This is a genomic window from Pseudomonas sp. AD21 (genome assembly GCF_002878485.1).
Lineage (GTDB): Bacteria > Pseudomonadota > Gammaproteobacteria > Pseudomonadales > Pseudomonadaceae > Aquipseudomonas.
The window spans coordinates 73680-131350 of sequence record NZ_NQYG01000002.1 but is presented as its reverse complement, the minus strand read 5'-3'; the positions used below and the strand labels follow the sequence as shown (position 1 = coordinate 131350).

Below are 57671 nucleotides of genomic sequence, written 5' to 3'. Positions count from 1 at the left end.
ATGGAGGGAAGTAGTCCGGTACTGGTAACGGTACTTTGTGCTCCTCGATTTCTATTCGAATGGTGAGCTTTTTGTCTTCCGGAGTTGACAGTGTGAGCCTTGGCCAGAAGTTCCATAGAATTGTTTCTTGGATGTAATGGTTGATCGACCTGACGCCTTCTCCCTCTTCAATATAAGGGTCAAGAATGAGGATTGAAGTGCCCGTATTGTTTAGATTTCGTTCAGGCATCCCCAGAGACGCAGCCATTTCGGCAGCGAGGGGGCCAGTCAACGGATCGATACCACCGTCGCCATCGCTGATGCCCCACCAGTGTCTCCCCGTAAATCTCCTGCGCTTGTTATCGGCTGTATCTGAATCGTACGCCGAACCCAAGTGGCACCCCATGAATCTCCGTACAGGTTTACCTTCGCAAGATGTTTGGCTATCTACGAAAATCGTCGAGCACGCACTCATTGCATACAGAGATGTTTTGCCGTAGCCATAGGTACCTCCTCCGTGATATGTATCACGAGCAACTCCAACGTTGCGCAAAAAGTTCACGAAATTGAGTGCTTCTCGTCCATCTGAAGCGACGTCTCCCGACGTTGGTCCGCTGAGTCCGGTTGAATGGAAGTCACATATTTCTAGAACTTTGAGGTCGACCGCCCCAATTGAAGCTGCTATCTCATTCCGGGTGTGAACGCCTGGGGGGAGGTCTGCTAGTACAAAGTCCCTTAATGTTGCGCACTGTTGAGAGGTCAGTGTACGGAATCTAATCGTCAACGATGGACCGAATCCCGGCAAGGCAGCATCGATGCTGTTCTGAATAGATTCACGGAGCACTGTCTGCAATAGATCCTGAGCAGGGCAGCCCAGCAGCCGCCTGAAACCGTCTGCTGCTATGTTTCCCGTCTTCGAAAAGGGCTCGCTAAAAAGCTCTAGTCGGGTCATCCAGCAATCCTTTCAAATGCAATTTTGAAATCATCCGTCGGAAGTTCGAAGTCCTTCGCATGGCTCAGGTCGATTTGATACTCCAAAGCCAAGACACCTCCCGGCAAGAGGCCACCTGCGAAACTGGAACCAGTAACTCTTGGAAAGCCTTCGGAAACCCTATAGATCTTTATTCCTTCTAGGCAAAAGGAGAGACGATTCCACTCCTCTCCGTAAGGATTCAAGCATCCTAGGGCCTCTAATCCCTTTTCGAGCGTTTTTCTGTTAGCTCCGGATCTCAACAGACTGTCAAAGATCGATCCTAATGAAAGTTGACCGTTTTCGACTCGCTCCAGAAGTACATGGGCAAGGTGAAGTGTTCCTCCTACTGGCGGGTCCAGTTGATCGATACCATGAATGAATACTCGTGTTGAATCGGATCGCCCAGACGTCTTCACCTCGAGAGCATGGATACCTTGGCGAAAATCATGACGGAGTTCAAAAGGTCCGGTCCATGTTTCTGCTGCTGTCTTATTGAGACTGACTAGACGCCGCATCACTTCTAGCTCGCCTACCAACCCCTGAATTTTGCTTTCGGGAATTTCTTCACGAGACTTTTCTTTCAACAGTTCCCGAAAATCGTCTATAGACGCAATGACTGCCTTGAGCGGTGAGAATCCCTCCTTGATCCGCCGAAGAATGTCTTCCGCCAGTTCAGCAAACACCAAATCTAGACCTCGGTCCAAGCACATGATGTCGATGAACAACGTACTCTTGTTGGAAATCTTGTAGCTCGAAGTTGTTACTAGTAGCTTTGACGTTGAGATCAGTTCACAGGCGGGGGCATGTCCACCGATAGGCACCAGAAGTCGGGGCTGCCCCTGTGCTCCGATCGCGTATCGCGCCGTGCCGAAGCCCGTCGCGATACCCGAATCAATACTGGGAACCTCAATTACTCCGTCACCAGAGCCGGTCGCAGTGAGTCGTTTCCAGCGCTCGATCGCTCTTTTAGTCATCAACCGCACCATCGAGAGCTTCCGCGAGCAATTCTTCTTCCGACGCAATTTGCTCAGGTACGGGGGCGTCTAGCTCCACTGAAAAATAGTCGCCCGCTTGATCGGGTGCTCCCGGAAAAACTATACCAAGGCCGACCAGATCTCCAACTGCGTCCAAGTCCTTACGAGATGTCGACTGTGCCTTTGAACTACCGTCGATCACGTACAGTAAGAGGAGCGGGACTTGTGGACGTCCATTTTTTATATCTGCCCAGCTGCCTTTGCTATTAACTGTCTCAATATCCATTGCATCAATAAGAATGTCGCTTTTGGACATTAATGCTTTGATATCAGCATAACCTCTTTCGTTATCTTTCAACTGCGAGCGACAAGCAGTATTTACATGGCCAAGCATACCAAGAGGATTTTCAGCCGTTTTTTCTCCGGTTGGAGTGATGATGCCGACGTTCCACTCTTGTAGGCTATCAGCAGCCTGGTCAATGTAGCCCAGAAGAAGATCCTTCTTCAGATCCATGTGGTGCTCACATATGTCATAAGCCACTAAAAACTTACGAATTTCTTGGAGTTTTACATTTCGTGCAAGGTGACGCTTAGCACCGGCTTGAGTATGGAATGAGTATTTTGTGTTGACTTCGTCAACGAAGTGAACAGCGGCTTCCCAATTATTCGTTACTTTGGTAACGCTCTGGTGATCAAAGCGAATAGTCTGCACATGTCGGCCCTCGAAGCTTATATTGCTGCGATAGGCGTGTCGCATCTTGGAGGCTGCAGTAATTGCCATTCCTGGTATTGCACGAACCCGAACGGCGAACTCCTTGGGAGTGACACCATGTTTGCGGTAATTGCTTATGTCGTCGCGAATCTCTTCTTCAATACGAGCAAGTGCGCGGAAGTTTGAAGCAAGTTCAGCAGTTGTCCAGAGGCGCGGTAAATCCTCGTACCCCTTTCTATATCCGAACCAGCGGCCCATCTGAAGTAGAGTGTCATACTGCATGGAGGTGCGCAGGAAGAATGATACGGAAAGTCCTTCAAGCGTCAGCCCTCTAGCCAGCACTGTCCCCCCTACCACTACGTATGTCTTTGGTTCTTGAGTGTAATCCAGCCTTTCAAAGCTTTCACCGTTCTCAATAGCGAACTCTAATACCTCTAAGGTGCTCTTGAGGTGAGTGCGCAGATCGGCCAAGGAATTGACACCAGGGTATTCCAGCGGAACTTGTTTCGTCTCCTCAATTAATACACGTTCCAGCATGTTTTGGAGGTCACCAGAATCGCTGGTCAACTCATCAAGGTTTTCTTTGATCCAATTCTCGATGAGCTTTGCCATTCTTTCATGCTGGATGATATAAGGGGATGTGTGAACCAGCATGGTCATGTGCTGATCTTGTTGTCCGCGCGCCCTTCGAATTGCACAACTGAGAAGGAACCAAAGCACTGCCTTTTGCAGTTCCTCTGTCATCTGCGGGTAAAAGGAGTCCTTCTCACTGGTGCGGGCCGGTTGCAGCAAGTTAAGCCTTTCATCCGGCACGTGGCGAATCATGTTTCTTCCAGCTTCTTCCGGAGACTCAGGACCATCTGGGTTGGCGGGGGCGTATCCGAATACTTCCCTCGCACCAAAATAACCATCGGTACGAGGCAGCGTGGTAATGAAGTCCTCCGGATAGAGGTCGTCCAGATCGTTTGGATTCAGTGGGTACGGATCAATGAATACGTTGGCGAATGGCGTAGCCGTATAACCTACATAAGATACAGCGGGAAGTGCTCTTATGATCTTGCGGATTTCAGCATTGATCCGCGTCATATCGTAATCATTGTTAGATGAATTGACTGACGCTTGATCACACTCGTCGTCAATCAGAAGTACCTTGAGCTGTCTAAGAATTGCCAAGGGTGTCTTTGGTTTGCCCTTGTCGTCAATAATGGTCTTGCGGAATGTCTCCAGTCGTGACGTGATTTTTTTCATCACAACTAGCTGAGCTCTCCCGGGAACCGGCATCGTAAACGAGCCGTTCGCGGGATATGTGTAATCCCCGTCATTCTGCTCAGTGGTGTACAACTGCCAAAAGTGGCGGTGGCGATTTACGATGTCATTTTCTATACGTCGCTGGGTCTGAGCACGTAACTTGTTTGTCACACCGCCCAGTAACACGATCAAGTTATATCCTGCGTCCACCGCTTTTGCGATAACGGCGGTCATGTTTGCTGTTTTGCCGGACTGGACGTAACCCACGACTAAACCACGATGGCGGAAACCTTCATTATTCGGGTTTGCAAGTAGCGATACTACTTCTGAGGAACTCTCATCGATAGATGCAATCGTGTTTTCATCCCACCCCTTGCTGTTCGTGAGGTAGCCCTTCAGCGCTGGCCAATGAACATCCCTCGAGCTAGGCCCTTTATACCAAGGATCTCTTTTCTTGATGAGAGAGCTACGACGCAGAATCTCTACGTCCTCCAACGACGCGATCACTTGCTCAAGCGCGATGACAAGATTCTGATCCATCTCAGACGTAAAGGAAAAACCAATACTGGTGAGATCCTTTTTCAGGGCCTCAGCTGCCTGCTGGGGGGAATCGTGTGTGGGAAGCTTCTCGCGAATCTGACGAGCGAAGGTTTCAACCTGTGGGTTTGTCATCGAAGCAATCCTTACTTGCTATCCATAGAAATTGTCGCCTCTGGTTCGCCGAGCTAGTTTTTCCATCGGCGTCCAGACCACGTTCAATGTGTGGCATCACTTTGCCATTTTCTTGCTCGATGGCCCACCCTATTTTTGCGTAGTCAGTAGCTAAAAGCTTAGAAAAGTCAGTGTGGAAAGCGCGGGCTCTGAGAATGGTCCTTGGGCCACTAGGTTTCTGACACAGTAAAGTTGGGCCATGAGACATATTTTTGATTACAATCCAGCACGGCTTTCAGAAGCCAATTCATTTCTGATTCGGGCCTGCGGATGCCACACTCCCAAAGTTCGAAAACACGCCAATCCTGCTCGAGCAGTGCGGCCCTGTTTCTGACGTCTCGTTTCACGTTTTGGTCGAATTTCAATCGCCAGAAATCTTCGCGAGTCCGAGGAGTTGTGGCATATCTACAACCTTGATGCCTATGCCAGAAGCAACCGTGAATGAAAATGCAGAGCTTGTAACGTGGAAGCACCACGTCTGGCCGACCAGGAAGCTCGCGAGGGTGCAATCGATACCTGAAGCCATGCCGATGCAGGAGCTTCCGTACCTTCATTTCGGGAGATGTATTACTGCCGCGAATGCCGGCCATCATCCGAGACCTGACTTCTTTACTGACTATGTCCATGAATGAGCCCCAGATGAATTTGCCGTTAGGCCGAGACACCGCCATCGAATCTGATACTGAGTTTTCGAAGCCAATTCAAATTGTCGATCTCTTCGCTGGACCAGGAGGTCTTGGCGAGGGGTTTGCTTCGTCGGGAGATGGTTCCCGGTTTGAGATTCTAGTCTCCGCCGAAATGAACCCTATTGCTCGCGAAACGCTGAAGTTAAGGGCCTTTTATAGACTGCTCAAGCAAAAAAATCCTGACCGGCTGAGCGATTACTACAATTTTTGCAATGGCAAAAGTGAGAAGCCTTATAGCGATTTGAGTGAGTCTCAGTGGCTAGAGGCTGAGGAAGAAGCTAGATGCATCACTTTAGGATCGGAAGAAGGTGATGCAGAGCTTGATAGCATTCTAGACAGGCGACTCGAGGATCGACCTTGGGTGTTGATAGGTGGGCCACCATGCCAAGCCTATTCAATTGTTGGGCGGTCGCGCAACCAAGGGAAGGCTGATTACAGTGCTGAAAATGACCATCGCCATTTTTTGTACAAAGAATATCTACGAATCATCAAGGAGAGAAAGCCAGCTGTTTTCGTGATGGAAAACGTTAAGGGAATTCTATCTTCCAAGATCGCTGGTGAAAGTATATTCACGCAAATTCTGCAGGATTTGACTGATCCTAACAAGGCTTTAGGGGATTCAACTCCGGGCATCAAGTATCGTATTTGCTCTCTTGTGACGGGGCAGTCCTTTGGTCCAGGTGAGGACGTGAGCAAGGTAGATCCTAGAGGCTTCATTATCAAGTCAGAGGAATATGGAATTCCTCAGGCAAGGCATCGAGTAATCCTTTTGGGTATCGCCTTGGATGACCAAGGATGTATTGAGGAATATGAAAGTATTCCGAAGGCCATTGAACGTGTAAATACAAAACAGGTTCTCGATGACTTGCCAGAGTTGCGAAGTCGCCTGACCAAGCAAGTAGATAATGGCGAGGCTTGGTATAAAGAAGTAGCCAACCATCTCGATGGTCTCATTTCTGAGGTAGACGGCAGATTGGAGCCAAAACTTAGTTCTGAAATGAAGATAACGCGAGAAGCTCTTCTTTCTGTATCCTTAGAGGTCGGGGCTATTCGCGTGCGTCGTCGCAAGGGAGACGGAAAAACGAAAGATGAGGGCTTGGATCGATGGTATCGCGATGAAAAACTGGATTATTGGCTGAATCATGATGCGAGAGGGCATATGTCTTCTGATCTACGTCGCTACATGTTTGCCAGTATTTATGCTCGTGCTTATAAGACGTCCCCAAAAGGGCATCAACAATTCAGTCTTCCGGGTCTTGCGCCTGCTCATAAAAACTGGGAGAGCGGTAAGTTTAGCGATCGCTTCAGGGTTCAACTTGAGCAACTTCCAGCTACCACAATTACCAGTCATATTTCCAAGGATGGCCACTACTTTATACACTATGATCCAAAACAGTGTCGTAGTCTGACTGTGAGAGAGGCCGCTCGGCTTCAGACATTCCCTGATAATTATTTCTTTCAGGGTAATCGAACTCATCAGTTTCATCAGGTTGGGAATGCTGTTCCTCCATTACTGGCGAGTAAGATAGCCTCTGTTGTATATAGTATTGTATGTAAGAAAATATCAATGACGCATCAAAAATAATTGTTCACACAATAAAAAAAGCCCCGATCAGATCGGGGCTTTTTGCTTTCTCGACTTGGCGACTCAAGCAGCAATCGTCAAATCGTGCCGAGCGAGACCATTAGTCCCAGCTCAACGCACCACCAGTTTGGTATTCGATCACGCGCGTCTCAAAGAAATTCTTCTCTTTCTTCAAGTCCATAATCTCGCTCATCCAAGGGAATGGATTCGTAGTCCCCGGATACTCTTCCTTCAAACCGATCTGGCTCAAACGACGGTTAGCGATGAACTTCAGGTAGTCCTCCATCATCGCCGCGTTCATGCCCAATACCCCACGAGGCATGGTGTCACGAGCGTATTCGATCTCCAGCTGCGTACCCTGCAGAATCATCTGGGTCGCTTCTTCCTTCATTTCGGCATCCCACAGGTGTGGGTTTTCGATTTTGATCTGGTTGATCACGTCGATGCCGAAGTTCAGGTGCATGGATTCGTCGCGCAGGATGTATTGGAACTGCTCGGCGACGCCGGTCATTTTGTTGCGGCGGCCCATGGAGAGGATTTGGGTGAAGCCGCAGTAGAAGAAGATGCCTTCCAGAACGCAGTAGTAGGCGATCAGGTTGCGCAGCAGTTCTTTGTCGGTTTCGACGGTGCCGGTTTCGAACTTCGGATCGGAGATCGAACGGGTGTATTTCAGGCCCCAGGTGGCTTTTTTCGCGACCGATGGGATCTCGTGGTACATGTTGAAGATTTCGCCTTCATCCATGGCCAGCGATTCGATGCAGTACTGGTAGGCGTGGGTGTGGATCGCCTCTTCGAAAGCCTGGCGCAGGATGTACTGGCGGCATTCCGGGTTGGTGATCAGGCGGTACACGGCCAGGACCAGGTTGTTGGCAACCAGGGAGTCGGCGGTGGAGAAGAAGCCGAGGTTGCGCATCACGATGCGGCGCTCGTCGTCGGTCAGGCCTTCCGGGTTTTTCCAGAGGGCGATGTCGGCGGTCATGTTGACTTCTTGCGGCATCCAGTGGTTTGCGCAACCGTCCAGGTACTTCTGCCAGGCCCAGTCGTACTTGAAAGGTACGAGCTGGTTGAGGTCGGCGCGGCAGTTGATCATGCGCTTTTCGTCAACGGCGACACGGGCGGAGGCGCCTTCGAGTTCGGCGAGGCCTTCGGCAACGTCGAGGGAGTTCAGTGCAGCCTTGGCGCGGGCCACGGCGGCCGAGTCGTCGGCGGTCACGGCGCGGGCTTCCAGCGCTGCGGCGCCGCCGGCGTTGTCCAGGCGGTCCATGTTGGCTTCAGTAGCGTGGCCGGCGTTGGCGCCTTTCACTGCTGCTACTTCACTGTCTTCTTTGTCGAATTCGTCCCAGCTCAGCATGACGTGTCGTCTCCTGCGTGAGGGCCTGTCGCCCCGTGTGAAACCTGATGGTTGGGTGGTTCACACGGTCGTACAGACCGCGTTGGATCTTAAGGAATCGTTTTTTGCAGCAGCTAAGGCAGGCAATAAAACAGAATTTCGTACGGGTTTCCGAGAGCCTCTGACGGGCGCAGATCAGCGTTGACGCTGCTGCGGGGCTTCAGAATGGCTTTGATCCCTGTAAGGGAATATTGCTGACCCGATTAGGGCGGCATTATAGGGAAAAAAACACGGGCGTGGGGAGGGCGAAACAGCGCAGGGCATTCGATCGGCCGGGGGATTTCGATCGGAGCGAGGGTTTACAGGGCTTTCGCTGGGATTGGCCGGCGAGAAATTTTTTTCATTAATTTTTTTGCGAGGCTTCGGTTGCTCAAGAAATGAGCAGAAAACCGCTTTTTTCACTATATCTTGTGTTTTGCAACCCTTTTGAGCGACTCCAGACACAACTGAGCCCGACCGAAGCCGGGCTGGAATCGACCCTCAAATGAGGCGCTGAGTGATCCGATTCGGTGCAGTCTCAATCATCAATTGGTGCAGCCGTTACCCATGACGCTGTAACGCAGGATGTGGCGCTGGCCCTTGGAGTCGTCGTATTCCATTTTCATCGGAACAACTTCGCAGACGTTTGGAACTTCGCTCATGGACACTACGTTGGCGATGTCCAGGTGAGTCGAGTAAGTGTATTCCTCGATAGCCGGTTGTTGCTGTGCGACATCAGTCGGGACCTCGTCTGCCATGGCGGTTGCGCACAGACTGCTGAGGGCCAGAACCAATAAAGCTTTCATTTCAAATTTACCTTTTTGAGGTCGAGTGGGGTCACGCAACCTTTTTAGGGTTGCGTGTGGAACTTCATCGTTTGCAGTTATTACTTGAGAGCTGGATTAACGGCCTTCGTGGGGGCTGTAACGTTGTTAATCGGTTTGCCTTGTCGGCGATGCGGATTCTAGGGAGGCGTGGTGGGGGTAAACAGGTGGGGTTTTGATAAACACTTTTCGCGGTTTTGGTAACAATCGCTGGTTAGGGTGGGGAAGAGGGCTTTTTGGTGATGCAATTTGCTTGGGATACCGAGTGCCTGAATCGCTTGCAGGCAAGCTCCCACAGGGGGTTTGGGGTGTATGAGGGACGGGCGCAGGGCTCGCGTAAGGGGTAACTGGATGTTTTGTAGGGGCTTGTTACTACCATCGTCGAATGGTTCTATGGGGCCGGCCCGGCTACAACGGGGTCATACAAAAACAACTATTCCACCGAGGTAAGAAAGATGAGTGCGGCTTCTCTGTATCCCGTTCGTCCCGAGGTTCTGGCCAATACGCTGACTGACGAGGCGACCTACAAAGCCATGTACCAGCAGTCGGTCGTCAACCCTGACGGCTTCTGGCGCGAGCAAGCCAAGCGCCTCGACTGGATCAAGCCTTTCACCACGGTGAAGCAGACTTCCTTCGACGATCACCATGTCGACATCAAATGGTTCGCCGATGGCACCCTGAACGTTTCCTACAACTGCCTCGACCGTCATCTGGCCGAGCGCGGCGATCAAGTTGCGATCATCTGGGAAGGCGACGACCCGGCTGACAGCCGCAACATCACTTACCGCGAACTGCACGAACAAGTCTGCAAACTGGCCAACGCCCTGCGTGGTCAGGACGTACACCGCGGCGACGTGGTGACTATCTATATGCCGATGATCCCCGAAGCCGTGGTCGCCATGCTGGCCTGCACCCGGATCGGCGCGATTCACTCGGTGGTGTTCGGCGGTTTCTCGCCGGAAGCCCTGGCGGGGCGGATCATCGACTGCAAATCGAAAGTGGTGATCACCGCTGACGAAGGCGTGCGCGCCGGCAAGAAGATCCCGCTGAAGGCCAACGTCGACGACGCTCTGACCAACCCGGAAACCAGCAGCATCCAGAAAGTCATCGTCTGCAAGCGCACTGGCGGCGACATCAAGTGGAACCAGCATCGCGACATCTGGTACGAAGACCTGATGAAAGTGGCGGGCACCGTTTGCGCGCCGAAAGAGATGGGCGCTGAAGAAGCGCTGTTCATCCTCTATACCTCCGGCTCGACCGGCAAGCCGAAGGGCGTGCAGCACACCACCGGCGGTTATCTGCTGTATGCGGCGATGACCCACGAGCGCGTGTTCGACTACCGTCCGGGCGAAATCTACTGGTGCACCGCCGACGTCGGCTGGGTCACCGGCCACAGCTACATCGTCTACGGCCCGCTGGCCAATGGCGCGACCACTGTGCTGTTCGAAGGTGTGCCGAACTATCCGGACATCACCCGGGTGGCGAAGATCGTCGACAAGCACAAGGTCAACATTCTCTACACCGCACCGACCGCAATCCGCGCGATGATGGCCTCGGGTCAGGCCGCTGTTGAGGGCGCCGATGGCAGCAGCCTGCGTCTGCTCGGTTCGGTGGGCGAGCCGATCAACCCGGAAGCCTGGGACTGGTACTACAAGAATGTCGGCAAGTCGCGTTGCCCGATCGTCGATACCTGGTGGCAGACCGAGACCGGCGGCAACATGATGAGCCCGCTGCCGGGTGCTCACGCGCTCAAGCCCGGTTCGGCCGCGCGTCCGTTCTTTGGTGTGGTGCCTGCGCTGGTCGACAACCTCGGCAACATCATCGAGGGCGAGGCCGAGGGCAATCTGGTGATTCTCGATTCGTGGCCAGGTCAGGCGCGCACGTTGTATGGCGACCACGACCGTTTCGTCGACACCTACTTCAAGACCTTCCGCGGCATGTACTTCACCGGTGACGGTGCGCGGCGTGACGCTGATGGTTATTACTGGATCACCGGACGTGTCGACGACGTGCTCAACGTTTCCGGTCACCGTATGGGGACCGCCGAGATCGAAAGCGCCATGGTCGCCCACCCGAAAGTCGCCGAAGCGGCGGTGGTCGGTGTGCCGCACGACATCAAGGGCCAGGGCATTTATGTCTACGTCACCCTGAAGAATGGCGAAGAGCCGAGTGAGCAACTGCGCCTGGAGCTGAAGAACTGGGTGCGTAAAGAGATCGGCCCGATTGCTTCGCCGGACGTGATCCAGTGGGCGCCGGGGCTGCCGAAGACCCGTTCGGGCAAGATCATGCGCCGGATTCTGCGCAAGATTGCTACGGCGGAATACGACGGGCTGGGCGATATCTCGACCCTGGCGGATCCGGGTGTGGTGCAGCATTTGATTGATACGCACAAGACCATGAATGTCGCTTAAGCAATGATTCACAGAAGCCCTGTCCGGTTTTGCCGGGCGGGGCTTTTTTGTGTCTGGAGGTTTTGTGGTGGTTGGGCGGGCCTCATCGCTGGCAAGCCAGCTCCCACAGGTTTTGTGTTGTTTTGGCAGTTTTGATCGTTCCCACGCTCTGCGTGGGAATGCAGCAAGGGACGCTCTGCGTCCCAGAAGCCGATGCAGAGCGTCGAGGGAGGCATTCCCACGCGGAGCGTGGGAACGATCGCGGTCAATAATTATCGATCTACCCCGTAAGACCTTTCCCGCTGTTACCCGCCGTTTTCCACGTAACCAAATGTGTAACCGACCGCCCCGCGACGGGGCAAAGGGAAACGCATCGCCCCGTTTTAGAGCCTCGAAACCCCCGGTGAAAAATAAGACACAACGCTGCGCTTGCCGGATTAGAAGGGTTTGCGAATAATAGGCCCGCAATTTGCAGCATAGATCGGTTCACTGTCTTTCGCTCTTGCATGATTTTGCAAGGCTGTCAATGCGCTCAAGCGGGTTTCTCTGTGCATCTGTAATTAGTTGTCGCATTGAAGAAATATCGGCTTCGGGCCTGTCGTTAGAATGCCGATCACTCGCTCATCGTGGCTGACGTTGAAATCCCTGGTGGTTTCAATGGGAAATTTCCCACCGATGCTGCGCCGCTTTTCCGATTCACCCATTCGCATATTGGGCTGTCGCTCACTCTGCCGTTTTTGCCCTTTACCGATGGAGTCCCAAGATGAAGAAACTTGTGCTGCTTGGCGCCCTGGCACTGTCCGTGCTGTCGCTGAATTCCTTCGCTGATGAAAAACCTCTGAAGATCGGTATCGAAGCGGCTTACCCTCCGTTCGCCTCCAAAGCGCCGGACGGTAGCATCGTCGGTTTCGACTACGACATCGGCAACGCCCTGTGCGAGCAGATGCAGGTCAAGTGCGTGTGGGTCGAGCAAGAGTTCGACGGTCTGATCCCGGCACTCAAAGTGCGCAAGATCGACGCGATCCTGTCGTCGATGTCGATCACTGAAGACCGCAAGAAGTCTGTGGACTTCACCAACAAGTACTACAACACCCCGGCGCGTCTGGTCATGAAGGCTGGCACTCAAGTCAGCGAAAACCTGAGTGAGCTGAAGGGCAAGAACATCGGCGTGCAACGTGGTTCGATCCACGAGCGTTTCGCCCGCGAAGTCCTGGCCCCGCTGGGTGCCGAGATCAAGCCATACGGCTCGCAGAACGAAATCTACCTCGACGTGGCCGCCGGTCGCCTCGACGGTACCGTGGCTGACGCCACCCTGCTGCAGGACGGCTTCCTGAACACTGACTCCGGCAAAGGCTTCGCCTTCGTCGGTCCACAGTTCACCGACGTCAAATACTTCGGCGACGGCGTAGGCATCGCTGTGCGCAAAGGCGACGCGCTGAAAGACAAGATCAACGCCGCCATCGCGGCCATCCGCGAAAACGGCAAATACAAAGCTATCCAGGACAAATACTTCGCCTTCGATATCTACGGCAAGTAACACGTCTCTGCGACAAGTCAGAAATGGCGCAAGCAACAGGATCTCTGCGGTTTGCGCCATTTTTTCATCCCAACTTTCGAGGACCTGAATCATGTTGAAAGGCTACGGGGCTGTCATCCTCGATGGCGCATGGCTGACGCTTCAGCTCGCCTTGTCGTCCATGGCCCTGGCCATCGTTCTCGGGCTGATCGGGGTCGCGTTGCGCCTGTCGCCGATTCGTTGGCTGGCGTGGCTGGGCGATCTGTATTCCACGGTGATCCGCGGGATTCCCGACCTGGTGCTGATCCTGCTGATCTTCTACGGCGGTCAGGACTTGCTCAACCGCGTCGCCCCGATGCTCGGCTATGACGACTACATCGACCTGAACCCGCTGGCCGCCGGTATCGGCACCCTCGGTTTCATCTTCGGTGCGTACCTGTCGGAAACCTTCCGTGGCGCCTTCATGGCGATCCCTAAAGGCCAGGCCGAAGCCGGCATGGCGTACGGCATGAGCAGTTTTCAGGTGTTTTTCCGGGTGATGGTGCCGCAGATGATTCGCCTGGCGATTCCCGGCTTCACCAACAACTGGCTGGTGCTGACCAAGGCGACCGCGCTGATTTCGGTGGTCGGTCTGCAAGACATGATGTTCAAGGCCAAGCAGGCGGCAGATGCCACCCGCGAGCCTTTCACCTTCTTCCTCGCAGTGGCGGCGATGTACCTGGTGATCACCAGTGTCTCGTTGCTGGCGCTGCGTCACCTCGAGAAGCGCTACTCGGTAGGCGTAAGGGCGGCTGATCTATGATCTTCGACTACAACGTCATTTGGGAGGCCATGCCGCTGTACCTCGGCGGGCTGCTGACCACCCTCAAACTGCTCGCGCTGTCGCTGTTGTTCGGTCTGCTGGCGGCGCTGCCGCTGGGTCTGATGCGCGTTTCCAAGAACACCGTGGTCAACGGTATCGCGTGGCTCTACACCTACGTGATTCGCGGCACGCCGATGCTGGTGCAGCTGTTTTTGATCTACTACGGTCTGGCCCAGTTCGAAGCGGTGCGTGAAAGCTTCCTCTGGCCGTGGCTGTCCAGCGCGACGTTCTGTGCGTGCCTGGCGTTTGCGGTCAACACCAGTGCCTACACCGCCGAAATCATCGCCGGCAGCCTCAAGGCCACGCCGAACGGCGAGATCGAAGCCGCCAAGGCCATGGGCATGTCGCGCTTCAAGATGTACAAGCGCATCCTGTTGCCATCGGCCCTGCGCCGGGCGCTGCCGCAGTACAGCAACGAAGTGATCATGATGCTGCAGACCACCAGTCTGGCGTCCATCGTGACCCTGATCGACATCACCGGCGCGGCTCGTACCGTCAACGCGCAGTATTACCTGCCGTTCGAGGCGTACATCACCGCCGGCCTGTTCTACCTGTGCCTGACCTTTATTCTGGTGCGCCTGTTCAAGCTGGCCGAGCGTCGCTGGCTGAGCTACCTGGCCCCGCGGAAGCACTGATATGGAACGCATCGACCACGTATTGCCGTGGAGCCACTTGGGCAGCGAGCGCAAGATCTCGGTATTCCGCTTCGGCAACGGTGAACGCAAGGCTTACATTCAAGCCAGCCTGCACGCTGACGAATTGCCCGGCATGCGCACCGCCTGGGAGCTGAAAAAGCGCCTTGGCGAACTCGAAGCCCAAGGGCTGCTCAACGGTGTGATCGAGCTGGTGCCAGTCGCTAACCCGCTGGGCCTCGGCCAATTGCTGCAAGGCAATCATCAGGGGCGTTTCGAGGCGGGCAGCGGCAAGAATTTCAACCGCGATTTCGTCGAGCTGAGCGCGCCGGTTGCGGCGGCATTGGCTGACCGCCTCGGTGACGATCCGCACGCCAACATTCGCCTGATCCGTCAGGCCATGGCTGATCACTTGGCGGCATTGCCTGAGGCGAGCAGTCAGTTGCAAGGCATGCAGCGTGTTTTGCTGAGCCACGCCTGCACCGCCGATGTGGTGCTCGATCTGCATTGCGACGCTGAAGCCGCGCTGCACATGTACGCGCTGCCGCAGCACTGGCCGCAGTGGCGTTCGCTGGCCGCGCATCTGAACGTGCGGGTTGGCTTGCTGGCGGAAGATTCTGGTGGCAGTTCGTTCGACGAAGCGTGCTCGTTGCCTTGGCTGCGTCTGTCGCGGCAGTTCCCGGACGCGCAGATTCCGCTGGCGTGCCTGGCGACTACCGTCGAGCTGGGCGGTCAGGCCAATACCGACCGCGCTGATGCGGTGGCGTGGGCCGAAGGCATTCTGGGGTTCCTTGCCGAGCAGGGCCTGATCACCGGTGAGTGGCCGAACCCGGCACACGAAGCCTGTGAAGGCATGCCGTTCGAAGGCACTGAATTGCTGTTGGCACCGCACCCCGGAGTGGTGAGCTTTTTGCGTAAACCCGGCGAGTGGGTCGAAGCCGGGGATGAGATTTTCGAAGTGATCGATCCTGTGTCCGATCGGGTCAGCACGGTATGTGCTGGTACCTCCGGGGTGCTGTTTGCCATTGAACGGCTGCGCTATGCCCAACCCGGTTTCTGGCTGGCCAAGGTGGCGGGGCGCGAAGCGCTGCGTCACGGGCGCTTGCTCAACGACTGACTGACTGTTTTTGTGAGAACCGACCGCATGTACAAACTTGAAGTCCAAGACCTGCATAAACGCTATGGCAGTCACGAAGTGCTCAAGGGCGTGTCCCTGAAAGCGGCAGCCGGCGATGTGATCAGCATCATCGGCTCCAGTGGCTCCGGCAAAAGTACTTTCCTGCGTTGCATCAACCTGCTCGAGCAGCCGCACGCGGGCAAGATCCTGCTCAACAACGAAGAGCTGAAACTGGTGGCGAACAAGGACGGCGCGCTGAAAGCCGCTGATCCGAAACAGCTGCAACGCATGCGTTCGCGCCTGTCGATGGTGTTCCAGCATTTCAACCTGTGGTCGCACATGACCGCGATTGAAAACATCATGGAAGCGCCGGTCCACGTACTCGGCGTATCCAAGGCCGAAGCTCGCGAGAAGGCCGAGCACTACCTGAACAAGGTTGGCGTGGCGCATCGTAAAGACGCGTTCCCTGGACACATGTCCGGTGGCGAGCAGCAGCGTGTGGCGATTGCCCGTGCGCTGGCGATGGAGCCGGAAGTGATGCTGTTCGACGAACCGACGTCGGCCCTCGACCCGGAGCTGGTCGGCGACGTGCTTAAAGTGATGCAAGCGCTGGCTCAGGAAGGTCGCACCATGGTCGTGGTGACGCACGAAATGGGCTTTGCCCGTGAAGTGTCGAACCAGTTGGTGTTCCTGCACAAAGGTGTTGTTGAAGAGAGCGGCAACCCGCGCGAAGTGCTGGTCAATCCGCAATCGGAGCGTTTGCAACAATTCCTCTCGGGCAGCCTTAAGTAATCGCTGCCGTTATGCACCCAATTAGGTCATGCTTCGCGACCTGAAGACTGGCTCGGTCCCCCCCTGTGGGAGCGGGCTTGCTCGCGAAAGCGGTCGATCAGTCAACATCATTGCTGTCTGAACCACCGCTTTCGCGAGCAAGCCCGCTCCCACAATGGACCTGCGACAGCTTCGATTACGGGCTAGCATTGGCCCATGCCTTCATCACCGTTCTTCGTTTCGGATTGCCCGCCCATGACTGCCCATCGAATTGGTTTCCTGATTTGGCCCAGCACTAAAGCTCTGACGCTGGCGCTGGCGGAGGAGGCCTTGCGCGTTGCTCAGCGGGTACACCCGGAGGTGGTTTATGAACTGTCGTTCCTGCAGGCCGAAGCCGTGACAGAAACGGCGGCCGCAGGTGCCTGGCAACTGCCCGGCGAGGCCTGGACCGGCAAGCTGGAAAATTTCCAGAAACTGTTCCTGCTCGCTGACGAGCCGCCGACCACTCTGGCTCCGGCGCTCAGCAGCGCGCTCAAGCAACTGGTGCGTGCCGGTTGCGTGATCGGTGGGTTGTCGGCCGGTGTCTATCCGCTGGCGCAGCTTGGTTTGCTCGACGGTTACCGCGCGGCCGTGCACTGGCGCTGGCAGGACGATTTCGCCGAACGGTTCCCGAAAGTCATCGCCACCAGCCATCTGTTCGACTGGGATCGCGATCGCCTGACCGCGTGTGGCGGCATGTCGGTCCTCGACTTGCTGTTGGCGGTGCTGGCCCGTGATCACGGGGCGGAACTGGCCGGTGCGGTGTCCGAAGAACTGGTGGTCGAACGCATCCGCGAGGGCGGCGAGCGCCAACGTATTCCATTGCAGAACCGCCTCGGTTCCAGCCATCCGAAGCTCACCCAGGCGGTGCTGCTGATGGAAGCCAACATTGAAGAGCCGCTGACCACCGACGAAATCGCCCAGCACGTGTGCGTATCCCGTCGGCAGCTGGAACGAATCTTCAAGCAATACCTCAACCGCGTGCCGAGCCAGTACTACCTGGAACTGCGCCTGAACAAGGCCCGGCAGATGTTGATGCAAACCAGCAAGTCGATCATCCAGATCGGCCTGTCCTGCGGTTTCTCTTCGGGGCCGCATTTCTCCAGCGCCTACCGCAACTTCTTCGGCGCCACGCCGCGCGAAGATCGCAACCAGCGGCGCAGCAGCAGCCCCTTCGAGTTGTCGTCAGTGCCGCCAGAGCGCGGTTGACGCAGTCCGCCCCCCCTGACAGTCATTCATCGACCCCGGAATCCTCGGAAGTGGATACCTCCATTTCCGCGCGCTCGATGACTTCCTCCACGCCAAAATCGATGCGGTGGTTTCTGAAGTAGGCGATCAGTCGTTGAAGGCTGATTGGCGAGAGTGGGTTGCCCCTGAGGCTGAACTTTTCGGCGCGCTCCACTGGCAGCTCCAGAATATCGCTGGGAACCTCAGCGATCGCGTTGTCACTCAGGTCGGCGATTTCCAGATGTTCGAGTTGCAGCAAGCCCGGTGGCAGTTCGGTGATGCCGGTGTTGTCCAGCATCAGGGTCGTCAAGTCAGTCATCTGGCTGACATCCGGTGCCTCGCCCAGTGGATTATCACTCAGGTCCAGATGATCCAGGCGTTCCATTTGCGCAAGCGCCAATGCTGTTTGGCGTGTGAGCGTGAGGTCGCATTGCGAGAGTGACAAATGGGTCAGCTCAGCCATGCGAAAGACTGCCGGCGGGATGTCCTCGAGTCGGTATTGATAAATCGTCAGGCCCCGCAGACTGGCGAACGTCTCCACGAACTGCTCAACCCCGAACGTCTGGCCCGGGCGGCTTCTCAGGTACAGGTGCGTGACATGGCTGAAGTCGGCATCGAGCGCAGGCAGATGACCGGTGATGATCGTCGGTAAATTCAGGTCATGAAGTGGCTGACGGTTCTGATCCAGCTCATCAAGCTCGGTTTCCCGGCGCCAGCACTGTTCTACGAGGGATTTGAACTCATGACGTGCCGCGTACTCGTTCAATAGTTCCTCGATCGTGAAGGGCTCGCCACTGATCGGGTGCAGGGGCGGATGGTCGATCGCCCAGGTGGCGAGGTTGGTGCTCAAGGCACTGTATTCGCTTTCAAGCCGTGCAAGCTCGACTCGCCCCTCGGCCAGAGTGCCGGGCAGGAGATAAAAAAACTCACTGGCCTGTTCCTGGTCCATGCGCGTGTACAGCGTCTGTACGCGCAACAAATCGGCTGGCTCGGCCAATACGCCGAAGTCCTGTCGTGTTTCGTTGAAGTAGTGCTTGATGCGTTCACGGTCGGCTGCAGCAATCGGATTACCGCCCAGATCGAAACCTTCCGGAATGTTGCCAGGAAGCTCGAACAGGATGGAAGGCAGTGACTGGATCCTGTTGTCATTGAGCAGTGCGGTTCGCAGTTGCGGACGGCTGAGGAGCCCGGTCGGGAGCTCGGATATACCGGTTTCCGAAAGGTCGATGTAATTCAGTTTCGCCATTCGTTCGACATTGGGAAGGAGTCCGAGCGGGTTTCTGAACAAGTCCAGGGTTTTCAGCTGAGTCAGGCCCGCCAGTGATGCCTGGCTCTCGGGTGTCAGGGTGATACCGCAGTCGCTGAGAATCAGTTCGCGCAATTGTGGTGATCGACTGATCGCTTCCGGGAGGCTACCCAGTTGAAAGCTGCGCAACGCCAGGCGGCGCAGCCCGGTAAATCCGTTCAGAAACCCATATACGCCCTGAGTGCTGCCGACACCCTCGATGGTCAGGTAGTCGACGTGACTGAAGTTCACTCCCAGCTGTGGCAGCTCACCCATGATGGGCTGTGAGAGGCGCAGATCGATGCTTTGATCGGCGTCCTCGGACAAGTAAACCTGCTGCTTCCAGCAGTCCAGAATGTCGACCCTCATCTGCCGCCTGCGATGACGCTGAATCGCATATTGCTCTGTGGTGAGGCGGGCGCCGGTATCCGGGTGGGCAATGGGAATGCGATCAATCCACGGATTCAGAACTTCGTCCAGGTGTTTGCGTTCAACGATCAAACGGTTCAGTTCTCCTCGGGGGCCACTCGGATGGCGCTGCAACCGTTCGACAAACGCGCTCAGCTCTTCAGGCAGTAAATGCGGCAGCAGCCAGTGGGCATGCATCTGCAAGGTCGGTGTGTTGGCGGGGGTGCGCCGATACCCGGCTGTGCCGCCAAGCAGGCGCATGACGGCTGGATCGTAAGCGGGTTTACGATCGGGGTTTTGCGCGAGCAGATTCAGCAGCGCTTCACGGTCGAGTGCGTGATCACCAATCAACTGCTTGAGCTTCTGCTCCTGCGTGATGTGGAGGTTCAACGTCGAGCGTTCGGTGTCAGGCAGTGCATGCAACAGGCTCCAATACAGCGACCCCGACGCACTGAGCGATTCACCTGTATTGTCGAAAGGCTGGTAGTCGCCCTGCGCGGTCAGCACCAGCACTTTGCGGATGAGGGCGTCCTGCGGGCCAATACTGTCGAGGAGCGGCCCGCTGTGGGTGTAATGCCTTATCTCGATTCGAACCGACGACGACCAGCCCGGTAGCCGTGGTAGCGAATGGAGTGCCAGCCGATCCGTATCCAGGTTGTTGCTTGTTACCGTCAGCTCCAACCCTTCGAGGGCCCGAGCCGCACGGACTTGCAGGCCGGCCTCTCGAGTCAGGTCAACCAGCCGTTCGGAGAGTGTGCCGCGCTGCAGTTGCAGGCGTTCGGCGTCACTCATTGATTCCACAAGCGCTTGCGCCAATGCCTTCGGCACGCCGGGTTCGGCATCCATCAATGTCTGCGTCAGTGGGCCGGCGCCGCGTTGCAGTCGGTCGTAGCGATCCTCGAACAGGCTTTGTCGCTTGCGTTGTGCAAGCTCGGCGATTGTGCGGCGAAGGTTGGCGGCGCGAACCTCAGCCGGCGGTGCGGGCGTATGCAATGCTTCGCCCAATAGCGTGCGTCTTTGCGACTCTGTCAGTTGTTGCAGGCAGGTCTTGAGCAGGTCGCCATTATCCAGTCGTGAAGCTTCGATTCGTACAGGCGGCACGTTGGCAGCGGGACTGCGCCACAGGATTTTTCCCTGCTGATCGATCAGTTGCAGGCCACGGTCAGCGGGCCAGTAGCCGTTATCGAAGAGCACTTGCAGTTGGGTGGCGGGATCGGCCTTGAGATAATCCTCGGCGCGGCGGCTGCCGATCTGGTCGATGAACAATTGAATGTCCTGATCGATCTGCCAGCGCTGCAGAGTGTCGGCCAGCAGCAGTGGCAGCGGTTCATGCTCGACATGCATTTGGCGCAAGGCGTTTTCCCGGCAGCCGCTGATGTTCAGCAGGCGCTCTTGCAGGTCTGCGGGAAGACGTTGCATCTGCGGGTTGCTGCGTTTGAGCAAGGTGGGGCGATCCCAGCTCAGCGGCTGATCGAGTTCGGTTTTCCAGGCACCGGTGGTGTTGTGCTTGAGGGCGGGTTTGTAAGCGTCGGGGCGGCTCGGATGGTCAATTCGATGCTCGCCAGTTCGGGGATCGCGGCTGACGATATACAGCTTTTCTTCCAGCGCCAGTAATGTCTTGCCCTGATGGGTGTGCAGACCAAGCGCATCGGGTCTGGCGTCTTTGGGCAAGGTGTCAGGAAGCTCATAAGGGCGCAGGTCGGGCTTCCAGTAGCGGCTCTTTGCGTTGCTCGGGTTGGTCGGAATGAATCGATCGATGAACGCAACGGTTTGAGCCGGCAGCATGGCGCGGAACTCGCCTGCGGCGATCGCGCCTCCGGCCACAAAAGTGCCGACCTGCACCACGGACTCCACGACCCCCATCAGGTGTTCGAATGCTTCGCGGTGCAGCCCTTCGGCCCAGTCGACGATGCCCTCGAAGGTTTCGTCGAGCAATTGGTACGCCGTATAGGCCAGCATCAATTCGCCAAGAAACGGCACGAACGGCAGGGCGACGAACACGGCGATGTTGAGCAATGTCTGCGCGATCTCCGTGAAGGAATCCCAGAGCGCCCAGCGTGCCTTGCGATCAACCGTAGCAGTCGAGATGACGATGACGCTGGCGTCGTTGAGAATCTTGTCGAGTTTGCGTTGGTAGAGATACCCCCACAGATCACCCCGAATCGGTGTCGCGGCAACTTGCAGAAGAGGACGTGCGTTCGGGCTCTCGCGCCAGGTCGGACGTGGGTCGCCGGCGGGCACCGGTTGCCAGGTGACGGGGCCGAGCAGAGTCTTCAGTTGGCCGAAGAAATATCCCCGGTCGGCATGGTCGACGAAGCGGCTGAAGAAGGCTTGATAGTCCGGGTCGCGCAGGCGCTGCGCCAGTTCCAGGGCGAAGGCGCCGGTACTCGCGTACTCCTTGACCGGGTGCTGCGGATCATCGGGAATGTAGGCCACGACTCGCGCTGCGCTGTTCGCATCGTCAAGATTCGGGGCGAACAGCACGATGCCCGTGAGGCTGGCCTTCATCATCGTCAGTGCATGGCAGTGCCACGCCTGGCGATTGAGGCGCAAATGCTGCAAGCCGTCGAGCAGGCCGAGAATCAGGCGATGAACATCGGTGCCCAACAGCTTTTGCATGGAGGCCGTTTGCAGGGCGGCGACCAACGCGGCTTTGTCACTTGCGCAAACTTTGGGCTGCAGCACGGCAGCGACCGGTGGATTGCTGATGCCCAGGTTGTCTTGCAGATAGGCGTTATAGCGCTGGCCGATATCCAGTTCGCGACACAGGCGGGGGAAGGCCGTGATCGGCATCGTCTCGACGATGTTCGGCAGCACGCCGAACTGGCCTTCGGGAGAGGGCTGGCTGACGTAGTCCGAGGCAGGTTCAAAGGCATCATCGGCGGTCTCGCTGCTTCCAAAATTGTGCAGCGCAGCGTCCAGCAGTGAGACGGTCCAGGTGCGCGCGGCCCCTGACTTGATGCGTAGCCACGGGACATGGGCGGGCAGGTACAGGCGCAGGAAGGTCTGCCTGACATCCAGTTTCAAGCCAAAGCGTTTTTCTATCTCGGCGCGCAGCAGTGGTGCGGCGAAGGCTTTGGCGTCTTGCAGTCGGGCAAGACTTTGCTCGACACGGTTGTGTGCGGTCCAGTGCGCGGCATTGAGCGCGCGCAGCGTTGCATGCTCGTTGCGCGATGCTTGCCTGAGGCTGACAGCCAGCCGAAGGTCGGCCCGTTTCAAGGCCTCGCGCTTGTACGCCGAGGTCTGGCTCAGCCAGGTCGGAATGGCCTGAAGCAACGGTTGATAGTGTGTGTCCTGCCTGGGGAGCAGCAGGGTTTCTGACAGTGTTGCCGGGGTATCGGTGGTTGCGTGAATCATGGAGACGGCCGTTTGCCTGGGAGAAGTCCATAGCAAACACCGTGAATTGATTCGATGTGCGGTACATATATACCGCACCCCGTAAAACTCTCTTGAGTAAGATCCCCTGTACGTCTGCTCAAACGACGGCGTGCAGTTTAAACTGCGCCTTTGCGACGCTATATGTCGCATTGCCGTAAACCCGGGAAAATCCGGGGTTTGCGCTATAAGAAGTTGTCGCTTGGCGGCAAGGCCGGGCTGAAAACTGTCCTTACAATCCCCCCATCGCTCGCCAGTTTCAGGCGGGTGGCCCTCATCAGGAGACTCCGATGTCCGTTGAGCACGCTGCGGTACAACGCGCCGATTTCGACCAGGTAATGGTTCCAAACTACGCGCCTGCCGCTTTCATTCCGGTGCGTGGCGCCGGTTCCCGCGTCTGGGATCAGGCCGGCCGCGAGCTGATCGACTTCGCCGGCGGCATCGCCGTCAACGTATTGGGCCATGCGCACCCGGCGCTGGTCGGTGCCTTGACCGAGCAAGCGAACAAGCTGTGGCACGTGTCCAACGTGTTCACCAACGAACCGGCCCTGCGCCTGGCGCACAAGCTGATCGACGCCACGTTCGCCGAGCGCGTGTTCTTCTGCAACTCCGGCGCTGAAGCCAACGAGGCCGCATTCAAGCTGGCCCGTCGTGTGGCGTTCGACCGTTTCGGCAGCGAGAAGTACGAAATCATCGCCGCGCTCAACAGCTTCCACGGCCGCACACTGTTCACCGTCAACGTCGGTGGCCAGTCGAAGTATTCCGACGGTTTCGGTCCGAAAATCACCGGCATCACCCATGTGCCTTACAACGATCTGGCAGCGCTGAAAGCCGCGGTTTCCGAGAAGACCTGCGCGGTCGTGCTGGAACCGATCCAGGGCGAGGGCGGCGTGCTGCCGGCCGAACTGGCTTACCTGCAAGGTGCCCGTGAACTGTGCGACGCGAACAACGCGCTGCTGGTGTTCGACGAAGTGCAAACCGGCATGGGCCGCACCGGCAACCTGTTTGCTTACCAGCATTACGGCGTGACCCCGGACATCCTGACCAGCGCCAAGAGCCTGGGCGGTGGTTTCCCTATCGCGGCGATGCTGACCACCGAAGCGCTGGCTAAACATCTGGTCGTCGGCACCCACGGCACCACATACGGCGGCAACCCGCTGGCGTGCGCGGTGGCTGAGGCGGTAATCGATGTGATCAACACCCCTGAGGTGCTGAATGGCGTCAATGCCAAGCACGACAAGTTCAAGACCCGTCTGCAGCAGATCGGCGAGAAGTACGGCCTGTTCACTCAGGTGCGCGGCCTCGGTCTGCTGATCGGTTGCGTGCTGAGCGACGCCTGGAAAGGCAAGGCCAAGGACATCTTCAACGCCGCTGAACAGGAAGGCCTGATGATTCTGCAGGCTGGCCCGGACGTGATCCGTTTCGCCCCGAGCCTGGTGGTGGAAGATGCCGATATCGATGCCGGTCTGGACCGCTTCGAACGTGCTGCCGCGAAACTGACGCAAGCCTGATAGACCCTTCGGCGCCTGGAGTTTTTCAGGCGCCGATCAAAATTTTATGCCGGACCAGATCACCTGTAGGAGTGAGCCTGCTCGCGATTGCGGTATGTCAGTCGACTCATCGGTTTCTGACAGACCGCAATCGCGAGCAGGCTCACTCCTACATTGATCTCCATGTAGGCCCGGTTATTTCTTCTGTAAGTTCTGAGATTAAGGAGTGACACCATGCTGGTGATGCGCCCTGCGCAAATGGCTGATCTGGGCGAGGTACAGCGTCTGGCTGCGGACAGTCCGATTGGTGTCACTTCCTTGCCGGATGACGTGGAACGTCTGAGCGACAAGATCGCTGCGAGCGAAGCCTCGTTTGCCGCCGAAGTGAGCTTCAACGGCGAGGAGAGCTATTTCTTCGTCCTCGAAGACACCGCCACCGGCAAGCTGGTGGGCTGCTCGGCCATCGTCGCCTCGGCCGGTTACTCGGAGCCGTTTTACAGCTTCCGCAACGAGACCTTCGTTCACGCCTCCCGCGAGCTGAAGATCCACAACAAGATCCACGTGCTTTCGCAGTGCCACGACCTGACCGGCAACAGCTTGCTGACCAGTTTCTACGTGCAGCGCGAGCTGGTGGGTTCGCCGTGGGCCGAGCTCAACTCCCGTGGTCGCTTGCTGTTCGTCGCCAGCCACCCGGAGCGTTTCGCTGATTCGGTGGTGACCGAGATCGTCGGCTACAGCGACGAGAACGGCGACTCGCCATTCTGGGATGCGATCGGCCGCAACTTCTTCGACCTCAACTACGCCGAGGCCGAGCGTCTGTGTGGCCTGAAGAGCCGCACGTTCCTCGCCGAACTGATGCCGCATTACCCGATCTACGTGCCGCTGTTGCCGGATTCCGCTCAGGAAGCGATGGGCCAGGTGCACCCGCGTGCGCAGATCACCTTCGACATCCTGATGCGCGAAGGCTTCGAGACCGATCACTACATCGACATTTTCGACGGTGGCCCGACCCTGCATGCACGCGTTTCGGGGATCCGTTCGATCGCCCAGAGCCGTATGGTGCCGGTGAAGATCGGGGAGCCGGTCAAAGGTGCCGGACGCCAGTATCTGGTGGCCAACGCGCAGTTGCAGGATTACCGCGCGGTGTTGCTGGAACTGGACTACGCGCCGGGCAAACCGGTGACCCTGGATCTGGAAGCAGCCGAAGCCCTGGGCGTCGGTGAAGGTGCCAGCGTGCGCCTGGTGGCGGTTTAACGCCTTAGCGAGTTTCACGGGTGGCGAAGGCGGCCCGTTTGAGGAGATAGCATGATTGTTCGTCCCGTACGCAGCAGCGATTTATCCGCGCTGATCGATCTGGCCCGCAGCACCGGCACCGGCCTGACCACTTTGCCGGCCAACGAAGAACGCCTGACCCATCGGGTCGGCTGGGCCGAGAAGACCTTTCGCGGCGAAGCCGGCCGTGGCGATGCGGACTACCTGTTCGTGCTCGAAGACGACAACGGCCGTGTGGTGGGGATTTCCGCCATCGCCGGCGCCGTCGGTCTGCGTGAGCCGTGGTACAACTTTCGCGTCGGCCTGACCGTCAGCGCCTCGCAGGAGCTGAACATCTATCGCGAGATCCCGACGCTGTTCCTTGCCAACGACCTGACCGGCAACTCCGAGCTGTGCTCGCTGTTCCTGCATGCCGATTACCGCACGGGTCTGAATGGCCGCATGCTGTCCAAGGCGCGCATGCTGTTCATCGCCGAGTTCCCTGAGCTGTTCGGCAACAAGATTATCGCCGAGATGCGCGGCGTGTCCGACGAAGCCGGCCGCTCGCCATTCTGGGAAAGCCTGGGGCGGCACTTCTTCAAGATGGAATTCAGCCAGGCCGATTACCTGACCGGCGTCGGCAACAAGGCGTTCATCGCCGAACTGATGCCGAAATTCCCGCTGTACACCTGCTTCCTGTCGCCGGATGCGCGCAACGTTATCGGCCAGGTGCACCCGGACACCGAGCCGGCGCTGGCCATGCTCAAGAGCGAAGGTTTCAGCTATCAGGGCTACGTCGACATCTTCGACGCCGGTCCCGCCATCGAATGCGAAACCAGCAAGATCCGCGCGGTGCGCGACAGCGAAGCGCTGGTGCTGGCGATCGGTACGCCGGGCGATGACGCCACGCCGTTCATCATCCATAACCGCAAGCGCGAAGATTGCCGCATCACTGCTGCCCCGGCCCGTCTGGCCGCCGGCACGCTGGTGGTCGATCCGCTGACCGCCAAACGTCTTCAACTCAACGCTGGCGATCAAGTGCGCGCCGTGGCGTTGTCTGCTGCTCGGGAGTCGAAATAATGAATTCGCTTTACATCGCAGGTGAATGGCTGGCCGGTCAGGGCGAAGCCTTTCAGTCGCTGAACCCGGTGACCCAGCAAGTGCTGTGGTCGGGGGAGGGCGCTACTGCCGCTCAGGTCGAGTCCGCCGTGCAGGCTGCCCGTCAGGCATTCCCGGGTTGGGCGCGGTGTTCGCTGGACGAGCGCATCAACGTGCTCGAAGCCTTCGCCGCGGCGCTGAAAAACCACAGCGACGAACTGGCGCGCACCATCGGTGAGGAAACCGGCAAGCCACTGTGGGAAGCCGCGACCGAAGTCACCAGCATGGTCAACAAAATCGCGATTTCGGTACAGAGCTACCGCGAACGTACCGGCGAGAAGAGCGGCCCGCTGGGTGACGCTACCGCCGTATTGCGCCACAAGCCACACGGTGTGGTCGCGGTGTTCGGCCCTTACAACTTCCCTGGCCACTTGCCGAACGGGCACATCGTGCCGGCGCTGCTGGCCGGTAACAGTGTGCTGTTCAAGCCAAGCGAACTGACCCCGAAAGTCGCCGAGCTGACGGTCAAGTGCTGGATCGAAGCCGGACTGCCGGCAGGCGTTCTGAACCTGCTGCAAGGCGCTCGCGAAACCGGCATCGCGCTGGCGGCCAACCCGGGCATCGACGGACTGTTCTTCACCGGTTCGAGCCGCACCGGCAATCACCTGCACCAGCAGTTCGCCGGGCGTCCGGACAAGATTCTTGCTTTGGAAATGGGTGGCAACAACCCGCTGGTGGTCGATCAGGTGGCTGATCTGGACGCGGCGGTGTACACGATCATTCAGTCGGCGTTCATCTCCGCCGGTCAGCGTTGCACCTGCGCCCGTCGTCTGCTGGTGCCGCAAGGCGCGTGGGGCGACAGCCTGCTCAAGCGTCTGGTTGAAGTCAGTTCGACGATTGAAGTCGGTGCGTTCGATCAACAGCCGGCGCCGTTCATGGGCTCGGTGATTTCCCTCGGCGCGGCCAAAGCGCTGATGGACGCTCAGGAACATCTGTTGGCCAATGGCGCGGTGTCGCTGCTGGCAATGACTCAGCCACAAGCGCAATCGGCCTTGCTGACCCCGGGCATTCTCGACGTGACTGCGGTGGCCGGGCGTCCCGACGAAGAACTGTTCGGCCCGCTGCTTCAGGTGATCCGCTACGTTGATTTTGCAGCGGCGATCGCTGAAGCCAATGACACCGCCTACGGTTTGGCTGCAGGTCTGTTGTCGGATTCCGAAGCGCGTTATCAGCAGTTCTGGCTGGAAAGCCGTGCCGGGATCGTCAACTGGAACAAACAGCTGACGGGTGCTGCGAGCAGCGCGCCGTTCGGCGGTGTCGGCGCTTCGGGCAACCATCGCGCCAGCGCCTACTACGCGGCGGATTACTGCGCGTACCCGGTGGCCTCGCTGGAAACGCCGAGCCTGGTGTTGCCAGCCGCTCTGACCCCTGGCGTGAAAATGGCGTGATATTCAATCGCGAGCAGGCTCACTCCTACAGGTTGATGGTGGGCACACAATTTGTGCACGACACAAACCCTGTAGGAGTGAGCCTGCTCGCGATAGCCGCACCTCGGTCTTACCTATTTGTTACTCGATGCCTATAACAACAGATTCTCGTGGAGCCTCGCTGATGAAATCCTATGAAGTCAATTTTGACGGTCTAGTGGGGCCGACCCATAACTACGGTGGTCTGTCCTACGGCAACGTTGCGTCCCAGAGCAACAGCCAGCAATCCTCGAACCCGAAGGAAGCGGCGCTGCAAGGCCTGGCGAAAATGAAAGCGCTGATGGAAATGGGCTTTCAGCAAGGCGTGCTGGCGCCGCAGGAGCGTCCGGACGTGGCCGCGTTGCGCCGTCTGGGTTTCAGTGGCACCGACGCGCAAGTGATTGAGCGCGCCGCCAAAGAAGCCATGCCGCTGCTGGTCGCCAGTTGCTCGGCATCGAGCATGTGGGTGGCCAACGCCGCCACGGTCAGCCCGAGCGCGGACACCGCTGACGGTCGCGTGCATTTCACCGCCGCCAACCTCAACTGCAAATACCACCGCAGTATCGAACACCCGACCACCAGTCGCGTGCTCGGTGCGATGTTCGCCAATCAACAGCACTTCGCCCATCACGCCGCATTGCCAGCGGTGGCGCAGTTCGGCGACGAAGGCGCAGCCAACCACACGCGTTTCTGCCGTGAATACGGCGAGGCCGGTGTCGAGTTCTTCGTGTTCGGTCGCAGTGCGTTCGACACCCGTTACCCGGCGCCGCAAAAGTACCCGGCGCGCCAGACCCTGGAAGCGTCGCAAGCGGTAGCGCGCCTGCACGGTCTGCGTGACGAGGGCGTGGTTTACGCTCAACAGAACCCGGCGGTGATCGACCAGGGCGTATTCCACAACGACGTGATCGCGGTGGGTAACGGCGAAGTCCTGTTCCATCACGAGGATGCGTTCCTCGACACCGAGCAGATGCTGGCCGAGTTGCAGGGCAAGCTGGCCAAGGTCGGCGGCAAGTTCCAGTCGATCTGCGTGCCGCGTTCGGCGGTCACCGTGGACGATGCAGTGCGCTCCTACCTGTTCAACAGTCAGTTGCTGTCGCGTCCTGACGGTTCGATGCTGTTGATCGTGCCGCAAGAGTGCCAGGCCAACGAACGCGTGTGGGCCTACCTGCAAAGTCTGACCAGCTCCGGCGGCCTGATCCGCGAAGTGAAAGTCTTCGACCTCAAGCAAAGTATGCAGAACGGCGGTGGCCCGGCGTGCCTGCGACTGCGCGTCGCGCTCAACGAAACCGAGCTGGCGGCCGTCAACCCAGGGGTTATCATGACCGCACCGTTGTACGGTTCGTTGACCGCATGGGTTGAAAAGCACTACCGCGACCGCCTGAGCGAAACCGATCTGGCGGACCCGCAATTGTTGCTTGAATGCCGGACGGCACTGGATGAACTGACGCAAATCCTTAAACTGGGCTCGGTTTATCCATTCCAGATCAATTGATGGCCGGCGCGTCGCCTGAGCGCGGCGCGCGGCTTGTCTCCCCAAGAGAGTAAAAACATGAGCGATTCCCTGCAGCTGATCCTTGAAGACACCGACGGCACGCAACTGCAAACCTCGTGCACCCGCGTCGCGGTCATGTGGCAAGGCAAAGAGCTGTGGATCCAGCAGGACGGCCGTGGCCAACTGCTGATCGGCGTGGACGTCGAGGAGGGTGACGAAGAGTACGCCAACCTGCTGCTGCGCCCATTGGCAACTAATCTGGTAAGTCTGCAACTGGAAATGGAACCGGCTGACGTCGGCGACGACGAAGACCACGTGCACGGCCCGGATTGCAACCACGATCACTAAGGAAACCGCTCTATGCTCGCCCTCGGCAAACTGCTTGAACTGACCCTCGCCGGCCGCGAACCGGCGGAGAAGACTCAACTGACTGTCGAAGGCGTGCGCATGCGCTGGTTGAGCGAGGGTGCGCTGGAAGTCCGGCCACCCGAAGCGCGCGACAATGGCCTGGACCTGCTGCTGTCGGCAGGCATCCACGGCAATGAAACAGCGCCGATCGAGTTGCTTGATCGCCTGCTGCATGACATCGCTCGCGGCGACTTGAAGCCGCGTGCACGCATTCTGTTCCTGTTCGGCAACCCGGAAGCGATTCGTAAAGGCGAGCGCTTCGTCGAGCAGGACGTCAATCGGCTGTTCAACGGCCGTCATGAACAAACCAGCGGTTCCGAAGCCATACGCGCCTGTGAGCTGGAACGCCTGGCAGCGAGTTTCTTCAGCCTGCCTGATCGTCAGCGTTTGCACTACGACCTGCACACGGCGATTCGTGGCTCGAAGATCGAGCAGTTCGCCCTGTATCCGTGGAAAGAAGGTCGCCAGCATTCGCGCCGCGAACTGGCGCGCTTGCGTGCGGCCGGCATGGAGGCGGTGCTGCTGCAGAACAAGCCGTCGATCGTGTTCAGCTCCTACACCTACGACAAGCTCGGTGCCGAGGCCTTCACTCTGGAACTGGGCAAGGCGCGACCGTTCGGGCAGAACGAAGGGGTCGATGTTTCACGCCTGGAAAGCCGTCTGAAGCAGATCATCGAAGGTAATGAGCCTGATCTGGCCGAGGAAGGCCTGGACGGTTTGCAGCTGTTCAGCGTCGCCCGGGAGATCATCAAGCACAGCGATGCCTTCCGCCTGAACCTGCCGGCGGATATAGAGAACTTTTCTGAATTGGACGTGGGTTATCTGCTGGCCGAAGATCTGGCCAATACTCGCTGGGTCATCGAGGAAGAGGGCGCGCGGATCATTTTCCCTAATCCGAAGGTCAAGAATGGCTTGCGTGCGGGCATCCTGATCGTGCCGACCAGCGACGAAAATCTCGCCTGACGTGATGATCATTCCCACGCTCCGCGTGGGAATGCAGCCCGGGACGCTCCGCGTCCCAAAGCGGACGCAGAGCGTCCATTGAGGCATTCCCACGCAGAGCATGGGAACGATCGTTGGAGGCTTAGACGGCTACAGCACGCGGTTCGGTGCGACGCAGCGCACGAACCTTCTGCAGCGTATCGGCGCAGGTTCTGGCCGCTTCCTGACCCTTGTGCACAAAGTGCTCGAAGAAGAACTTCTGATGCTCGTCGCCAGCATGGAAGTGATGCGGGGTCAGGGACACCGAGAACACCGGCACTTCGGTTTCCAGCTGCACTTGCATCAGGCCGCTGACCACCGACTGGGCGACGAACTCGTGACGGTAGATGCCGCCGTCCACGACCAGGGCTGCCGCGACGATCCCGGCATAACGACCTGTCTTGGCCAGCAACTTGGCGTGCAGAGGCATTTCAAAGGCGCCGCCGACTTCGAAGATGTCGATGTCCGATTCCTGATAACCCAAGGCAAGCATTTCGGCGACGAAGCCTTTACGGCTCTGGTCGACGATTTCCTTGTGCCAACAGGCCTGGATGAACGCGACGCGCTCGCCGTGAGGGTGTTTGGATTTGCTGTCGATAGCGGTGGGTTGCATGTTCTGACTCCTGTTTGTGTGAAAAACAGGGCGTTATGAATCGAAAGGGATTCAAGGGTGCGCACACGCACAACATCGCGCGGACGGCCCTTTGGCGTTAATCCCGTTCTCTCTTCATCCGGACTATGACCGTCGGCCCCGGGATCACACCGGGTCTGCTGACCTTGCCGCCGTGCACCGCAAAAGCCGTGTCCGTCGCCAAGCGCTCGCGGGCTATGCGCATTGCGCGCAATTACCGCCGGTGGGGAATTGCACCCCGCCCTGAGAACGTTTTTGCCGCCCTTTCTCGGGCGGCGCAGCGTTTTTATCACAGATCGGCGAGCGGTGCATTGCGCCTTTGTGATGATTGCCATCGGATTTTTTGAACGCTAGTGGAGCGTTTTCCTGCGCCAAGGGTTGATTAATCTGCGCGATGACCGCAGTAATTCACCTTCGTAAAGGGATTTTCCCTGCTGACTATGAGGCCAGGTTCATGAGCGTTATCGATCTTCGCAGCGACACCGTCACCCAACCGACTCCCGCCATGCTCGAGGCGATGACTGCTGCTGCCACCGGTGACGACGTGTACGGCGAAGATCCGACGGTCAATCGTCTGGAAACGGAACTGGCAAAGCGCCTGGGTTTCGCTGCGGCGCTGTTTGTACCGACCGGCACCATGAGCAACCTGCTGGGCTTGATGGCCCATTGCGAGCGCGGTGACGAATACATCGTCGGTCAGCAGGCGCATACCTATAAGTACGAGGGCGGTGGCGCAGCGGTGCTCGGTTCGATCCAGCCGCAGCCGCTGGAGTTGCAGGCCGACGGTTCGCTGGATCTGGCTCAAGCGGCGGCGGCGATCAAGCCCGATGACTTCCACTTCGCCCGTACCCGGCTGCTGGCGCTGGAAAACACCATGCAGGGCAAGGTGCTGCCTCTGGAGTATCTGGCCCGCGCGCGTAAGTTCACGCAGGAACACGGCCTGGCCCTGCATCTGGACGGCGCGCGGCTGTACAACGCGGCGGTCAAACTGGGCGTGGATGCCCGGGATATCACCCGGCATTTCGATTCGGTCTCGGTGTGCCTGTCCAAGGGCCTGGGCGCGCCGGTGGGGTCGGTGCTGTGCGGTTCAGCCGAGTTGATCGGCAAAGCGCGGCGCCTGCGCAAGATGGTCGGTGGCGGCATGCGTCAGGCCGGATTGCTGGCAGCGGCGGGGCTGTATGCGCTGGAGCACAACGTTCAGCGCCTGGCCGATGACCATGCCAACGCGCAGTATCTGGCCGAAGGCCTGCGCGAAGCCGGGTTCAGCGTCGAACCGGTGCAGACCAATATGGTTTACGTGCAAATGGGCGACCAGGCTGAAGCGCTCAAGGCGTTTGCCGCCGAACGCGGGATCAAGTTGAGCGCCGCTGCGCGCCTGCGGATGGTCACGCACATGGACGTCAATCGCTCGCAAATCGAGCAGGTGATCGCGACATTCGTCGAGTTTTCGCGCAAGTGACAGCGTTAGCCGTCCAATTGACCGTTACTATCGTATAAACACGCTGTACCCCGCGCGAAGGGCCGATATAATGCGGCCCTTTGCCGTCGTTTCGTCTGTTGACGTTTCGTACAGGCCTTTGGCCGCAGCCTCCGTGGAAGAACCTAATGAAAAGCGCAGAAATCCGTGAAGCCTTCCTTCGCTTCTTCGAAGAGCAAGGCCACACCCGTGTAGCCTCCAGCTCTTTGATTCCGGGCAACGACCCAACCCTGCTGTTCACCAACGCGGGGATGAACCAGTTCAAGGACTGCTTCCTGGGCCAGGAAAAGCGCGCGTACACCCGCGCAACCAGCAGCCAGAAGTGCGTGCGTGCCGGTGGCAAGAACAGCGACCTGGAAAACGTCGGTTATACCGCTCGTCACCACACCTTCTTCGAAATGCTCGGTAACTTCAGCTTCGGTGACTATTTCAAGCACGACGCGATTACCTTCGCCTGGACCTTCCTGACTGGCGTTCTGAAACTGCCGAAGGAAAAACTCTGGGTCACCGTCTACGCCTCCGACGACGAAGCGTATGACATCTGGACCAAAGAAATCGGTGTGCCGGTCGAGCGCATGATCCGCATCGGCGACAACAAAGGTGCGCCGTACGCGTCCGACAACTTCTGGACCATGGGCGATACCGGCCCGTGCGGCCCATGCACCGAGATTTTCTACGATCACGGCGACCACATCTGGGGCGGCCCACCGGGCTCGCCGGAAGAAGACGGCGACCGTTACATCGAGATCTGGAACAACGTGTTCATGCAGTTCAACCGCACCGCCGATGGCGTGTTGCATCCGTTGCCAGCGCCGTCGGTCGACACCGGCATGGGCCTGGAGCGGATCAGTGCGGTGATGCAGCACGTCAATTCCAACTACGACATCGACCTGTTCAAGAACCTGCTGAAAGCCTCGGCCGAAGCCATCGGTTGCGAAAACGGCGATCAGTCGTCGCTCAAAGTGGTTTCCGACCACATCCGTTCGTGCGGTTTCCTGATCGCCGATGGCGTGCTGCCGTCCAATGAAGGTCGCGGCTACGTGCTGCGCCGGATCATTCGTCGCGCCTGCCGTCACGGCAACAAGCTGGGCGCCACTGGCAGCTTCTTCTACAAGATCGTTGCCGCGCTGGTCGCCGAGATGGGCGAAGCCTTCCCGGAACTGAAGAAGCAGCAGAGCAACATCGAGCGCGTGCTCAAGGCCGAAGAAGAGCAGTTCTCCAAGACCCTGGAGCACGGCCTGAAAATTCTCGAGCAGGATCTGCTGGAACTCAAAGGCACCGTGGTGCCTGGCGACGTGGTGTTCAAACTCTACGACACCTACGGTTTTCCGATGGACCTGACGGCGGACATCGCTCGCGAGCGCGGCCTGACCGTCGACGAAGTCGGCTTCGAACGTGAAATGGAAGCCCAGCGTGTTCGTGCGCGTTCGGCCAGCTCGTTCGGTCTGGACTACAACACCCTGGTCAAGGTGGATGTGGCCACCGAGTTCACCGGTTACACCGACACCAGCGGTTCGGCGAAAATTGTCGCTATCTATAAAGATGGCCAGTCGGTCGACGTCTTGAATGAAGGCGAAGAGGCGGTGATCGTTCTGAATCAGACGCCGTTCTACGCTGAATCCGGCGGCCAGATCGGCGACTGCGGTTTCCTTCAGGCAGGCAGCGCGCGTTTCGACGTTCGCGACACCACCAAGACCGGCGGCGCATTCCTGCACCACGGTGTGCTGGATTCGGGCAGCCTGACCATCGGCGCGCCGGTGGAAACCCACGTTGATGCCGACGTGCGCCATGCGACTTCGCTGAACCACTCGGCGACTCACTTGCTGCACGCTGCACTGCGTCAGGTGTTGGGTGAGCACGTTCAGCAGAAGGGGTCGTTGGTGGATAGCCAGCGTCTGCGCTTCGACTTCAGCCACTTTGAAGCGATCAAGCCTGAGCAGATCAAAGCGCTGGAAGACATCGTCAACGCCGAGATTCGCAAGAACTCCGCGGTTGAAACCGAAGAAACCGACATCGAGACCGCCAAGCAGAAAGGCGCGATGGCGCTGTTCGGCGAGAAGTATGGCGACAACGTGCGCGTGCTGAGCATGGGCGGCGATTTCTCCGTCGAACTGTGCGGCGGTATCCACGCCAACCGTACCGGCGACATCGGCCTGCTGAAAATCATCAGCGAAGGCGGTGTGGCATCGGGCGTGCGTCGTATCGAGGCAGTCACCGGTGCGCAAGCACTGGCCTACTTGAACGCCGCTGAAGAACAACTCAAGGAAGCGGCCAACCTGGTCAAGGGCAGCCGCGACAACCTGATCGACAAGCTGTCGGCAGTGCTGGAGCGCAACCGCGCGCTGGAAAAGCAACTCGAGCAGTTGCAGGCCAAGGCTGCCAGCGCCGCGGGCGACGATCTGTCGAACTCGGCAGTCGACGTCAAAGGCGTGAAGGTGCTGGCTGCGCGTCTGGATGGTCAGGACGGCAAGGCGCTGCTGGCGCTGGTCGATCAGCTGAAAAACAAACTCGGCCGCGCAGTGATCCTGCTCGGCAGTGTCCATGAGGAAAAGGTCGTACTGGTTGCAGGTGTAACCAAGGACCTGACTGGCCAACTCAAAGCCGGTGATTTGATGAAACAGGCTGCTGCGGCAGTGGGCGGGAAGGGCGGTGGTCGTCCGGACATGGCGCAGGGCGGCGGTGTCGACGCCGGCGCACTGGATGGCGCATTGGCGCTGACCGTTCCATTCGTCGAGCAGGGTTTATAAGACGGCCCGCCGGGCCCGCAGTCTAGTGGCGGGGCCGGCGGCTGTTCGAGTGATTATTGGGCGCCCTTCATGGGCAGAGGCGGCTTTGAAATGGCTTTGATCGTACAGAAATTTGGAGGCACCTCGGTCGGTACTGTCGAGAGAATCGAGCAGGTCGCCGACAAGGTTAAGAAATTCCGCGATGCCGGCGATGACCTGGTGGTTGTGCTGTCTGCAATGAGCGGCGAAACCAACCGTCTGATCGATCTGGCCAAGCAAATCAGTGGCGACACGCAACCGGTTCCGCGTGAACTGGACGTGATCGTTTCCACCGGTGAGCAGGTGACGATTGCCCTGTTGGCCATGGCGCTGATCAAGCGCGGTGTGCCGGCGGTGTCGTACACCGGTAATCAGGTGCGGATCCTGACCGACAGTGCGCACAATAAAGCGCGTATCTTGCAGATTGATGACCAGAAGATTCGCGGTGATCTGAAAGCAGGTCGCGTGGTGGTTGTCGCCGGTTTCCAGGGCGTCGACGAGCACGGCAACATCACCACTCTCGGCCGTGGCGGTTCCGACACTACGGGCGTGGCACTGGCGGCTGCATTGAAGGCTGATGAATGCCAGATCTACACCGACGTCGATGGTGTCTACACCACCGATCCGCGTGTGGTGCCGGTCGCTCAGCGTCTGGACAAGATCACCTTCGAAGAGATGCTGGAAATGGCCAGCCTCGGTTCCAAGGTGCTGCAGATCCGTGCGGTGGAATTCGCCGGCAAGTACAACGTTCCGCTGCGCGTACTGCACAGCTTCAAGGAGGGTCCGGGCACCCTCATTACTATTGATGAAGAGGAAACCATGGAACAGCCGATCATCTCCGGCATCGCTTTCAACCGCGATGAAGCCAAGCTGACCATCCGTGGCGTGCCAGACACCCCGGGAGTGGCGTTCAAGATTCTCGGCCCGATCAGTGCCGCGAACATCGAAGTCGACATGATCGTGCAGAACGTTGCGCACGATAACACCACCGACTTCACCTTCACCGTGCACCGCAACGACTACCAGGCCGCACAGACCGTGCTGGAAAACACCGCTCGCGAGATCGGTGCCCGTGAAGTCGTAGGCGACACCAAGATTGCCAAGGTCTCGATCGTCGGCGTCGGTATGCGTTCCCACGCAGGCGTGGCCAGCCGTATGTTCGAATCCCTGGCTAAAGAAAGCATCAACATCCAGATGATCTCGACTTCGGAAATCAAGGTTTCCGTCGTCATCGAAGAGAAGTACCTGGAACTGGCCGTGCGCGCCCTGCACACGGCTTTCGAACTGGACGCGCCTGCCCGTCAGGGCGAGTAATCCGGTCACCTGAAGGGCGCGGTCTGACCGCGCCCTTTATTTTTTGAATGGCGCGAGCCCCTGAACTGTTCTTTTGCTCGCGCTGGTCAATACTCAGGCATGTAGGGCTACGATCGCTCCGGTTGTAGGTCGGGTGCCTTTTTTTTGCAGACTGTTGTCCCTGAAGAATTGCGTGAGGAGAAAGGTATGCTGATTCTGACTCGTCGGTGCGCAGAAAGCCTGATTATCGGTGATGGCGAAATCACCGTGACCGTGCTCGGCGTTAAAGGAAATCAAGTGCGTATCGGCGTCAACGCCCCGAAAGAGGTTGCCGTGCACCGTGAGGAAATTTACCTGCGTATAAAGAAAGAGAAGGACGAAGAACCAAGCCATTAATTTTTATCGATTTTTATGTTTGCAAACGGGGAAAAGGTTGGTTAAGATACGCCCCGTGTTGCGGAGAGCTGGCCGAGTGGCCGAAGGCGCTCCCCTGCTAAGGGAGTACACCTCAAAAGGGTGTCGGGGGTTCGAATCCCCCGTTCTCCGCCATTATTTGCTTAGTACGTTGTAATCTGGCTTTTTCTGTAACTTGTTGAATTTATTAGAAAAAGTAGTTGGAATAGAGATTAGACGGGCTATAATGCGGCGCAACAAAATGCACTCGTAGCTCAGCTGGATAGAGTACTCGGCTACGAACCGAGCGGTCACAGGTTCGAATCCTGTCGAGTGCACCATTTAAGAGTTGTTTATAGCAATATAAGGAACTCGGCTTCAGCCAGTTGTGGTCTGGTTTAAAAACACAAAATGCACTCGTAGCTCAGCTGGATAGAGTACTCGGCTACGAACCGAGCGGTCACAGGTTCGAATCCTGTCGAGTGCACCATTTTAGAGTTGTTTATAGCGATATAAAGAACTTGGCTTCAGCCAGTTGTGGTCTGGTCAAAAAACACAAAATGCACTCGTAGCTCAGCTGGATAGAGTACTCGGCTACGAACCGAGCGGTCACAGGTTCGAATCCTGTCGAGTGCACCATATACCGAAAAGCCCGCGTTTAACGCGGGCTTTTTGCTGTCTGCGATTTGGTTTTTCCTTTCACGCATCCCTTCTCATCAAAATCGACTTGGGCGCTGCGACCTCGTTTCAAGTCGTATCGATAGCTTGTTGTCGATGTCCGAATATTCACCTTGTCCGGTTTGCCGAGAGCGCTTTCGACATCCTGTTGGCTCATGCCGGCAATCACTCGTTGATTGATGATCGCTTCGCGGCGCTGTCTGGCATCGATCAGGTTTCCGCATTTGTCCTGCATGCGACCAATAATGCCCGGTTCTCGGCTCCTGGCTTTCATACTGGATGTTTCTTCGTGGTTGTGTTCCGGCATGATCGCCACGACGGATCCGGGCGAGTAAGGGTGAACTTCCTGTACTGAAAGCAGTTCATCGCTCGCGCAACTCAGGCTGGTGAAGGTGATGCGGCCGTCGGGCGCCTCGCACCGATGCAGAGTGGTGGCAGCCCCGGCGGGCGGCAGGCAGAGCAGGGTGGCGAGTAAAAAGCGGGATGTTGCAGAGCGCATTCGACGTCCTCCTTGACGGTCTACGCTCAAGGGTAGTCGCTACATTTTTCATCGGCGGTGTGTTTTCTTTTCAGGATGAGTCGTCGCATTTGCAAGGATCAGGACGGCGCTCAGGTTTGTTTCGCAAGCGCTTGTTTCGGCCGCGATTTTTTAACGTTTAAAACCGTCAGGCGGTGTATCATTGCGCCCGTCAGCCCCGCCGGGGCTTGTGGAAAACCTCCATGGACTTACCCAGTAGTTACTCAGTAGCCCGTTTCACCAATCATGAATTGACTGATTGATCCTTCCGGCGTGCCCCGCTGCTGGGAGTGGAGTTCGCCTATGTCCGAAATCGAAGTAAAGAAAACACAGGAAAGCCTGCAGGATCGCCTGGCTCAGGTCGTTGAGCTGCTGCAGCGCCAAAAGGTCGTCGAAGACCTGACTCATCGCCAGGAAGGCGCGCACCACGACCGGGTCGAGAACCTGGTTCACCGGCAGAACCTCGTCGAGCTGCAACGCAAGCTCGATGATCTGCACTCCGCTGACGTTGCCTACATCCTTGAAGCCTTGCCGCTGGACGACCGTCTGACGCTCTGGCAACTGGTCAAGGCTGATCGCGACGGCGACATTCTTCTCGAAGTATCCGACTCCGTTCGTGAAACGCTGATCGCCGACATGGACGATCACGAGCTCCTGGCTGCCGCCAAGGACATGGATGCCGACGAACTTGCTGACCTGGCCTCCGAGCTGCCGCGAGACGTCGTCCATGAGCTGATGGAGACACTCGATCAGCAGCAACGCGAGCGTGTGCGTTCGGCCCTGTCCTATGACGAGGAGCAGGTCGGTGCGCTGATGGACTTCGAGATGGTGACCATCCGTGAGGATGTCAGTCTCGAAGTGGTTCTACGCTACCTGCGCCGGCTCAAAGAGCTGCCGGGCCATACCGACAAACTGTTTGTGGTCGATTACGACGGCGTGCTCAAGGGCGTGCTGCCGATCAAGCGTTTGCTGGTCAACGACCCGGAGAAACAGGTCGCTGAAGTCATGGCCAGCGATCCGGTGAGTTTTCACCCGGACGAAGACGCCTATGACGCTGCTCAAGCGTTCGAACGTTACGACTTGATCTCGGCCCCGGTGGTCGACAAGAACGGCAAACTGATCGGCCGTCTGACCATCGACGAAATGGTTGACCTGATTCGTGAGGAAAGCGAAAGCGAAGTCCTCAACATGGCTGGTTTGCGCGAAGAGGAAGACATCTTCGCCTCGGTGTGGAAATCCCTGCGCAACCGTTGGGCGTGGCTGGCCATCAACCTGATCACCGCGTTTGTCGCTTCGCGAGTAATCGGCCTGTTCGAAGGTTCGATCGAGAAACTGGTAGCCCTTGCGGCGCTGATGCCGATCGTGGCGGGTATCGGCGGTAACTCCGGTAACCAGACGATCACCATGATCGTGCGCGCCATGGCGCTCGACCAGGTCAGCACCGGCAACACTTCGCGCCTGATGCGCAAGGAGCTGGCGGTGGCGTTGATCAACGGTCTGGTCTGGGGTGGGGTGATCGGTGTGGTCGCCTACTTGCTCTATGGCAGTTGGTCGCTGGGTGTGGTGATGACGGCGGCGATGACCCTCAATCTGTTACTCGCGGCGCTGATGGGGGTGTTGATCCCGATGACGCTGGCCAAGATGGGCCGCGATCCGGCGATGGGCGCCAGTGTGATGATCACGGCCGTGACCGACAGCGGCGGCTTCTTCATCTTCCTGGGGCTGGCGACGATCTTCCTGCTCTGACCGGCTGCATACAGAAGGCCCGCCAACATGGCGGGCTTTTTTGTGCCCGTTTGATGGGGGATGATGAGTCTGTGCATTGCCAGGCGGCCAATGCGTCAAATCGCAGGCAAAAAAAAGCCAGCAATCATGCTGGCTTGAGATGTTCGGTGTAGCTCAGGACGCGTCTGCGGCCATCTCGGCGTCGTGAGCGATCAGCGACACCAGAGCGTTCTGTTGGCGGTGAGACAGCTGACGGAAACGTTGCAGCAGCTCGCGCTCGTGCAACGACAGCTCCGGGCTGTCCAGGCGCATGCTCAACTCTTCGCCCAGTGCACCTTCCTGAATAAGACTCTGCTCAAGGCGCGCAATGATCTCGGAGTTCATGCTGCGATGATGATTGCGAGCCACCTCGGCAATGCGTTCACGCATTCCGTCTGGCAGACGTACGACGAACTTGTCAGCCGTACGGCTGGAATAAATTGCCTGTTTCAATGGGCGCATATATTTAACCGGTTAGTTCAGGGGAGCGGTTCTCGGGATTGGCCGCAGGATGTGTGGTAGGACAAGCATCCGCGCCAAATGGTTCAACCTGAATTGTTAAGAGGCCCGCATCATGCCTCAAAATTGCCAGATCATTGGCGTCAATTCTGTGACAAATATTGAGCTGGGTAAAGGCGTAATGCCAGCACCAATTATCAGAAATGCGGACTGGTTGGAAAACTTTGCCTCGGCCCGCATCTCTGCCCGCTTCCTGGTGCACATCTGTTGATGTCGTGAGACCTCGGAACGTGCATGCTATGCGGTTTTCAATCCTTGTTCCTTACCAGTACAGGATAGTGGCAATTTGCCGATTTACTAGGGGCAAACACCCGTTGGAGGGCGTTTCAGGATGGATGGCAGGCTTATTTATCTAATGGGGCCCTCCGGTTCAGGCAAGGACAGCTTGATTGAGGCGGCGCATGAGCGATTGCGGGCGATGAACTGCGAAATCATCCGCCGGGTGATCACCCGATCAGCGGAATCGGTCGGTGAAGATGCCATTGGTGTCACGCCCGAGGAGTTCGATAAGCGTCAGCGCGCGGGCGATTTTGCCTTGGCCTGGCACGCCAATGGCCTGGCCTATGGCATCCCGTTAGAAATCGACGAATGGTTGAATGTCGGACGCCATGTGCTGATGAACGGGTCGCGCGCCAACCTGCGCCAGGCTCAGGAGCGCTACCCGACGTTGTTGCCGGTATTGTTGACGGTCAAGGATGACGTGTTGCGTGAGCGCCTGCTGCGGCGTGGTCGCGAGACCCCTGAGCAAATCGACGCCAGGCTGGCGCGCAATGCGTTGTTCAAGGACAGGAGGTCCAGCGATTTGCCTGTACACCTGATCGACAACTCAGGCGCCCTGACAGACGCTGTCAATCAACTGCTGGCGTTGATCCGGCTTAACGCAGTACCGGATCGAACTTGATCTTGCGCCCGGCCACCAGCGCCAGCACAAACAACACCGCAAACACGCCGCAGCCAATCAGGGGCAGGGTGACTTCGGTTTCCTCGAACAGCGAAAAATGCACAACGCCACTCAATAAGGCGAGGATCAGAAATCCTGCAGCTGATTTGGACATGCTGTACTCCTGAAAATATTTCAAAAAACCAGACGTTCAGTAGCGCGCGCCGACAGAGTTTGCTCGGGCGTACTGGCCGTCTGTGCCGCGAAATCGCTGTGATCGCTCAGCACCGCCCACTGCGGCGCTTTCTGCACCTGCAAGTAATGCGGCATGCGCTGGGCCACCGGCTCAGCACCCTCGGGGACAAAATGAAAGCCCACCAACGCCGCCAAGGCGATTGCGTTTGCAAGCAAGAGAGTGCTGTTCATGAGGCCGACTCCGTTTGTTCTGTTATGCAAACAGACAAAGCAGCCGTCATGCCAACAGTCTAACCGCTGTGAAGTCCTTTAAAAACAAGCATTTGGAAGGGTTTTTCAGAAGGCGCAGGTTGCAATCTGCAATGATGACTTTTTGGGGGAGTGCAAATTGCACGGTAAATGTTCCCGCAGCATTGCAAGGCGCCTGCCTACACTTAAAAAGCCGACGGACGACATGACAAATCAAGGGCTGGCCGTTAACATGCACGCCGTCCGTCGCGCCGCTTCCGGTCGTGACAACTCAGTGTCTCAGTAGCTCAATTGGATAGAGCATCCCCCTCCTAAGGGGAAGGTTGGCAGTTCGAACCTGCCCTGGGACACCATCAAATTCCAGGCAAAAGCCCCGGCGCAATTCACATGGCGGCGGGGCTTTTTGCATACGCTGTGTTTTCGATTATTGTGATCGCTCCGTGCGCCTTGTTATTTGGCTAGTTGTCACCGTTTTCCTCGAATTTCCCTATCGAGATTCCTGTCCCGGTTAGATGTCGGCGTCCTTTGACTTCGTAGCTACGTCCGTCATCCCCCGATCCCGGCTTGCGCACGGTGATTTGCGCAAACAACCCGTCCTTTGCGCTGTAAGCGCCGAACCAGTTGTTCATGCGGCCGAGAAAACATTCGTTGCCGATGATCACCGGGAAGTCGGCGACCGACTCGATGGCGTAATAACCGGCCCCGTAGCTGTAGTACTCCTCGCTGTCTTCGGCTGTGGGAGGAATCGGGCAGATGGGGGTTCTCGGCTCGCTGGCATCGCTCGGATCCACTTTCACGTGGGTGAGGGCTTGAGTCAGCGAGCGATGCAGGGCGGGCTCCAGTTTGAATGTCGTCTTGCCGTCCTCATTGTGCTGAGTCCGAGGAACGCTAAGTTGGTAGTCGTAGCGAACCTCGACGATGGGCACTTCGTGGTTGATTTGCAGGGGGCTGAGTAAATACACCCGATCAACCCCGTAGGCGCCGGCGCGATAGGCCGCGTAGATTTTGCCGCGAAGGTTGATCCAGTTGACCGACTGGTTGGCGCCACGGTCGTTGGTGGAGTAGAGCGAGCCGCCAATGGATTCGCCGTCGGACGACGGGGTTCTGCGATTGAACTTGTCGCCGTCACGGCGAAAGGTCTCGACGAACGTGTACAGGCCGGTGCCGCCGGTGTAGGTCTCGACAATCAGGTCACGTTGCCGGTCACCGTCCAGGTCAATCAAGGTAAACATAGTCCGGCCCAAGGCCGTATCAGCGTCGAACTCGGTGGCGCTCAAGGCCTTCCATTCGTCTTGGGAGACACCTTTGGGCCGCGTCTTGGGGAAGTGCGTTCTGTCTGAGAATTGATCGGCGTCCGGGTCGGCAGAAAACGTGGTTCCAGGGCTTTTCAACGACAGTGAGGCGAGTGTCCGTTCCAGGGCAAATTGCGGATCAGTTTTGCTCGCGGCCTGAATACTGTCTTGCAGGTCATCCAACACTTGTTTATCAACGCCATCCGGTTGATGGGCGGCGGACTGTGTCCACTGCGCTTGCAAAAGTTGCAGGCGCTCGCGATAGCGCAGATCCAGGCAGGCAACCTCCTCGACGCATTCATTACGTGTTTTCAACCAGCTACGTTGCGTTTGCTTCAGGTCCGGTTGGGCTTGCGCGGAGATGTTCATCAGTTGCCGATAGAGCATCCCCATCTGCGCATCCAGCTCATACAACCCTTTATTCGCGCAAATCGTCTTTTCGACGGTATTCGAAGCTTTTGTGCAGTCCATTCCAGCCGCCATCGCCTGCTGGAAAAACAGCAGCGCACAGGCGGACACGATGCAACGTCCTTTGATGTACACGAGATAAACCTTGTAGTGGAAAGATGAGCCGGTGCGCAGGGTAATCGCTGGGCGAGGAATCTTGAAGCGTCCGCTTCAGGGAACGTCACTTGTGGCCGATAACCCACTAGGTGACTTAAAAGTCGCGTGAAATCGCTTGATAGCATTTGGCCGGCAGCTATCATCTGCGCGCCTGAAATTGCCCTCACTTCAATTGCCTGGAAATCCTCGATGCTGTCGTATCACCAAAAGAGTTTTCTGATCGTCGATGATTTCTCGGATTTCCGCAGTTCCGTGCGTTCGATGCTGCGCGAGCTCGGGGTCAAGGATGTGGACACCGCCGACACCGGCGAGCAGGCGCTGAAGATGTGTGCGCAGAAGTCCTACGATTTCATCCTGCAGGATTTCCACCTCGGCGACGGCAAGAAGAACGGCCAACAGGTGCTCGAAGACCTGATGTCGGAAAAGCTCATCAGCCATGAAGCGGTGTTTGTCATGGTAACGGCCGAGACCAGTCAGGCGATGGTGCTCAGTGCCCTGGAGCACGAGCCGGATGCGTACCTGACCAAGCCGTTCAACCGTTCCGGTCTGGCCCAGCGCCTGGAGCGTCTGGAGCAGCGCAAGACGTTGCTCAAACCGATTCTGCAAGCCCTTGATCGCGGTAAGCCGGTCGAGGTGCTCAATGCCTGTATTGCGCTGTGCAAGCAGGACATCCGCTATTCGCCGCTGTGCCTGCGTTATCGCGCCGATGCGCTGCGCGACATGAACCAGAATGAGGCTCTCGAACGTCTCTACGACAGCATCATTGCCGACCGGCCGTTGCCGTGGGCGTTTGCCGGGTTGGGCAAATTGTTGTTCAAGCGTGGGCAAGTGGCGCAGGCCAAAGATGTCTATGAAAAAGCGCTGAAAGTGTTCCCGATGATGCCGTCGCTGTACGACGGCATGGCTGATGTGCTGGTCGCCGAGGGCGATACCAAAGGTGCGCAGCGGGTGCTGGAAGAGGCGATTCGGTTGTCGCCGCTGGCGGTGCGTCGGCAAGCATTGCTCGGCAAACTGGCAATGGCCAACGAAGACTTCGACACCGCGTCCCGTGCCTATCGTCAGGCGGTGACGCAGGGTGCGCAGTCGCGCTTCAAGGACCCGGAAAGCAACCTTGGCCTGGCCCATGCCTTGATCAGCAAGGGCAGTGAGCGCGGCCTCGACACCCGCACGCGGCTGGAGATCAACACCACGCTCAGCGCCGTCGCGAAAGAGAACCCGAGCGACCCCGGCCTGCAGATTCGCGCGCGTCTAATGAAGGCCACTAGTCTGCTGCTCAACGATGCCGAGACGGCCGACAAGCTCACCGAGCAAGCGCTGATGCGCCTCGACGGCATGGAGCAGTTCATGAGCCCGGAAGCGGCGTTGCTGGTCGCCAAGCAGTTGCAGATGCTCGGTCAGGCCGAGGCGGGCACCTCGATGCTCAAGAGCTGCGCCGAGATCTACGGTGACGATCCGGCGGTGATGAAAGACATCGCCAAGCTCACCGACGACCCGACTATCCTCAATTCCAGCAACGCCGCCGCCGATCTCAACCGGCAGGGCGTGCGCGTGTACAAGACCGGCAACCTGGTGGAGGCCCGTGAGGTGTTCCGCAAGGCGCTGAAGATGCAACCGAAGAACATCAGTATTGCGCTGAACATGGCCCAGTCGCTGCTGCATGGCACCGACACCAGTGTGCCGTCGGCGGAACTGGAAGAATGTCGGGCCTGCCTGAAAATGGTTGGCCTGATGCCCGACACCGACGCGCGCTATGCGCGTTATCAGAAGCTGAAAAGCAAGGCGTTTGGCGAATGAACCAAGACGAGCAGGCTCTGGATTTCTCCACGGTGATCGCTTCCACCGTTCACGACATGAAGAACTCGCTGGCGATGCTGATGCAGGCCCAAAGCCAGTGGCTGGCGCGCTTGCCCGAAGCGCAACGCGGTGGGGTGGAGCAGGGTGTGATCGACTTCGAGTTCGCCCACCTCAACGGCATGCTGGTGCAGTTGCTTGGGCTGTATAAGCTCGGCGTCAACCAGATGCCGCTGCAACCGGCCTATCACGAGCTCGATGATTTCATCGAGGCGCAACTGGCGGCGCATCAAGAGGTGTTCGCCAGTCGCGGGATCATCGCCACCTATGAGGTCGATCCGCTGAGCCCACTGGGCTTCTTTGATCGCGAGTTGATTGCGTCGGTGCTCGGGAACTGCATCAACAACGCCATTCGCTACGCCCGCGAGTCGCTGCTGATCACCGTCAGTGACGAGGCCGGGCAACTGGTGTTGAGCATCAACGATGACGGCGACGGTTACCCGGCCGAGATGCTCGAACGTCAGGCCGACTACGTGCAGGGCATCAATCACAGCAGTGGCAGCACCGGGTTGGGCCTGTATTTCGCCAGCCGGATTGCCGCGTTGCATCAGCGTAATGGCGTGGTCGGGCACACTGAAATTAGCAACGGCGGGCCATTGGGCGGCGGGGTGTTCAGCCTTTATCTGCCGTGACCCGGATTTTTGTTTGACGCTGCTTGATATTCCGAACAGCCGGAGCCTATTTTGTACGGGTCGCCGTTCGCGGCTCGCACAATAACAAGGATTGCGTCATGACAACCGATGGCCAGCGTTCACTCGCGCAGCGACTGACCGGCATTGATGAGATTGAATGTGTCACGCCGGATTTGAATGGCGTGCCGCGAGGCAAGGTGATGACCGCCGAGGGTTTCCTCGAGGGGCGGCGTTTGCAGATGGCGCGGGGTGTGCTGCTGCAATGCATCATGGGCGGTTATCCGGCAGCGCGCTTTTACGGCAGCGATGACGGCGACCTGGCGCTGGTCGCCGAGCCTTCGATGATCCATCCGTTGCCGTGGAGCGACAAGCCGCGTGCCCTGGCGATTTGCGATGCCGATGAACTGACAGGTGAAAGCTCCAATCTGTCGACCCGTGGTCAGCTCAAGAAGGTCATTGCCCATTACGCCGCGCGAGGCCTGGCGCCGGTGGTGGCGACCGAGCTGGAATTTTTTGTCTTCGCGCCGAACACCGATCCGACCCAACCGTTCCGTCCGCCGGTTGGCCTTGACGGGCGTCGCGAGGATGGCCAATCGGCGTTCAGCGTCAGTTCCAACAACGGTCTGCGGCCGTTCTTCAGCGAAGTCTATAAATGCATGGCTGCCCTCGGTCTGCCGCGCGATACCTTCATGCATGAAATGGGCGTCAGCCAGTTCGAGATCAACCTGCTGCACGGTGATCCGCTGTTGCTGGCCGACCAGACCTTCCTGTTCAAACACCTGCTCAAGGAAGTCGCGCTCAAGCACGGCCTGACCGTGGTGTGCATGGCCAAACCGCTGGCACACACGCCGGGCAGTTCGATGCATATTCACCAGAGCATCGTCGAGATCGCGACCGGCAACAATGTCTTCAGCGACGAGAACGGCCAGCCGACGGCGATGTTCCGTCACTTCATTGGTGGACAGCAGGCGGGCATGGCGGATTTCACCGCACTGTTTGCGCCCAACGTGAATTCCTATCAGCGCCTGTGCCACCCGTATGCGTCGCCGAACAATGCCTGTTGGTCCCACGACAACCGTGCGGCAGGCTTGCGGATTCCGGCCAGTTCACCCGTGGCTCGTCGAGTGGAAAACCGTCTGCCCGGCGCCGACGCCAACCCGTACCTGGCGATTGCCGCGAGCCTGGCCGCCGGCTTGCATGGGATCGAGCATGAGCTGGAACCGACTGCGGCGATTCAGGGTGAGTTCGAAGTGCCGGACAATCTTTCGCTGCCGTGTACCTTGCATGCCGCGCTCGAGCGTCTGAAACGTAGCCAATTGGCGAGGGAACTGTTCGGACAGGAGTTCATCGAAGGCTACATCGCTTCGAAGACCATGGAGTTGACCAGCTTCTTTGATGAAATCACTCCCTGGGAACGGCGTGTTCTAGCAGCCCAGGCCTGACGAACCGTCGCCATCGGGCTATCGTTTGGATAGTCCGATACTTACTGCAAGGAGCCGCTCGGAACGCCGATGCGCCAAATCTGGAAATCCTTTCGAGCGCTGTATTTCGCCTCGCTGATGATGTTGATCGGCTCGGGCCTTCTATCTACTTATCTGGCGTTGCGCCTGGCCGCTGACCATGTCGACGGACTGTGGGTCGGCGCGCTGATGGCGGCCAACTATTTCGGCCTGGTACTGGGCGGCAAGATCGGTCACCGACTGATTGCCCGGGTCGGGCATATCCGCGCGTATTCGGCTTGTGCCGGGATCGTCGGTGCGGCGGTGCTCGGGCATGGCCTGGTCGACTGGCTGCCGGCGTGGCTGGTGCTGCGGACCATCGTCGGCCTGGGCATGATGTGCCAGTACATGGTGATCGAGAGCTGGCTCAACGAGCAGGCCGACGCCAACCAGCGCGGTCTGGTGTTCAGCGGCTACATGATCGCTTCGTATCTGGGGCTGGTGCTCGGTCAGCTGATTCTGGTCATGCACCCGGGCCTCGGCCTGGAGCTGCTGATGCTGGTCGCTCTGTGTTTCGCCCTGTGTCTGGTGCCCGTGGCGCTGACCCGGCGGATTCACCCGGCGCCGCTGCATCCGGCACCGATGGAGCCGCGCTTCTTTATCAAGCGTGTGCCGCAGTCGTTGAGTACGGTGCTGGGTGCTGGTCTGATCATTGGTTCGTTCTACGGTCTGGCGCCGCTGTATGCCTCGCAGCAGGGGCTGTCGACCGAGCAGGTCGGTCTGTTCATGGGTAGCTGCATTTTTGCCGGGCTGCTGGTGCAGTGGCCGTTGGGCTGGTTGTCCGACCGTTATGATCGCGCCTTGCTGATCCGCTGCTTTGCCGGGTTCCTGGCGGTGGCGGCGTTGCCATTGGCCATCTTGCCGCAGGTGCCGCTGGAGGTTTTGTTTGTCGTCGGGTTCATGTGCTCACTGGTGCAGTTCTGTCTGTATCCGCTGGCGGTGGCGTTCTCCAACGATCACGTCGAAGGCGATCGCCGGGTGTCGCTGACGGCGATGCTGCTGGTGACCTACGGGGTTGGCGCGAGTATCGGGCCGCTGCTGGCGGGCGTGCTGATGAAGCTGTTCGGCAGCCAGAGCCTTTACGCGTTCTTCAGCTTCTTTGCGTTGGTGCTGGTGTGGCGCATTCGGCCGAAAGCGGTGACCAATCTGCATCAGGTCGACGATGCGCCGCTGCATCACGTGGCAATGCCGGATAGCATGTCCAGTTCACCTTTGGTGGCGGCCCTCGATCCGCGCGTGGATGAGCAGGTGGTGCAGGAGCAGATGCAGACCCCGGTTGAGCCTGAGCCGGAGCCGGAAGTGGAGCCTGAGATTGCGCCGGAGCCAGTAGTGGAACCAGGGCCCGATGATGGAACCGATAAACCGACGCCAGACATCAGCGGCGCCAGACCCTGACTGCACATTCTTCCTGACACACCACATTGGATGATTTTGCGACTGCTGCGCAGCCGGTCGGGGATAAATCCCCTCACCACAGGGATCTCAGTGTTACTGGGATTTTTAAGCACAAAAAAGGGCAGTCCCGCCAAGGATTGCCCTTTTTTTATTTGCCTGTCCGAATCACAGGTCGTCTTTATCGAACCGGCGTGCTTCACGCTGCAGCTGATAAACGAAGCGCTCGACGTTGCGTGCAGCCGGGCCACTGATGTTGTGGAAGCGCAGGCCGGCGAAGGTGATGTTGAGCTTTTCTTCGAAGTGCAGATAACGCAGTTCGACCGAGGTCGGCTGATTGCCGAACAGCGGGGCGGCGATGAGGCGGTCATAGACCTGGCCCAGTTGCAGACGGTCGGTGATGTCGCCTTCAAAGCGCAGCTTGCAACCGGTGGCGGAAATATCCAGCAGTTTGCCGTTGATCGGCGCCTTGAGTTTTTCGCCGCCGAGTTCGACGCTGACCAGGTCGGTCAGCTTCAGTGCTGCACGAAAGGCGTTGCGGCGCTGGTGGTAGACCACTTCGGTCGGCAGCTCGCCGGTATAGAAGCGATCGCCTTCGGATTCTTCGATGTTCAACGTGCCGGTGCATTCCCAGGCAATGCGCACACCTTCGTGGAAGCCTTCGACCCTGAAGGGCTCGCCCGCCAGCAGGAAGCGCTCACCATCGCGCGGGATCATTTCATCCAGGGCGATGGTCGCGGTTTCGCGGTCGACCTTGATCAGGTAGCTCTGGAAACGCTGGCTGCGCTCATGGAAGGTGATGATCAGCGGGTCGTGGCTTTCTTGCAACTGGCGCAGGTTGCTGGAGATTTCCAGGGGCGTGGTCAGCACCTTTGGTGGCTGCGGAGTATCATCCGCGCTTAGGGCGTTTGGCACGTTTTCTCAATCTCCAGACAAAATTTGACTACGGCTAGCCAGCATTTTGCCAGCATGTTTCGCGGGTTGATAGTGCAGGCACATCGAAAGGCTCACGCCTGGCTGAGCGTACGCGGCTTGGTGGGTTTGGCGAAAGTGCCAGTCGCGTCATACAACGCGGGTGGCTCGCCCCCGGTGAGGATTTTCAGCTGATTGGCCGTGGTGGCCTGCTGAATCTGGATTGACTGGCCGTTTTTGACATTGGCCGCCTGGCACTGGGCAATCAGGTCGGTCAGCACATCGCTCTCGGACAGCAACTGGTCGCCAATACTGGAGTGGCTGGCCAGTTGCTCCAGACCCTGACGGTCGAGCGGCAGGTTGAGGCTGGCAAGGATTTCGCTGCGCTTGCGGCCATGCTGTTCAAGCAGAATGATCAATGCCTGTTTGCGCGCCAGAATATCTTCGAGCAAAGGCATGTCGCGACCGTGCAAGGCGAGGGACTCGGTTTGCAGTAACTCCAGCAATTGTTGAGCTGGAGCAAAGTCGTCGGTGATCAGTTGCAATAAATTAGTGTCGTGCATGGCTGGCCTTGGGTTCTAAGCGTCCAAAAGCCTGGCGCCGGCAAAAGCCTAGCGCTGGGCTTCGAAGTTGAGCAGTTTGCTGGCTACACGGTTGCTGTCGACTTTGTAGCTGCCATCGGCAATCGCTGCTTTCAACTCGGCCACTCGGGCTTTGTCGACGGCAGGCTGATCACGCAGCTTGTCAGTGACCTTCTGCAACTGTTGAGCCTCATTGCTGAGGTGTACCGATTCCCCGCTTTTTGCGGTACTGGCCGTTTCGGCCGGGGTATTCAGCGGCGCGGAGGTGCCGGTTTCGGCGGTTTCCTTGGCGTTGCTGGTACGTGTACTGCCCGTAAGTGACGAGGAGCTGTTCAAACGGCTGAAATCGATGACCATGTTAAAAACCTCTGGGAATTTGGACGCTTGCCATGTTCTCGGCCATTCCCTGGAAAACTTTAGGCTCACTTTGCAATGAGCTGTCTGCACCGAAGCGTGCCCTGCTGCGGCACAGTTTAGGGAAGCAACGGGACCGGCGCCAGTTTTCTGCGTGAGCGTTTTACATGGCCACTTCCACTTGGCCCGGCGCGATGACTTGCGCCTTGATCACCCGGTTGGAGTTGAGGTTTTTCACTCGAATCTGTTCTTTCAAGCCGCCATTGGCCAGGGCCTCACCGGGCATGCGCACGGCGAGCGTACCGCTGCGGGCGATGATGACCACTTGATCACCCTTGCGCACCACTTCTGCCTGTTCCAGATGCACCAGGGTAATCACCTGATCGGCGACCGTTGGTCGGGTCAATTTCTGTCCGATGGCTTCATCCACCGACGTCAAAAAACCTTGATTGATCTGACTGACGTCGCGTTCACGCAAGGTCACGTCCTGCGGCCCGATAATCCCGGCGCGTTTGAGCGGTCGTGTGGTGGTGACAATCTCGCGAAACAGGCGGACTTGAGCGGGCACGAACACCGTCCACGGCGAGCTTCCCTCGCAGCGAACCTTGACAGTTACCCGACCCAGCGGACGTGCCGGACTCTCCAGTGACGCTGTCAATTCCTTGTCGCACATAGGCATGCGCATACGCGGGTCGAGCTGGTTGACCTCGATTTCATAGCGGCCTTCCGTTTGACTGGTAGCCAGATAGTCTTCTACGGTGAATTCAAGAAAGCCCTGAGTGACGCCGATAAGCATGTCAGGCAAGGTAACCGTATCGGCACCGGCAGGGCTGCCAGCGAAAAAGAAGCAGACGGCAGACACCGCGCACAGCGCTTTGCGGGTGCGGCAGGTCAGGCGTCGAAAAAATGTCGTTTGAGCGTTCATACGAGTTAAAAAGCAAGCGCCGTGCCGTTTAGCAATGAATGTGCGTCGCAACAACACTTGGCGTTGGTGTAGGAGTCTGGGCATGGCTGGTGTAATGGATTCGGTGAACCAGCGCACGCAACTGGTAGGGCAGAATCGCCTGGAGCTGTTGTTGTTCCGTCTCGACGGTCAGCAGCTCTACGGAATCAACGTGTTCAAGGTACGGGAAGTGCTGCAGTGCCCGTCGCTGACGTTGATGCCCAAGTCCAGTCCTGTCGTGTGCGGGGTAGCGAATATCCGGGGGGCGACCATTCCGATCCTTGATCTGGCAATGGCAACCGGCTCGGGGGCGTTGAAAGACAAGAACAACCCGTTCGTGATCATCACGGAGTACAACACCAAGACCCAGGGTTTCCTGGTCCGCTCGGTGGAGCGCATCGTCAACATGAACTGGGAAGAGATCCATCCGCCGCCCAAGGGCACGGGTCGCGATCACTACCTGACCGCGGTGACTCGAGTCGACAATCAGTTGGTCGAAATCATCGATGTCGAGAAGGTGCTGGCGGAAGTTGCGCCGACGCCGGAAGCGATTTCGGTCGGTGTGGTCGATGTCGAGACCCAGAGCAAGGCGCTGTCGCTGCGGGTGCTGACGGTCGATGACTCGTCGGTGGCGCGCAAGCAGGTCACGCGTTGCCTGCAGACGATCGGTGTCGAAGTGGTGGCGCTGAACGACGGCAAGCAGGCGCTGGATTACCTGCGCAAGCTGGTCGATGAGGGCAAGAAGCCGGAAGACGAGTTCCTGATGATGATTTCCGACATCGAGATGCCGGAGATGGACGGGTACACCCTGACGGCGGAAATTCGCAACGACCCGCGCATGCAAAAGCTTCATATCATCCTGCATACTTCGTTGTCGGGGGTATTCAATCAGGCGATGGTCAAGAAAGTCGGTGCAGATGACTTCCTGGCCAAATTCCGTCCTGATGACCTGGCATCCCGGGTAGTCGACCGGATCAAAGCAGCAGATATCAGCTAGGGGCCTTCTGCCCCTGGCGGTCAACACGATTTAAGAGGCGGCATCATTGTCTACGGGTAATTTGGATTTCGAACAGTTCCGGGTCTTCCTGGAAAAGGCCTGTGGCATTTTGCTCGGTGAAAACAAGCAGTACCTGGTCTCGAGCCGTCTCAACAAACTGATGGAGCAGCAAGGCATCAAGTCCCTGGGTGAGCTGGTACAGCGCATCCAGACCCAGCCGCGCAGCGGTTTGCGCGAGCAGGTGGTCGATGCCATGACGACCAACGAAACCCTGTGGTTTCGTGACACCTATCCGTTTGAAGTCTTGAAGAACAAGGTATTGCCCGAGGCAATCAAGGCCAGCCCCAACCAGCGTCTGCGGATCTGGTCGGCGGCGTGCTCGTCGGGTCAGGAACCGTACTCGCTGTCGATGTCGATCGATGAGTTCGAGCGCACGAATCTTGGCCAGTTGAAGATGGGCGTGCAGATTGTGGCGACTGACCTGTCCGGTCTCATGCTGACCAACTGCAAGACTGGCGAGTACGACAGCCTGGCGATCGGTCGCGGTTTGTCCGCTGATCGACTGCAGCGTTACTTCGACCCGAAAGGGCCGGGGCGCTGGGTGATCAAGGCGCCGATCAAGAACCGGGTGGAATTCCGTTCGTTCAACCTGCTCGACAGCTATGCCGCGCTGGGCAAGTTCGACATCGTGTTCTGCCGCAACGTGCTGATCTACTTCTCCGCCGAGGTGAAGAAGGACATCCTGTTGCGCATTCACAGCACGCTGAAGCCGGGCGGGTATCTGTTCCTTGGCGCCTCCGAAGCGCTGAACGGTTTGCCGGATCATTACCAGATGGTCCAGTGCAGCCCGGGGATTATTTACCAGGCGAAATAACCGCATCGGCAACACGAAAATAACGGGAGACCCCAAAGGCCTCCCGTTTTTTTATGCCCGAATTATTTTCTACGGACACCACACCCCCTGTGGGAGCGAGCCTGCTCGCGAAAGCGGTCTGACACGCCGCCTTCGCGAGCAGGCTCGCTCCCACAGGGGATCTGCGTTGACCTGGCAAGGACGGCAAGCGGCAGAAAAGCGGCATCCGGCGGAAACCAGTTGCCGCTTTTCTGGCATTGCCGCTTTGCCGACCCCTGGCAAAACCCCGGTTTACGGGCGTTTTTTGGTTTGGCACGGCGCTTGCTAAAGCTCAGGTACGAAAAACCGGTCACCCGAAGGTTCCCGACATGAGCATCAGCTTCGATAAAGCGCTCGGCATTCACGAAAAGGCATTGGGCTTTCGCGCCCAGCGTGCCGAAGTGCTGGCCAACAACATCGCCAACGCCGATACCCCGAACTACAAGGCTCGGGATCTGGACTTCTCCAAAGTGCTTGAAGCACAGACCCAGAAGAACGCCAACGGCACCATCGCCCTGAACATGACCAACAGCCGTCACATCGAAGCTGAAGGCCTGGGCAATGGCGACGAGTCGCTGATGTATCGCACGCCGATGCAGCCTTCGATCGACCAGAACACCGTGGACGCTCAGCTGGAACAGTCCAACTACGCGGAAAACGCCGTGGGCTTCCAGGCCAGCTTCACCCTGCTCAACAGCAAATTCAAAGGGCTGGTGTCAGCCCTGCGCGGAGAGTAATCCATGTCCCTGTCCAGCGTTTTCAACATTGCCGGCAGCGGCATGAGCGCCCAAACCACGCGTCTGAACACCGTGGCTTCGAACATCGCCAACGCCGAAACCGTCTCCTCGAGCATCGACCAGACCTATCGCGCCCGTCACCCGGTGTTCGCCACCATGTTCCAGGGCGGCCAGAACAGCGGCAGCAACTCGCTGTTCCAGAGCCAGGACGCAGCAGGGCAGGGCGTGCAGGTGCTCGGTGTGGTCGAAGACCAGAGCAACCTCGAAGCGCGCTACGAGCCGAACCATCCGGCCGCTGACGCCAAAGGCTACGTCTACTACCCGAACGTCAATGTGGTGGAAGAAATGGCTGACATGATTTCCGCGAGCCGGTCGTTCCAGACCAACGCCGAAATGATGAACACCGCCAAAACCATGATGCAGAAGGTACTGACCCTCGGTCAGTAATAAGGGGCGACTGCCATGAGTGTTACCGATACCACCAGCAGCCTGAGCATGAATGACATCCTGGCGAACTCGTCGAAAAAGACCAGTTCGACCGCCGATGGCATCGCTTCGGCCACCAACAGCTCCACCGGCGGCCAGGCTCTGGGCAAGGATGCGTTCCTGCAACTGCTGGTCACCCAACTGAAGAACCAGAACCCGCTCGATCCGCAGGACAACAGCGCCTTCGTGGCGCAGTTGGCGCAGTTCAGCAGCCTCGAGGGCATTACCACCCTCAACAGCACCGTCAGTTCGCTGGCCGGCAACTACAACTCGTCGCAAGCCCTGCAGGCGTCGTCGCTGGTCGGTCGCAACGTGATCGTGCAGACCAACAGCGTGCAGATGGACGACCCGAGCAAGGGGATGACCGGTTCGGCCACCGTTCCGTCGTCGATTGCTGGCGGCACGGTCACCATCACCGACAGCAGCGGCACCGCGGTTCGCACCATCGATCTGGGTAGCCGCGCTGCAGGCAACGCGAGCTTCACGTGGGACGGCAAGGACAAGGACGGCAACCTGGTGAAGGCCGGTACTTATACCGTCAAAGCCAACGCGTCGATCAATGGCACCTCGACCGACCTGGCGACCTACCTGCCAGCCACGGTCAACAGCGTGACCATCAGCCAGACCGGTGGCGAGCTGATGCTCAACCTGTCCGGCAAGGGCACCGTCGCCCTGTCCAAAGTACAAACCATTGGTATATAGAGCCGACTAACCGGCACAAAGGAGTGGAATATGTCTTTCAATATCGGCCTTAGCGGTCTCTATGCAGCCAACAAACAACTGGACGTGACCGGCAACAACATCGCCAACGTTGCGACCGCCGGTTTCAAATCGTCCCGTGCAGAATTCGAAGACGTGTACTCGGCCACGCGCCTGGGTACCGGCAGCAAGGTCATCGGTAACGGTGTGCGCCTGGCCAACGTTTCCCAGCAGTTCACTCAGGGTGACATCAACAACACCGGTAACGTGCTGGACATGGGCATCAACGGTTCCGGCTTCTTTACCATGAGCAACAACGGCTCGATCTCCTACACTCGCGCCGGTACGTTCAAGGTCGACAACAATGGCTACATCACCAACACTGACTACACCTCGCGTCTGCAAGGCTACGGTGTGGATGCCAACGGCAAGGTCATCAACGGTGTGCTGACCGACCTGAAGATCGACACCTCGAACCTGGCGCCGAAATCCACCTCGCTGGTGACTTCGACCATCAACCTGGATTCGACCGCTCCAGTGATCGACGACACAGTGGCGGCCGGCAAGTTCGACCCGACCAACCTTGCGACTTACACCAAGTCGTTCAGCACGCCGATCTATGACAGCCAGGGCAACATGCACCCGATGGATCAGTACGTGGTGAAAACCGGTGCCAATACCTGGAAGGTGTACACCCTGGTAGACGGTCGTAACCCTGACGCTACCGGTAGCGATCCAAAAGTCACCGCACCCGTGCCTTCGACCATGAGCTTTGACTCCGCTGGCAAGCTGACTCAGGTCAGCACCCTGCCTGGCCCGGTGATCAGCAGCGACTTGAAACTCAGTGGCTGGGTCCCGGGTAACGTGGTCAACGGTACCTTCAAACCCAATGGTGCAGCCGCGAACCCGGCCGGCATCACCATTTCGATGGCGAAGACCACCCAGTACAACGCAGACACCGCGCGTTCGATCCCGACTCAGGACGGTTATGCCACTGGCCAGATCACGAACCTGACCATCGACGGCACCGGTACCTTGTTCGCCAACTTCAGCAACAACCAGAACAAGGCCATCGGTCAGGTTGCGCTGGCCAGCTTCACCAACGAACAAGGCCTGCAAGCGGTCGGCGGCACCAGCTGGAAGGAAACTTTCGCTTCGGGTATTCCGGGCTACGACGCTCCGGAAACCGGCACGCTGGGTTCCATCCAGTCCAACTCGCTGGAAGAGTCCAACGTTAACCTGACCAACGAGCTGGTGGACCTGATCAAGGGCCAGAGCAACTATCAGGCGAACGCCAAGACCATTTCGACTCAGAGCACCATCATGCAGACCATCATTCAGATGACCTGATTGCGGTTTCTGGTTGTGCAAGGGAGCCCCTCTTTTTGAGGGGCTTTTTTGTGGGGTTTTTGGGGGCATATCCGTTGCTGCGGTAACGGCTTCTTATGGTTTCGCCCTGACGGCCGACTCCCTTTGGCAAACGCCCCAAAGGAAGCAAAGGTCTGTACCCCAACGTACGGCCCTCGCCGTGGCTCGGGTTCCTTCGCTGCGGGATTCATCCGGGCGCATCTCCTCCGGTTTGCTTCGCTGCACCTCCTCTCGATGTGTTC

Annotated in this window: 48 protein-coding genes, 5 tRNA genes and 1 riboswitch (1 of these 54 only partly in view); of the genes, 36 read left to right on the top strand and 17 right to left on the bottom strand. The window is 58.1% G+C overall.

The annotated features are described in order from the left end of the window. From PseAD21_RS01785 to PseAD21_RS01770, 4 genes are all read right to left on the bottom strand, one after another. On the bottom strand, window positions 1-931 hold the 5' portion of the coding sequence (locus tag PseAD21_RS01785) for a hypothetical protein (RefSeq protein WP_146011253.1). 923 nt of this gene lie to the left of the window's left edge; the window shows 931 of its 1854 coding nt (coding positions 1-931); it begins with the start codon at window positions 929-931; its stop codon lies beyond the left edge, outside the window. Then, window positions 928-1926, bottom strand: a complete 999-nt coding sequence (locus tag PseAD21_RS01780; protein ID WP_158242596.1) for a PD-(D/E)XK motif protein — start codon at window positions 1924-1926, stop codon at window positions 928-930. Before PseAD21_RS01780 ends, PseAD21_RS01785 begins: the two co-directional genes overlap by 4 nt. Further along, a complete protein-coding gene (locus tag PseAD21_RS01775; RefSeq protein ID WP_102354234.1) occupies window positions 1919-4558 on the bottom strand; it encodes a Z1 domain-containing protein in 2640 nt (879 codons plus the stop codon). Before PseAD21_RS01775 ends, PseAD21_RS01780 begins: the two co-directional genes overlap by 8 nt. Before the next feature lie 209 nt (window positions 4559-4767). Next, a complete protein-coding gene (locus tag PseAD21_RS01770) occupies window positions 4768-5223 on the bottom strand; it encodes a very short patch repair endonuclease (RefSeq protein ID WP_102354233.1) in 456 nt (151 codons plus the stop codon). 13 nt (window positions 5224-5236) lie between these two features. Here PseAD21_RS01770 and PseAD21_RS01765 point away from each other — a divergent pair, with 13 nt between their 5' ends. Next, complete coding sequence (locus PseAD21_RS01765; protein ID WP_102354232.1) at window positions 5237-6868, top strand: DNA cytosine methyltransferase; 1632 nt, start codon at window positions 5237-5239, stop codon at window positions 6866-6868. A gap of 100 nt (window positions 6869-6968) precedes the next feature. Here PseAD21_RS01765 and PseAD21_RS01760 read toward each other — a convergent pair whose 3' ends face one another. Together PseAD21_RS01760 and PseAD21_RS01755 are read right to left on the bottom strand one after the other, a co-directional pair. Next, window positions 6969-8219, bottom strand: a complete 1251-nt coding sequence (locus tag PseAD21_RS01760; protein ID WP_095191667.1) for a ribonucleotide-diphosphate reductase subunit beta — start codon at window positions 8217-8219, stop codon at window positions 6969-6971. A 563-nt stretch (window positions 8220-8782) separates the two neighbouring features. Next, window positions 8783-9043, bottom strand: a complete 261-nt coding sequence (locus PseAD21_RS01755) for a DUF2790 domain-containing protein (protein WP_003227290.1) — start codon at window positions 9041-9043, stop codon at window positions 8783-8785. Between the two features lie 473 nt (window positions 9044-9516). Here PseAD21_RS01755 and acs point away from each other — a divergent pair, with 473 nt between their 5' ends. The 7 genes from acs to argR all read left to right on the top strand — a co-directional run bounded on the left by acs (window position 9517) and on the right by argR (window position 17597). Further along, window positions 9517-11472: an acetate--CoA ligase gene (gene acs / locus PseAD21_RS01750; RefSeq protein WP_102354231.1), complete on the top strand. Its 1956-nt coding sequence runs from the start codon at window positions 9517-9519 to the stop codon at window positions 11470-11472. A 742-nt stretch (window positions 11473-12214) separates the two neighbouring features. Beyond that, entirely contained in the window at window positions 12215-12988 is a 774-nt protein-coding gene (locus PseAD21_RS01740) for an ABC transporter substrate-binding protein (protein WP_102354229.1), read from the top strand. Between the two features lie 91 nt (window positions 12989-13079). Continuing rightward, complete coding sequence (locus PseAD21_RS01735; RefSeq protein WP_003227287.1) at window positions 13080-13769, top strand: ABC transporter permease; 690 nt, start codon at window positions 13080-13082, stop codon at window positions 13767-13769. Continuing rightward, the gene (locus tag PseAD21_RS01730) at window positions 13766-14464 is read left to right on the top strand and encodes an ABC transporter permease (RefSeq protein ID WP_102354228.1); all 699 of its coding nucleotides are present in this window, start codon (window positions 13766-13768) and stop codon (window positions 14462-14464) included. Before PseAD21_RS01735 ends, PseAD21_RS01730 begins: the two co-directional genes overlap by 4 nt. A gap of 1 nt (window position 14465) precedes the next feature. Next, the gene (locus tag PseAD21_RS01725) at window positions 14466-15578 is read left to right on the top strand and encodes a M14 family metallopeptidase (protein WP_102354227.1); all 1113 of its coding nucleotides are present in this window, start codon (window positions 14466-14468) and stop codon (window positions 15576-15578) included. 27 nt (window positions 15579-15605) lie between these two features. After that, complete coding sequence (locus tag PseAD21_RS01720; protein WP_102354226.1) at window positions 15606-16370, top strand: ABC transporter ATP-binding protein; 765 nt, start codon at window positions 15606-15608, stop codon at window positions 16368-16370. Window positions 16371-16604: 234 nt separating this feature from the next. Beyond that, a complete protein-coding gene (gene argR, locus PseAD21_RS01710; protein ID WP_178082077.1) occupies window positions 16605-17597 on the top strand; it encodes a transcriptional regulator ArgR in 993 nt (330 codons plus the stop codon). Window positions 17598-17619: 22 nt separating this feature from the next. Here the strand turns inward: argR and PseAD21_RS01705 are convergent, their stop codons facing one another. Beyond that, complete coding sequence (locus tag PseAD21_RS01705) at window positions 17620-23031, bottom strand: dermonecrotic toxin domain-containing protein (RefSeq protein ID WP_371859045.1); 5412 nt, start codon at window positions 23029-23031, stop codon at window positions 17620-17622. On the opposite strand from PseAD21_RS01705, the gene PseAD21_RS01700 reads away from it, so the two are divergent. The 7 genes from PseAD21_RS01700 to astE all read left to right on the top strand — a co-directional run bounded on the left by PseAD21_RS01700 (window position 22974) and on the right by astE (window position 30851). Continuing rightward, window positions 22974-24194, top strand: a complete 1221-nt coding sequence (locus PseAD21_RS01700) for an aspartate aminotransferase family protein (RefSeq protein ID WP_102354223.1) — start codon at window positions 22974-22976, stop codon at window positions 24192-24194. The two genes, PseAD21_RS01705 and PseAD21_RS01700, sit on opposite strands and share 58 nt — an antisense overlap. Before the next feature lie 213 nt (window positions 24195-24407). Further along, the gene (gene aruF / locus PseAD21_RS01695; protein ID WP_102354222.1) at window positions 24408-25427 is read left to right on the top strand and encodes an arginine/ornithine succinyltransferase subunit alpha; all 1020 of its coding nucleotides are present in this window, start codon (window positions 24408-24410) and stop codon (window positions 25425-25427) included. 51 nt (window positions 25428-25478) lie between these two features. Next, window positions 25479-26504 (top strand): arginine N-succinyltransferase, encoded by a 1026-nt coding sequence (gene astA / locus PseAD21_RS01690; RefSeq protein WP_027612638.1) that lies wholly within the window; start codon window positions 25479-25481, stop codon window positions 26502-26504. After that, window positions 26501-27970 carry a succinylglutamate-semialdehyde dehydrogenase gene (gene astD, locus PseAD21_RS01685; RefSeq protein WP_178082080.1) on the top strand — a complete coding sequence of 490 codons (1470 nt, stop codon included), beginning with the start codon at window positions 26501-26503 and terminating at the stop codon, window positions 27968-27970. The genes astA and astD overlap by 4 nt, the downstream gene beginning before the upstream one ends. A 163-nt stretch (window positions 27971-28133) precedes the next feature. Further along, the gene (gene astB / locus PseAD21_RS01680; protein WP_102354220.1) at window positions 28134-29480 is read left to right on the top strand and encodes an N-succinylarginine dihydrolase; all 1347 of its coding nucleotides are present in this window, start codon (window positions 28134-28136) and stop codon (window positions 29478-29480) included. A 57-nt stretch (window positions 29481-29537) separates the two neighbouring features. Next, a complete protein-coding gene (locus PseAD21_RS01675) occupies window positions 29538-29828 on the top strand; it encodes a hypothetical protein (RefSeq protein ID WP_027612641.1) in 291 nt (96 codons plus the stop codon). Window positions 29829-29840: 12 nt separating this feature from the next. Next, window positions 29841-30851: a succinylglutamate desuccinylase gene (gene astE, locus PseAD21_RS01670; protein ID WP_102354219.1), complete on the top strand. Its 1011-nt coding sequence runs from the start codon at window positions 29841-29843 to the stop codon at window positions 30849-30851. A gap of 121 nt (window positions 30852-30972) precedes the next feature. Here the strand turns inward: astE and PseAD21_RS01665 are convergent, their stop codons facing one another. Further along, window positions 30973-31482: a 6,7-dimethyl-8-ribityllumazine synthase gene (locus PseAD21_RS01665; protein ID WP_102354218.1), complete on the bottom strand. Its 510-nt coding sequence runs from the start codon at window positions 31480-31482 to the stop codon at window positions 30973-30975. 101 nt (window positions 31483-31583) lie between these two features. Continuing rightward, a riboswitch (FMN riboswitch) is annotated at window positions 31584-31755 on the bottom strand. A gap of 199 nt (window positions 31756-31954) precedes the next feature. Between PseAD21_RS01665 and ltaE the strand changes: the two genes are divergently transcribed. From ltaE to PseAD21_RS01625, 8 genes are all read left to right on the top strand, one after another. Next, window positions 31955-32959, top strand: a complete 1005-nt coding sequence (ltaE, locus tag PseAD21_RS01660) for a low-specificity L-threonine aldolase (RefSeq protein WP_102354217.1) — start codon at window positions 31955-31957, stop codon at window positions 32957-32959. Window positions 32960-33105: 146 nt separating this feature from the next. Further along, window positions 33106-35724, top strand: a complete 2619-nt coding sequence (alaS, locus tag PseAD21_RS01655; protein ID WP_102354216.1) for an alanine--tRNA ligase — start codon at window positions 33106-33108, stop codon at window positions 35722-35724. A 90-nt stretch (window positions 35725-35814) separates the two neighbouring features. Beyond that, window positions 35815-37056, top strand: coding sequence for an aspartate kinase (locus PseAD21_RS01650; protein WP_007919332.1), 1242 nt, complete (start codon window positions 35815-35817; stop codon window positions 37054-37056). 186 nt (window positions 37057-37242) lie between these two features. After that, on the top strand, window positions 37243-37431 hold the full coding sequence (gene csrA / locus PseAD21_RS01645) for a carbon storage regulator CsrA (protein WP_002554426.1): 189 nt from the start codon (window positions 37243-37245) through the stop codon (window positions 37429-37431). 62 nt (window positions 37432-37493) lie between these two features. Beyond that, window positions 37494-37584: transfer RNA gene (locus PseAD21_RS01640), tRNA-Ser, on the top strand. Window positions 37585-37692: 108 nt separating this feature from the next. Then, a tRNA-Arg gene (locus PseAD21_RS01635) sits at window positions 37693-37769 on the top strand. Between the two features lie 72 nt (window positions 37770-37841). Then, a tRNA-Arg gene (locus tag PseAD21_RS01630) sits at window positions 37842-37918 on the top strand. Between the two features lie 72 nt (window positions 37919-37990). Beyond that, window positions 37991-38067 (top strand) — tRNA-Arg (locus PseAD21_RS01625). A gap of 19 nt (window positions 38068-38086) precedes the next feature. Here the strand turns inward: PseAD21_RS01625 and PseAD21_RS01620 are convergent. Beyond that, window positions 38087-38605, bottom strand: a complete 519-nt coding sequence (locus tag PseAD21_RS01620; protein WP_102354215.1) for a cell envelope protein SmpA — start codon at window positions 38603-38605, stop codon at window positions 38087-38089. A 321-nt stretch (window positions 38606-38926) separates the two neighbouring features. Here PseAD21_RS01620 and mgtE point away from each other — a divergent pair, with 321 nt between their 5' ends. Next, the gene (gene mgtE, locus PseAD21_RS01615) at window positions 38927-40369 is read left to right on the top strand and encodes a magnesium transporter (RefSeq protein ID WP_102354214.1); all 1443 of its coding nucleotides are present in this window, start codon (window positions 38927-38929) and stop codon (window positions 40367-40369) included. Between the two features lie 153 nt (window positions 40370-40522). Here mgtE and PseAD21_RS01610 read toward each other — a convergent pair whose 3' ends face one another. Next, window positions 40523-40849, bottom strand: a complete 327-nt coding sequence (locus tag PseAD21_RS01610) for an Arc family DNA-binding protein (RefSeq protein WP_003178899.1) — start codon at window positions 40847-40849, stop codon at window positions 40523-40525. Between the two features lie 388 nt (window positions 40850-41237). Here PseAD21_RS01610 and phnN point away from each other — a divergent pair, with 388 nt between their 5' ends. Next, the gene (gene phnN, locus PseAD21_RS01605; protein WP_102354213.1) at window positions 41238-41807 is read left to right on the top strand and encodes a phosphonate metabolism protein/1,5-bisphosphokinase (PRPP-forming) PhnN; all 570 of its coding nucleotides are present in this window, start codon (window positions 41238-41240) and stop codon (window positions 41805-41807) included. On the opposite strand, the gene PseAD21_RS01600 is transcribed toward phnN, so the two are convergent. After that, window positions 41782-41961 carry a PA3371 family protein gene (locus PseAD21_RS01600; RefSeq protein ID WP_047295827.1) on the bottom strand — a complete coding sequence of 60 codons (180 nt, stop codon included), beginning with the start codon at window positions 41959-41961 and terminating at the stop codon, window positions 41782-41784. The genes phnN and PseAD21_RS01600 overlap by 26 nt on opposite strands. A gap of 20 nt (window positions 41962-41981) precedes the next feature. Further along, window positions 41982-42212 (bottom strand): hypothetical protein, encoded by a 231-nt coding sequence (locus PseAD21_RS01595; protein ID WP_102354212.1) that lies wholly within the window; start codon window positions 42210-42212, stop codon window positions 41982-41984. Window positions 42213-42506: 294 nt separating this feature from the next. On the opposite strand from PseAD21_RS01595, the gene PseAD21_RS01585 reads away from it, so the two are divergent. Next, window positions 42507-42583: transfer RNA gene (locus tag PseAD21_RS01585), tRNA-Arg, on the top strand. A 105-nt stretch (window positions 42584-42688) separates the two neighbouring features. On the opposite strand, the gene PseAD21_RS01580 is transcribed toward PseAD21_RS01585, so the two are convergent. Continuing rightward, complete coding sequence (locus PseAD21_RS01580) at window positions 42689-44065, bottom strand: lysozyme inhibitor LprI family protein (RefSeq protein WP_102354210.1); 1377 nt, start codon at window positions 44063-44065, stop codon at window positions 42689-42691. Between the two features lie 210 nt (window positions 44066-44275). Between PseAD21_RS01580 and PseAD21_RS01575 the strand changes: the two genes are divergently transcribed. The 4 genes from PseAD21_RS01575 to PseAD21_RS01560 all read left to right on the top strand — a co-directional run bounded on the left by PseAD21_RS01575 (window position 44276) and on the right by PseAD21_RS01560 (window position 49463). Continuing rightward, window positions 44276-45880: a tetratricopeptide repeat-containing response regulator gene (locus PseAD21_RS01575; RefSeq protein ID WP_102354209.1), complete on the top strand. Its 1605-nt coding sequence runs from the start codon at window positions 44276-44278 to the stop codon at window positions 45878-45880. Further along, window positions 45877-46569 (top strand): sensor histidine kinase KdpD, encoded by a 693-nt coding sequence (locus tag PseAD21_RS01570; RefSeq protein ID WP_102354208.1) that lies wholly within the window; start codon window positions 45877-45879, stop codon window positions 46567-46569. The genes PseAD21_RS01575 and PseAD21_RS01570 overlap by 4 nt, the downstream gene beginning before the upstream one ends. 200 nt (window positions 46570-46769) lie before the next feature. Beyond that, the gene (locus PseAD21_RS01565) at window positions 46770-48011 is read left to right on the top strand and encodes a glutamine synthetase family protein (RefSeq protein WP_178082079.1); all 1242 of its coding nucleotides are present in this window, start codon (window positions 46770-46772) and stop codon (window positions 48009-48011) included. 69 nt (window positions 48012-48080) lie between these two features. Further along, window positions 48081-49463: an MFS transporter gene (locus PseAD21_RS01560; RefSeq protein WP_102354206.1), complete on the top strand. Its 1383-nt coding sequence runs from the start codon at window positions 48081-48083 to the stop codon at window positions 49461-49463. Between the two features lie 165 nt (window positions 49464-49628). Here PseAD21_RS01560 and PseAD21_RS01555 read toward each other — a convergent pair whose 3' ends face one another. The 4 genes from PseAD21_RS01555 to flgA all read right to left on the bottom strand — a co-directional run bounded on the left by PseAD21_RS01555 (window position 49629) and on the right by flgA (window position 52232). Then, a complete protein-coding gene (locus PseAD21_RS01555) occupies window positions 49629-50375 on the bottom strand; it encodes a flagellar brake protein (protein ID WP_102354205.1) in 747 nt (248 codons plus the stop codon). A gap of 92 nt (window positions 50376-50467) precedes the next feature. Further along, window positions 50468-50935 carry a flagella synthesis protein FlgN gene (locus tag PseAD21_RS01550; RefSeq protein ID WP_102354204.1) on the bottom strand — a complete coding sequence of 156 codons (468 nt, stop codon included), beginning with the start codon at window positions 50933-50935 and terminating at the stop codon, window positions 50468-50470. 48 nt (window positions 50936-50983) lie between these two features. After that, on the bottom strand, window positions 50984-51310 hold the full coding sequence (gene flgM / locus PseAD21_RS01545) for a flagellar biosynthesis anti-sigma factor FlgM (RefSeq protein ID WP_064588763.1): 327 nt from the start codon (window positions 51308-51310) through the stop codon (window positions 50984-50986). Window positions 51311-51470: 160 nt separating this feature from the next. Continuing rightward, the gene (gene flgA, locus PseAD21_RS01540) at window positions 51471-52232 is read right to left on the bottom strand and encodes a flagellar basal body P-ring formation chaperone FlgA (protein WP_102354203.1); all 762 of its coding nucleotides are present in this window, start codon (window positions 52230-52232) and stop codon (window positions 51471-51473) included. A gap of 82 nt (window positions 52233-52314) precedes the next feature. On the opposite strand from flgA, the gene PseAD21_RS01535 reads away from it, so the two are divergent. The 6 genes from PseAD21_RS01535 (at window position 52315) to flgE (ending at window position 57411) form a co-directional block, all read left to right on the top strand. Further along, window positions 52315-53247, top strand: coding sequence for a chemotaxis protein CheV (locus PseAD21_RS01535; protein ID WP_102354202.1), 933 nt, complete (start codon window positions 52315-52317; stop codon window positions 53245-53247). A 46-nt stretch (window positions 53248-53293) separates the two neighbouring features. Continuing rightward, window positions 53294-54121: a protein-glutamate O-methyltransferase CheR gene (cheR, locus tag PseAD21_RS01530; protein ID WP_102354201.1), complete on the top strand. Its 828-nt coding sequence runs from the start codon at window positions 53294-53296 to the stop codon at window positions 54119-54121. 347 nt (window positions 54122-54468) lie between these two features. After that, window positions 54469-54876, top strand: a complete 408-nt coding sequence (flgB, locus tag PseAD21_RS01525) for a flagellar basal body rod protein FlgB (RefSeq protein WP_007917581.1) — start codon at window positions 54469-54471, stop codon at window positions 54874-54876. 3 nt (window positions 54877-54879) lie between these two features. After that, on the top strand, window positions 54880-55323 hold the full coding sequence (flgC, locus tag PseAD21_RS01520) for a flagellar basal body rod protein FlgC (protein WP_003227217.1): 444 nt from the start codon (window positions 54880-54882) through the stop codon (window positions 55321-55323). Window positions 55324-55338: 15 nt separating this feature from the next. Next, window positions 55339-56064: a flagellar hook assembly protein FlgD gene (gene flgD, locus PseAD21_RS01515; protein WP_102354200.1), complete on the top strand. Its 726-nt coding sequence runs from the start codon at window positions 55339-55341 to the stop codon at window positions 56062-56064. A 30-nt stretch (window positions 56065-56094) separates the two neighbouring features. Then, window positions 56095-57411, top strand: a complete 1317-nt coding sequence (gene flgE, locus PseAD21_RS01510; protein ID WP_102354199.1) for a flagellar hook protein FlgE — start codon at window positions 56095-56097, stop codon at window positions 57409-57411. Window positions 57412-57671: the final 260 nt, after the last annotated feature.

What these genes read in the sequence shown, in the direction of transcription:
- PseAD21_RS01720 (WP_102354226.1), top strand. Translation starts at nt 15,606, where the DNA reads ATGTACAAACTTGAAGTCCAAGACCTGCATAAACGCTATGGCAGTCAC.
- PseAD21_RS01770 (WP_102354233.1), bottom strand. Translation starts at nt 5,223, where the DNA reads ATGGACATAGTCAGTAAAGAAGTCAGGTCTCGGATGATGGCCGGCATT.
- PseAD21_RS01675 (WP_027612641.1), top strand. Translation starts at nt 29,538, where the DNA reads ATGAGCGATTCCCTGCAGCTGATCCTTGAAGACACCGACGGCACGCAA.
- PseAD21_RS01535 (WP_102354202.1), top strand. Translation starts at nt 52,315, where the DNA reads ATGGCTGGTGTAATGGATTCGGTGAACCAGCGCACGCAACTGGTAGGG.
- PseAD21_RS01570 (WP_102354208.1), top strand. Translation starts at nt 45,877, where the DNA reads ATGAACCAAGACGAGCAGGCTCTGGATTTCTCCACGGTGATCGCTTCC.
- PseAD21_RS01610 (WP_003178899.1), bottom strand. Translation starts at nt 40,849, where the DNA reads ATGCGCCCATTGAAACAGGCAATTTATTCCAGCCGTACGGCTGACAAG.
- flgA (WP_102354203.1), bottom strand. Translation starts at nt 52,232, where the DNA reads ATGAACGCTCAAACGACATTTTTTCGACGCCTGACCTGCCGCACCCGC.
- astE (WP_102354219.1), top strand. Translation starts at nt 29,841, where the DNA reads ATGCTCGCCCTCGGCAAACTGCTTGAACTGACCCTCGCCGGCCGCGAA.
- phnN (WP_102354213.1), top strand. Translation starts at nt 41,238, where the DNA reads ATGGATGGCAGGCTTATTTATCTAATGGGGCCCTCCGGTTCAGGCAAG.
- aruF (WP_102354222.1), top strand. Translation starts at nt 24,408, where the DNA reads ATGCTGGTGATGCGCCCTGCGCAAATGGCTGATCTGGGCGAGGTACAG.
- astB (WP_102354220.1), top strand. Translation starts at nt 28,134, where the DNA reads ATGAAATCCTATGAAGTCAATTTTGACGGTCTAGTGGGGCCGACCCAT.
- alaS (WP_102354216.1), top strand. Translation starts at nt 33,106, where the DNA reads ATGAAAAGCGCAGAAATCCGTGAAGCCTTCCTTCGCTTCTTCGAAGAG.
- PseAD21_RS01650 (WP_007919332.1), top strand. Translation starts at nt 35,815, where the DNA reads ATGGCTTTGATCGTACAGAAATTTGGAGGCACCTCGGTCGGTACTGTC.
- PseAD21_RS01620 (WP_102354215.1), bottom strand. Translation starts at nt 38,605, where the DNA reads ATGCGCTCTGCAACATCCCGCTTTTTACTCGCCACCCTGCTCTGCCTG.
- csrA (WP_002554426.1), top strand. Translation starts at nt 37,243, where the DNA reads ATGCTGATTCTGACTCGTCGGTGCGCAGAAAGCCTGATTATCGGTGAT.
- flgD (WP_102354200.1), top strand. Translation starts at nt 55,339, where the DNA reads ATGAGTGTTACCGATACCACCAGCAGCCTGAGCATGAATGACATCCTG.
- PseAD21_RS01665 (WP_102354218.1), bottom strand. Translation starts at nt 31,482, where the DNA reads ATGCAACCCACCGCTATCGACAGCAAATCCAAACACCCTCACGGCGAG.
- PseAD21_RS01775 (WP_102354234.1), bottom strand. Translation starts at nt 4,558, where the DNA reads ATGACAAACCCACAGGTTGAAACCTTCGCTCGTCAGATTCGCGAGAAG.
- PseAD21_RS01755 (WP_003227290.1), bottom strand. Translation starts at nt 9,043, where the DNA reads ATGAAAGCTTTATTGGTTCTGGCCCTCAGCAGTCTGTGCGCAACCGCC.
- PseAD21_RS01740 (WP_102354229.1), top strand. Translation starts at nt 12,215, where the DNA reads ATGAAGAAACTTGTGCTGCTTGGCGCCCTGGCACTGTCCGTGCTGTCG.
- acs (WP_102354231.1), top strand. Translation starts at nt 9,517, where the DNA reads ATGAGTGCGGCTTCTCTGTATCCCGTTCGTCCCGAGGTTCTGGCCAAT.
- PseAD21_RS01765 (WP_102354232.1), top strand. Translation starts at nt 5,237, where the DNA reads ATGAATTTGCCGTTAGGCCGAGACACCGCCATCGAATCTGATACTGAG.
- PseAD21_RS01560 (WP_102354206.1), top strand. Translation starts at nt 48,081, where the DNA reads ATGCGCCAAATCTGGAAATCCTTTCGAGCGCTGTATTTCGCCTCGCTG.
- flgM (WP_064588763.1), bottom strand. Translation starts at nt 51,310, where the DNA reads ATGGTCATCGATTTCAGCCGTTTGAACAGCTCCTCGTCACTTACGGGC.
- PseAD21_RS01575 (WP_102354209.1), top strand. Translation starts at nt 44,276, where the DNA reads ATGCTGTCGTATCACCAAAAGAGTTTTCTGATCGTCGATGATTTCTCG.
- astA (WP_027612638.1), top strand. Translation starts at nt 25,479, where the DNA reads ATGATTGTTCGTCCCGTACGCAGCAGCGATTTATCCGCGCTGATCGAT.
- ltaE (WP_102354217.1), top strand. Translation starts at nt 31,955, where the DNA reads ATGAGCGTTATCGATCTTCGCAGCGACACCGTCACCCAACCGACTCCC.
- PseAD21_RS01565 (WP_178082079.1), top strand. Translation starts at nt 46,770, where the DNA reads ATGACCGCCGAGGGTTTCCTCGAGGGGCGGCGTTTGCAGATGGCGCGG.
- PseAD21_RS01550 (WP_102354204.1), bottom strand. Translation starts at nt 50,935, where the DNA reads ATGCACGACACTAATTTATTGCAACTGATCACCGACGACTTTGCTCCA.
- argR (WP_178082077.1), top strand. Translation starts at nt 16,605, where the DNA reads ATGACTGCCCATCGAATTGGTTTCCTGATTTGGCCCAGCACTAAAGCT.
- flgC (WP_003227217.1), top strand. Translation starts at nt 54,880, where the DNA reads ATGTCCCTGTCCAGCGTTTTCAACATTGCCGGCAGCGGCATGAGCGCC.
- PseAD21_RS01780 (WP_158242596.1), bottom strand. Translation starts at nt 1,926, where the DNA reads ATGACTAAAAGAGCGATCGAGCGCTGGAAACGACTCACTGCGACCGGC.
- PseAD21_RS01600 (WP_047295827.1), bottom strand. Translation starts at nt 41,961, where the DNA reads ATGTCCAAATCAGCTGCAGGATTTCTGATCCTCGCCTTATTGAGTGGC.
- mgtE (WP_102354214.1), top strand. Translation starts at nt 38,927, where the DNA reads ATGTCCGAAATCGAAGTAAAGAAAACACAGGAAAGCCTGCAGGATCGC.
- PseAD21_RS01700 (WP_102354223.1), top strand. Translation starts at nt 22,974, where the DNA reads ATGTCCGTTGAGCACGCTGCGGTACAACGCGCCGATTTCGACCAGGTA.
- flgE (WP_102354199.1), top strand. Translation starts at nt 56,095, where the DNA reads ATGTCTTTCAATATCGGCCTTAGCGGTCTCTATGCAGCCAACAAACAA.
- flgB (WP_007917581.1), top strand. Translation starts at nt 54,469, where the DNA reads ATGAGCATCAGCTTCGATAAAGCGCTCGGCATTCACGAAAAGGCATTG.
- PseAD21_RS01595 (WP_102354212.1), bottom strand. Translation starts at nt 42,212, where the DNA reads ATGAACAGCACTCTCTTGCTTGCAAACGCAATCGCCTTGGCGGCGTTG.
- PseAD21_RS01725 (WP_102354227.1), top strand. Translation starts at nt 14,466, where the DNA reads ATGGAACGCATCGACCACGTATTGCCGTGGAGCCACTTGGGCAGCGAG.
- PseAD21_RS01760 (WP_095191667.1), bottom strand. Translation starts at nt 8,219, where the DNA reads ATGCTGAGCTGGGACGAATTCGACAAAGAAGACAGTGAAGTAGCAGCA.
- PseAD21_RS01735 (WP_003227287.1), top strand. Translation starts at nt 13,080, where the DNA reads ATGTTGAAAGGCTACGGGGCTGTCATCCTCGATGGCGCATGGCTGACG.
- PseAD21_RS01730 (WP_102354228.1), top strand. Translation starts at nt 13,766, where the DNA reads ATGATCTTCGACTACAACGTCATTTGGGAGGCCATGCCGCTGTACCTC.